Annotated in this window: 50 protein-coding genes and 1 tRNA gene (1 of these 51 running past the window's edge); 25 read left to right on the forward strand and 26 right to left on the reverse strand. The window is 35.4% G+C overall.

The window, feature by feature from the left end; all coding sequences use genetic code 11:
• Positions 1 to 856 carry the 5' portion of a hypothetical protein gene (locus tag FW780_RS05360; RefSeq protein ID WP_149832545.1) on the reverse strand. It extends 32 nt beyond the left edge of the window, so the window shows 856 of its 888 coding nt (coding positions 1-856); it begins with the start codon at positions 854 to 856; the stop codon falls past the left edge of the window.
• An 865-nt stretch (positions 857 to 1,721) separates the two neighbouring features.
• Between FW780_RS05360 and FW780_RS05365 the strand changes: the two genes are divergently transcribed.
• Together FW780_RS05365 and FW780_RS05370 are read left to right on the forward strand one after the other, a co-directional pair.
• Positions 1,722 to 4,715, forward strand: coding sequence for a ligand-binding sensor domain-containing protein (locus FW780_RS05365; protein ID WP_149832546.1), 2,994 nt, complete (start codon positions 1,722 to 1,724; stop codon positions 4,713 to 4,715).
• The gene (locus FW780_RS05370) at positions 4,708 to 5,346 is read left to right on the forward strand and encodes a response regulator transcription factor (RefSeq protein WP_149832547.1); all 639 of its coding nucleotides are present in this window, start codon (positions 4,708 to 4,710) and stop codon (positions 5,344 to 5,346) included. The genes FW780_RS05365 and FW780_RS05370 overlap by 8 nt, the downstream gene beginning before the upstream one ends.
• 101 nt (positions 5,347 to 5,447) lie before the next feature.
• Here the strand turns inward: FW780_RS05370 and FW780_RS05375 are convergent, their stop codons facing one another.
• The 5 genes from FW780_RS05375 to FW780_RS05395 form a co-directional block, all read right to left on the reverse strand.
• Complete coding sequence (locus FW780_RS05375; RefSeq protein ID WP_149832548.1) at positions 5,448 to 5,969, reverse strand: ankyrin repeat domain-containing protein; 522 nt, start codon at positions 5,967 to 5,969, stop codon at positions 5,448 to 5,450.
• A 5-nt stretch (positions 5,970 to 5,974) separates the two neighbouring features.
• On the reverse strand, positions 5,975 to 7,498 hold the full coding sequence (locus FW780_RS05380) for a catalase (protein WP_149832549.1): 1,524 nt from the start codon (positions 7,496 to 7,498) through the stop codon (positions 5,975 to 5,977).
• 582 nt (positions 7,499 to 8,080) lie between these two features.
• Positions 8,081 to 8,896 (reverse strand): ferritin-like domain-containing protein, encoded by an 816-nt coding sequence (locus FW780_RS05385; protein WP_149832550.1) that lies wholly within the window; start codon positions 8,894 to 8,896, stop codon positions 8,081 to 8,083.
• A 24-nt stretch (positions 8,897 to 8,920) separates the two neighbouring features.
• On the reverse strand, positions 8,921 to 9,631 hold the full coding sequence (locus FW780_RS05390; protein WP_149832551.1) for a ferritin-like domain-containing protein: 711 nt from the start codon (positions 9,629 to 9,631) through the stop codon (positions 8,921 to 8,923).
• Positions 9,632 to 9,708: 77 nt separating this feature from the next.
• Positions 9,709 to 10,278, reverse strand: coding sequence for a fasciclin domain-containing protein (locus FW780_RS05395; protein ID WP_149832552.1), 570 nt, complete (start codon positions 10,276 to 10,278; stop codon positions 9,709 to 9,711).
• A 253-nt stretch (positions 10,279 to 10,531) separates the two neighbouring features.
• Between FW780_RS05395 and FW780_RS05400 the strand changes: the two genes are divergently transcribed.
• Both FW780_RS05400 and FW780_RS05405 read left to right on the forward strand, forming a co-directional pair.
• Positions 10,532 to 11,101 (forward strand): RNA polymerase sigma factor, encoded by a 570-nt coding sequence (locus FW780_RS05400; RefSeq protein ID WP_228460082.1) that lies wholly within the window; start codon positions 10,532 to 10,534, stop codon positions 11,099 to 11,101.
• A gap of 1 nt (position 11,102) precedes the next feature.
• Positions 11,103 to 11,924: an anti-sigma factor gene (locus FW780_RS05405; RefSeq protein WP_149832553.1), complete on the forward strand. Its 822-nt coding sequence runs from the start codon at positions 11,103 to 11,105 to the stop codon at positions 11,922 to 11,924.
• 12 nt (positions 11,925 to 11,936) lie between these two features.
• On the opposite strand, the gene FW780_RS05410 is transcribed toward FW780_RS05405, so the two are convergent.
• Positions 11,937 to 13,736, reverse strand: a complete 1,800-nt coding sequence (locus tag FW780_RS05410; protein ID WP_149832554.1) for a BamA/TamA family outer membrane protein — start codon at positions 13,734 to 13,736, stop codon at positions 11,937 to 11,939.
• Between the two features lie 464 nt (positions 13,737 to 14,200).
• Between FW780_RS05410 and FW780_RS05415 the strand changes: the two genes are divergently transcribed.
• Positions 14,201 to 14,686 (forward strand): hypothetical protein, encoded by a 486-nt coding sequence (locus FW780_RS05415; RefSeq protein ID WP_149832555.1) that lies wholly within the window; start codon positions 14,201 to 14,203, stop codon positions 14,684 to 14,686.
• A 217-nt stretch (positions 14,687 to 14,903) separates the two neighbouring features.
• Here the strand turns inward: FW780_RS05415 and FW780_RS05420 are convergent, their stop codons facing one another.
• The 5 genes from FW780_RS05420 to FW780_RS05440 all read right to left on the reverse strand — a co-directional run bounded on the left by FW780_RS05420 (position 14,904) and on the right by FW780_RS05440 (position 20,582).
• Positions 14,904 to 15,887: a terpene synthase family protein gene (locus FW780_RS05420; protein ID WP_149832556.1), complete on the reverse strand. Its 984-nt coding sequence runs from the start codon at positions 15,885 to 15,887 to the stop codon at positions 14,904 to 14,906.
• 30 nt (positions 15,888 to 15,917) lie between these two features.
• A complete protein-coding gene (locus FW780_RS05425; RefSeq protein WP_149832557.1) occupies positions 15,918 to 16,757 on the reverse strand; it encodes a terpene synthase family protein in 840 nt (279 codons plus the stop codon).
• Between the two features lie 224 nt (positions 16,758 to 16,981).
• Positions 16,982 to 18,004 (reverse strand): terpene synthase family protein, encoded by a 1,023-nt coding sequence (locus tag FW780_RS05430; protein ID WP_149832558.1) that lies wholly within the window; start codon positions 18,002 to 18,004, stop codon positions 16,982 to 16,984.
• 384 nt (positions 18,005 to 18,388) lie between these two features.
• Positions 18,389 to 20,098 carry a hypothetical protein gene (locus FW780_RS05435; protein ID WP_149832559.1) on the reverse strand — a complete coding sequence of 570 codons (1,710 nt, stop codon included), beginning with the start codon at positions 20,096 to 20,098 and terminating at the stop codon, positions 18,389 to 18,391.
• 7 nt (positions 20,099 to 20,105) lie between these two features.
• Positions 20,106 to 20,582 (reverse strand): DUF5675 family protein, encoded by a 477-nt coding sequence (locus FW780_RS05440; RefSeq protein ID WP_149832560.1) that lies wholly within the window; start codon positions 20,580 to 20,582, stop codon positions 20,106 to 20,108.
• Between the two features lie 379 nt (positions 20,583 to 20,961).
• Between FW780_RS05440 and FW780_RS05445 the strand changes: the two genes are divergently transcribed.
• From FW780_RS05445 to FW780_RS05470, 6 genes are all read left to right on the forward strand, one after another.
• Complete coding sequence (locus FW780_RS05445; RefSeq protein WP_149832561.1) at positions 20,962 to 21,792, forward strand: helix-turn-helix domain-containing protein; 831 nt, start codon at positions 20,962 to 20,964, stop codon at positions 21,790 to 21,792.
• Between the two features lie 55 nt (positions 21,793 to 21,847).
• A complete protein-coding gene (locus FW780_RS05450; RefSeq protein ID WP_149832562.1) occupies positions 21,848 to 22,213 on the forward strand; it encodes a hypothetical protein in 366 nt (121 codons plus the stop codon).
• 300 nt (positions 22,214 to 22,513) lie between these two features.
• Complete coding sequence (locus FW780_RS05455) at positions 22,514 to 23,038, forward strand: hypothetical protein (protein ID WP_149832563.1); 525 nt, start codon at positions 22,514 to 22,516, stop codon at positions 23,036 to 23,038.
• Positions 23,039 to 23,122: 84 nt separating this feature from the next.
• Entirely contained in the window at positions 23,123 to 23,926 is an 804-nt protein-coding gene (locus FW780_RS05460) for a fimbrial biogenesis chaperone (RefSeq protein ID WP_149832564.1), read from the forward strand.
• Positions 23,919 to 24,944, forward strand: coding sequence for a hypothetical protein (locus FW780_RS05465; protein ID WP_149832565.1), 1,026 nt, complete (start codon positions 23,919 to 23,921; stop codon positions 24,942 to 24,944). Before FW780_RS05460 ends, FW780_RS05465 begins: the two co-directional genes overlap by 8 nt.
• Positions 24,945 to 25,043: 99 nt before the next feature.
• The gene (locus FW780_RS05470) at positions 25,044 to 27,749 is read left to right on the forward strand and encodes a COG1470 family protein (protein ID WP_149832566.1); all 2,706 of its coding nucleotides are present in this window, start codon (positions 25,044 to 25,046) and stop codon (positions 27,747 to 27,749) included.
• 165 nt (positions 27,750 to 27,914) lie between these two features.
• Here FW780_RS05470 and FW780_RS05475 read toward each other — a convergent pair whose 3' ends face one another.
• Both FW780_RS05475 and FW780_RS05480 read right to left on the reverse strand, forming a co-directional pair.
• On the reverse strand, positions 27,915 to 28,829 hold the full coding sequence (locus tag FW780_RS05475) for a helix-turn-helix domain-containing protein (RefSeq protein WP_149832567.1): 915 nt from the start codon (positions 28,827 to 28,829) through the stop codon (positions 27,915 to 27,917).
• A gap of 85 nt (positions 28,830 to 28,914) precedes the next feature.
• On the reverse strand, positions 28,915 to 29,844 hold the full coding sequence (locus tag FW780_RS05480; RefSeq protein ID WP_149832568.1) for an SDR family NAD(P)-dependent oxidoreductase: 930 nt from the start codon (positions 29,842 to 29,844) through the stop codon (positions 28,915 to 28,917).
• Positions 29,845 to 30,275: 431 nt separating this feature from the next.
• On the opposite strand from FW780_RS05480, the gene FW780_RS05485 reads away from it, so the two are divergent.
• A complete protein-coding gene (locus FW780_RS05485; RefSeq protein WP_149832569.1) occupies positions 30,276 to 31,121 on the forward strand; it encodes a class I SAM-dependent methyltransferase in 846 nt (281 codons plus the stop codon).
• Positions 31,122 to 31,444: 323 nt separating this feature from the next.
• Here the strand turns inward: FW780_RS05485 and FW780_RS05490 are convergent, their stop codons facing one another.
• The 5 genes from FW780_RS05490 to FW780_RS05510 form a co-directional block, all read right to left on the reverse strand.
• A complete protein-coding gene (locus tag FW780_RS05490) occupies positions 31,445 to 31,993 on the reverse strand; it encodes an AAA family ATPase (RefSeq protein ID WP_149832570.1) in 549 nt (182 codons plus the stop codon).
• Positions 31,994 to 32,635: 642 nt separating this feature from the next.
• A tRNA-Arg gene (locus FW780_RS05495) sits at positions 32,636 to 32,707 on the reverse strand.
• 68 nt (positions 32,708 to 32,775) lie between these two features.
• On the reverse strand, positions 32,776 to 34,539 hold the full coding sequence (locus FW780_RS05500; RefSeq protein WP_149832571.1) for a TonB-dependent receptor: 1,764 nt from the start codon (positions 34,537 to 34,539) through the stop codon (positions 32,776 to 32,778).
• Between the two features lie 34 nt (positions 34,540 to 34,573).
• A complete protein-coding gene (locus FW780_RS05505; protein WP_149832572.1) occupies positions 34,574 to 35,065 on the reverse strand; it encodes a hypothetical protein in 492 nt (163 codons plus the stop codon).
• A gap of 3 nt (positions 35,066 to 35,068) precedes the next feature.
• Entirely contained in the window at positions 35,069 to 38,032 is a 2,964-nt protein-coding gene (locus tag FW780_RS05510) for a tetratricopeptide repeat protein (protein WP_149832573.1), read from the reverse strand.
• Positions 38,033 to 38,289: 257 nt separating this feature from the next.
• Here FW780_RS05510 and FW780_RS05515 point away from each other — a divergent pair, with 257 nt between their 5' ends.
• The 3 genes from FW780_RS05515 to FW780_RS05525 all read left to right on the forward strand — a co-directional run bounded on the left by FW780_RS05515 (position 38,290) and on the right by FW780_RS05525 (position 42,807).
• Positions 38,290 to 40,530: a CocE/NonD family hydrolase gene (locus tag FW780_RS05515; protein WP_149832574.1), complete on the forward strand. Its 2,241-nt coding sequence runs from the start codon at positions 38,290 to 38,292 to the stop codon at positions 40,528 to 40,530.
• A gap of 105 nt (positions 40,531 to 40,635) precedes the next feature.
• On the forward strand, positions 40,636 to 42,318 hold the full coding sequence (locus tag FW780_RS05520; protein ID WP_149832575.1) for an APC family permease: 1,683 nt from the start codon (positions 40,636 to 40,638) through the stop codon (positions 42,316 to 42,318).
• A 150-nt stretch (positions 42,319 to 42,468) separates the two neighbouring features.
• Positions 42,469 to 42,807: a DUF962 domain-containing protein gene (locus tag FW780_RS05525; RefSeq protein WP_149832576.1), complete on the forward strand. Its 339-nt coding sequence runs from the start codon at positions 42,469 to 42,471 to the stop codon at positions 42,805 to 42,807.
• Between the two features lie 277 nt (positions 42,808 to 43,084).
• On the opposite strand, the gene FW780_RS05530 is transcribed toward FW780_RS05525, so the two are convergent.
• The 3 genes from FW780_RS05530 to FW780_RS05540 all read right to left on the reverse strand — a co-directional run bounded on the left by FW780_RS05530 (position 43,085) and on the right by FW780_RS05540 (position 46,164).
• Positions 43,085 to 43,537: a hypothetical protein gene (locus FW780_RS05530; RefSeq protein ID WP_149832577.1), complete on the reverse strand. Its 453-nt coding sequence runs from the start codon at positions 43,535 to 43,537 to the stop codon at positions 43,085 to 43,087.
• A gap of 24 nt (positions 43,538 to 43,561) precedes the next feature.
• Entirely contained in the window at positions 43,562 to 44,017 is a 456-nt protein-coding gene (locus FW780_RS05535) for a lipocalin-like domain-containing protein (RefSeq protein ID WP_149832578.1), read from the reverse strand.
• 125 nt (positions 44,018 to 44,142) lie between these two features.
• Positions 44,143 to 46,164, reverse strand: coding sequence for a hypothetical protein (locus FW780_RS05540; protein ID WP_149832579.1), 2,022 nt, complete (start codon positions 46,162 to 46,164; stop codon positions 44,143 to 44,145).
• A gap of 151 nt (positions 46,165 to 46,315) precedes the next feature.
• On the opposite strand from FW780_RS05540, the gene FW780_RS22630 reads away from it, so the two are divergent.
• Positions 46,316 to 46,930: a DUF4377 domain-containing protein gene (locus tag FW780_RS22630; RefSeq protein ID WP_149832580.1), complete on the forward strand. Its 615-nt coding sequence runs from the start codon at positions 46,316 to 46,318 to the stop codon at positions 46,928 to 46,930.
• Positions 46,931 to 46,970: 40 nt separating this feature from the next.
• On the opposite strand, the gene FW780_RS05550 is transcribed toward FW780_RS22630, so the two are convergent.
• The gene (locus tag FW780_RS05550) at positions 46,971 to 47,909 is read right to left on the reverse strand and encodes an SPFH domain-containing protein (protein WP_149832581.1); all 939 of its coding nucleotides are present in this window, start codon (positions 47,907 to 47,909) and stop codon (positions 46,971 to 46,973) included.
• 193 nt (positions 47,910 to 48,102) lie between these two features.
• Between FW780_RS05550 and FW780_RS05555 the strand changes: the two genes are divergently transcribed.
• From FW780_RS05555 to FW780_RS05580, 6 genes are all read left to right on the forward strand, one after another.
• On the forward strand, positions 48,103 to 48,675 hold the full coding sequence (locus FW780_RS05555) for a Crp/Fnr family transcriptional regulator (protein ID WP_149832582.1): 573 nt from the start codon (positions 48,103 to 48,105) through the stop codon (positions 48,673 to 48,675).
• A gap of 105 nt (positions 48,676 to 48,780) precedes the next feature.
• The gene (locus FW780_RS05560; protein WP_149832583.1) at positions 48,781 to 49,314 is read left to right on the forward strand and encodes a YceI family protein; all 534 of its coding nucleotides are present in this window, start codon (positions 48,781 to 48,783) and stop codon (positions 49,312 to 49,314) included.
• A 27-nt stretch (positions 49,315 to 49,341) separates the two neighbouring features.
• A complete protein-coding gene (locus FW780_RS05565; RefSeq protein ID WP_047377560.1) occupies positions 49,342 to 49,560 on the forward strand; it encodes a tautomerase family protein in 219 nt (72 codons plus the stop codon).
• Positions 49,561 to 49,567: 7 nt separating this feature from the next.
• Positions 49,568 to 50,302 carry an SDR family NAD(P)-dependent oxidoreductase gene (locus FW780_RS05570; RefSeq protein ID WP_149832584.1) on the forward strand — a complete coding sequence of 245 codons (735 nt, stop codon included), beginning with the start codon at positions 49,568 to 49,570 and terminating at the stop codon, positions 50,300 to 50,302.
• Positions 50,299 to 50,751 (forward strand): nuclear transport factor 2 family protein, encoded by a 453-nt coding sequence (locus tag FW780_RS05575; RefSeq protein WP_149832585.1) that lies wholly within the window; start codon positions 50,299 to 50,301, stop codon positions 50,749 to 50,751. Before FW780_RS05570 ends, FW780_RS05575 begins: the two co-directional genes overlap by 4 nt.
• A 30-nt stretch (positions 50,752 to 50,781) precedes the next feature.
• The gene (locus FW780_RS05580) at positions 50,782 to 51,858 is read left to right on the forward strand and encodes an NAD(P)H-dependent flavin oxidoreductase (protein WP_149832586.1); all 1,077 of its coding nucleotides are present in this window, start codon (positions 50,782 to 50,784) and stop codon (positions 51,856 to 51,858) included.
• Between the two features lie 3 nt (positions 51,859 to 51,861).
• Here FW780_RS05580 and FW780_RS05585 read toward each other — a convergent pair whose 3' ends face one another.
• Positions 51,862 to 53,217, reverse strand: a complete 1,356-nt coding sequence (locus FW780_RS05585; RefSeq protein WP_149833816.1) for a deoxyguanosinetriphosphate triphosphohydrolase — start codon at positions 53,215 to 53,217, stop codon at positions 51,862 to 51,864.
• A 204-nt stretch (positions 53,218 to 53,421) separates the two neighbouring features.
• Between FW780_RS05585 and FW780_RS05590 the strand changes: the two genes are divergently transcribed.
• Positions 53,422 to 54,051: a class I SAM-dependent methyltransferase gene (locus FW780_RS05590; protein WP_149832587.1), complete on the forward strand. Its 630-nt coding sequence runs from the start codon at positions 53,422 to 53,424 to the stop codon at positions 54,049 to 54,051.
• A gap of 149 nt (positions 54,052 to 54,200) precedes the next feature.
• Here FW780_RS05590 and FW780_RS05595 read toward each other — a convergent pair whose 3' ends face one another.
• Together FW780_RS05595 and FW780_RS05600 are read right to left on the reverse strand one after the other, a co-directional pair.
• Positions 54,201 to 54,923, reverse strand: coding sequence for a LytR/AlgR family response regulator transcription factor (locus FW780_RS05595; protein ID WP_149832588.1), 723 nt, complete (start codon positions 54,921 to 54,923; stop codon positions 54,201 to 54,203).
• Complete coding sequence (locus FW780_RS05600) at positions 54,923 to 55,999, reverse strand: sensor histidine kinase (RefSeq protein WP_149832589.1); 1,077 nt, start codon at positions 55,997 to 55,999, stop codon at positions 54,923 to 54,925. Before FW780_RS05600 ends, FW780_RS05595 begins: the two co-directional genes overlap by 1 nt.
• Positions 56,000 to 56,192: 193 nt before the next feature.
• On the opposite strand from FW780_RS05600, the gene FW780_RS05605 reads away from it, so the two are divergent.
• Positions 56,193 to 56,621 carry a hypothetical protein gene (locus FW780_RS05605; protein ID WP_149832590.1) on the forward strand — a complete coding sequence of 143 codons (429 nt, stop codon included), beginning with the start codon at positions 56,193 to 56,195 and terminating at the stop codon, positions 56,619 to 56,621.
• A gap of 7 nt (positions 56,622 to 56,628) precedes the next feature.
• On the forward strand, positions 56,629 to 57,600 hold the full coding sequence (locus tag FW780_RS05610; RefSeq protein ID WP_149832591.1) for a hypothetical protein: 972 nt from the start codon (positions 56,629 to 56,631) through the stop codon (positions 57,598 to 57,600).
• The last annotated feature ends 71 nt before the right edge of the window (positions 57,601 to 57,671 follow it).

The raw sequence follows: 57,671 nt of genomic DNA on the forward strand, positions 1-57,671 counted from the left end.
GTACTCCCCAGTTTTGCAAAAAAGCAAGGTCTGTAATGTTAGCACGGGAAGAGAGATTCTCAATTCCATATAACAGTTCAACTTTGTATTCTGAATCAGGGTCAACATCAATACCTGATCCGTCACCTACGCTATAATTGGCATACAGGAAGTATCTGAAATTGGCATTGGTAGCACCTCCAGTAGCATAAAGATTTCCTGAACTGTCGTAAGCTGCTGCTGCACCAAAATATGGTGAAATCTGGGAAGTTTGCATTACCACTGTTACTGTATTCTGTGGTGTCCAGACATCAGGATTGGTTCCTGTTTTTTTATAAAGTCTGGCATAAGCCCTGCTGTTAAAGAATACAGGAAGTTTAATTTGTCCTGTTCCTCCTTCAATAGCACGTTGAGAAAATGGGCCTAAATCATTATAATTCATTTCAAACCATAATCCCCATGATACTGTTCCTCTACGTATAGAACTTTGGGGGAATTTTAACGTAATTGAAGAGTTGGGCACTACCCAGCAATCACTAGCAGCTATTTGAGGTGAACCACCATTCTGTGTAACATTTTTTATAGATCCTAAATCTACATTTTGAGCTAAATTCTGTCTGATATTACTATCTAAGTTGTAGATAATAAAATCATTAGGACTTACTGGCTTGAATATTCCTATATTTCCGTCTGCATCAGCAACCACAGGAGTTCCTCCGGGAATTAGAGGCAAAGTCCTGGTACGCAACTCTCCATTGATATCTAATGTTTTTGTAGGAGACGTTGTATTGATTCCTACATTTCCGGTTTGTGCAGACACCGTAATGCATAGTCCAAGCATTACCGCTGCTAAGGATGTAATTTTTCTATTTTTCATAACCTTTGGGTTTAATTTTCTGACATTCATTTGTTTGATGTTCATTTTAATTTTAACAGAGGAGAGATGAATCTCCTCTGTATAAATCACCCTGAAATTTCATTTAAAATACGTGGGAACATATTTAACATGTGTTGTTAAATCAGGTAATAAATTGTTGGGACAAAGATCAGATAACCTATAGGGATGGTAAAATAATTATTGTAAAAATAGATGGCTATTATTGTAATTTTAAATTTAAATGTTTGTAGTTTTAAATCGACATTGCTTACTTTTGCCGCCTGTTAATTTTAATAATAATAACTTATTATTTTTATTAAAAACACACACGAAATTTCAACCCACAATCAATGTCCTGCAAAACCTATCTTTTTTTCTATTATTCTGTATACGAATATTTTATAGCCTGCCAACAGCTTCTATTTGGCACAATACAAAACAACGGGCTTCCACAGGATAATGTAGAATTCCAAGGAGGGATATTCATAATTTAACGGCTTACAGTAAAACATCATTTTATTCCAAAAGAAATGCAAGTGCTTTACAAAAAACACCGCTGTTATATCCGGCAGTACCATCTGAATTTTAACAGAGAAAATACGAGCCTCTCCCCTGTCTAAGACACCTTAAAATTTCACTCAAAATACATTGAATAATATAATCAATTGAGAAATAAAGATCAGGCAACTAAACAAATGAGAAAATTATTACTGTAAAAATAAACAACCATGATTGTAATTTTAAATTTAATAGTTTGTAGTTTAAAAATTACACTAGAAGTTCATACAGACTGCTATTTTTTTATAACTTTATAATAATCATCCACTATTTCTGTTAAAAATACAATCCTAATTTTCACTCCACAATGATGTCCTGCAAAATCTATATCTTTCTTCTATTATTCTGTGTACAACTCTTTTATAGCCAGCAGGTAGCTTCTGTATGGTATGATACAGACAATGGGCTTCCACAGAATAGTGTAAAGGATATTACCAAAGATAAGTACGGGTTTATCTGGCTAAGTACAGAAAACGGACTTGTACGCTATGACGGATATAATTTTGTAACCTTTAGTCATCTTAATCTTAAGAATAACAGATTTACTTTCTTTTTTGGGAATGCAGAAAAAGATTCTATTTATAATTTAACAGCTTACTGTGAAAACACCGCTTTAATATCCAAGAGAAATGTAGGAGTTTTACAGAAACAGACCCACTGTATCCGGAAGGTATTGAGTGAAAGCAGGTCACATTTCATCTTTGTAAAAAATAGATTTTTAGAAAAGACCGAACATAGAAAGTATTTTATTTATTTTGATAAAAACAACTACTATCACCTTGCTAATGAAGGCACTATACAATACAGACACAAAAACATTGACCCCATAAAAGGACTGGATCAAAATTATATAGTAGATACCTTCTGTTTTGGACAAAACATTTTCATCATTTCCAGGACGTTAAAAAAGATCATTAAAATATCCGCTGGAAAAGCAACTTATCTGGATGCTCCTGATGCATTTTTTCAAAGTAATACCAAAATATACTGGAGCCAGATCAACAATCAATCTTTTGTCATTCATGATCGTATATTATACAAAGTGACCTATTCCCACAATGTCATCAGCTTAAAAAAGATTGCTGTTTATGATCTCAACAAAAATTCTCTATCCTCTATTTATCTCGATGAGATCAATAATAAGCTATACCTGGGAACCTTATCTGACGGCCTGAATGTGATCAAATTCAATAATTTTCATCTGGTCAACAAATCAGACAGATCTTATGATAATATTTTTTATTCCCAGATGCCTTTTGGACCGGATAAAGTAATTACCTCTTCAGGAGATGTTTATAACGAAAACGGCCTGATAAAACAATATCATTTCAATACCACCAACACCTATTTTTCATTGTATGATAATAAAAAGAATATAATTGTTCAAAAAAATCAATCCCTGCTTCGTTACCTCAACAATACTGATTATTCAAAAAAAGAACAGGTCAGTTTCGGGAAGACTGCATCTTATGTATGGAATATCAAAGGCAATTATGTAATAGCATTTCATCAACCCTCATTAAAAACTCAACTTGTTTTCTATAAGGATGCCAGTTTTAAGAATTCCTTTTTACAACTCTCCGTTTCCAATATTGTGACCTCAATACAGGAATATGATCAGAATAAGTGGATGGTAGGGACCAGAGATGCTTTATATTTCATAGAAGGGCCCTCTTTTATTCCTAAAAAAATATCTGCAAAACCTTTGAATGTAAGGGAAATTGTAAAAACTGATGATGGCAATTTTTGGATTATGACTCAGGGAAACGGCTTTTTTCTTTATAAAAACAAAGAATTAATAAAAATGCCTGAGGATAAGGAAGACTATCTCTTATTTTCACATACGGTCCTTGAAGATAAAAAAGGATTTTTCTGGATCAGTACCAATAACGGGCTATTCAAGGTGCTGAAAAACAATCTTCTGAATTATTCCAGAGATAAAAAATCTCCGGTCTACTATTACCGATACAGTAAAGAAGACGGATTCAATACCAATGAATTCAACGGAGGATGTTCTCCCAGTGCTTCGGTTTTGCAGAACGGCAGCTTTGTGTTTCCTTCGATAAAGGGACTTGTATTTTTTGATCCCAAAAAGATAAGAAGTTATTACCCTCAAAATTTCTTTATGGAACGTGTTGTATTTTATGATTCTAAAAGCAGCATAAAAGAGAATACCATCAATCTGGAGAACAATTTTTATAAAGCTTTGATTTGGATAGATGTACCTTATTATGCCAACCGGGTAAACCTTATGATTGAAGCTAAACTAAAAGGTTCTAAAAATGAGAAATGGGAAAAAGTAAGCAGCGATGGGAAATACTACATCACCAATCTGGAGCCCGGAAAATACCAGCTTATCGTAAGAGTATTAACCTCTCCAAAAGGAAAATATATTTATAAAACACTGAATATTGATGTAAAATACCTATTCTATCAAACATTGCTTTTTAAATTTTCTATCATTTTAATTCTATCGTTCATTTTATTAAAGCTGGTCAAGCTCCGAATAAAAAGACAGGAACTGAAAAAAAGAGAACTGGAAAAAATCATTGAGATAAGAACTCAGAAATTATTAAAAACAGTTTCAAAACTGGAATATACAAAGGAACAGCTCCGAAAAGAAAGTGTTCAGCAGAAAAAATTACTGGAAACAATAAGCCATGATATTATCACCCCTGTAAAATATCTGTCGATTGCCGCGAAGAAGTTATATGAAACAGATGAACATGACCATTACATACAAAAAAAGCACTTTGAAAGCTTTTACAAATCTTCTATAGAGTTCTACAATTTTGTAAAAACCCTGAAGGAGTATGCTGAAATTTATAATATTTCCGAAAAGAAGGAAACTTATAATATTTATGAAGTTATTGAAACCAAAAAGACTCTTTTTCAAGGAGCTGCAAGAGAACAAAACACGCTTATCATTAATAATGTTAAAAACCCTACTTTTTCCCAAATCAATCAGAATGTAGTAGCGGTTATTATTCATAATTTAATAGATAATGCGATAAAAAACACAACAAACGGGATCATAGAACTGTCCACGATTGAAGATGAAAATATCTTTTTTCTGGAAGTAAGAGACACGGGAAAAGGGATGAGCCAGAAACAGATGAAATATTATGAAAAGCTTCAGAATAATATTGAAAATGAAAAACTCATTTTACAAAAATACAGTCTGGGGCTGCATCTTATTCTTCAGCTACTTATGATGATTAATGGTAAAATAGACTTTAAAAACAATACCCCCTATGGAACAATAATATCGATTAAAATAAAAAAACAAAAATATGGATAGGAAAATTATTATCGCTGATGATCATTTTGTAGTGAGATTGGGAACCACTCTCATTTTGGAGTCGCACTACAAAGATGTAAAGATTTCTTACGCTGAATCTTATACAGATCTCACAGATAAACTACTCGTGGAAACATTCAACTTATTAATCCTGGATATCAATATGCCGGAGAGTAAGTATCTGAGTATGATTGGCGAATTAAAAAAAATACAGCCTGACCTTAAAATTCTGGTATTTTCAGTGTATGACAATGATATTGCGGTACAATATATCATTGAAGGGGCCGACGGATATATTAATAAATTATGTGATGAAAATAATATCCTGGAAGCAGTAGAAAACATCTTTGAAACAGGAACTTATTATTCTCCGGATATTGTAAAAAAGCTGGTCTCATCAGTGAAAAAAGAGATCCCTATCAACCCACTTGAAGTTTTATCAGAAAGAGAAAAAGAAATATTTGATCTATTGATAAAAGGATACGGTAATATTGAGATCTCGAATGAGCTGAACCTGCATCTTTCTACAGTAAGCACTTATAAAGCAAGAGTCTACAAAAAACTGAAAATTAAAAACACAGTAGATCTTGTACGGTTAGGAGATAAAAACCAGGCACACAAATACAAATAATCACGAATATTTAATAAACACTAAGATCTAATATTCAAATAAAATCCCCAATATCAGACGATAAAGGGGATTTTTATTTTTAATCAGCAAATAATAATGTATTATTTAACCACTGATTCACCTTGAAGCAATTTCACAGCCTCTTCATTATTTTGCATCAGAGCATGCTGCAGCGCTGTGTTTCCTCTGCTATCTTTTATATTCTTATCAGCTCCATTGTCTATGAGTAGTTTCATGATTTCTGTTCTGCCCAAAACGACTGCATAAATCAAAGCTGTTGCATCATTATAATTTTTGGCATTCATATCTGCTTTAAAGGAAATAAGTAATGAAATCATTTCTTTGTATCCTTTAAAAGTGGCTCCCATTAATGCTGTATTCCCACTTTGATCCTGCAAATCAGGCTTAGCACCATTTTCAAGCAGCCATCTGGCTGCTTTGTAGTGGTTATGGTATACGGCTAAGATTAAGGGAGTATAGCCTTCTGTATTTTTAGAATCAATATCTTTTTTAAATGTAGACATAGCTTCTACATTACCTGTCTTTGCATACGAAAAGATGTCTTGCGCGCTCATTCTGTTCATCGCAAAAAACAGAATGACGGCAGAAATAAAATATCTCATTATTCTTATTTTGAAGATAATAAAGATTCCAGCTGCTGGCGGTCCATTTTAACATATTGCGCCAAACGTTTTCCATATTCTGAATCTGCCTGATAAAAATAAGAGATCATTTTAGCCACTACTTTTTTATTAGTAACACTGTTCAAAGCATCTCCAAGGTTTTTAATCAGATTATCCTGATCTTTTTTAGAGAAAGATCTGTACAGTTCTCCCGCCTGTTTAAAATTATTTTCCTTATCAATTTTACCCTGTACAGACGATGTACCTGCAGGAAAAACAGTCTGGGAATACTTGAATTTTTTGTTATCAGTCACTTCCGGTTTCCCCGTTGAAGGCTGGTAATTGACTTCACCGCTTTGAGGTCTCACAGACATATAGCCGTTTTGATTATAAGTCATAACCTCATTCTTTGATACATTGATTGGTAACTGCTGGAAATTACCTCCGATTCTGTGTCTCTGAGTATCAAAATAAGAAAATAGCCTTCCCTGCAGCAGTTTATCTTCTGACGGTTCAATTCCCGGTACAAGAGTTCCCGGAGAAAAAGCGGCCTGTTCTACCTGCTGGAAATAATTCGTTGGATTCTGATTAAGAGTCATTGTTCCTGCTTTCACTGATTTTGCAATAGATTCCGGCCATATTTTGGTCACATCTACCGGGTTAAAATCAAGCTTTTCAAAATCCTCTTTCTTCAGCATCTGTACATACAGATCCCATTTCGGAAAGTTTTTGTTCTGAATAGCATTGTACAAATCTCTCGTAGCATGTTCTATTTGTGTAGATTGGATTTTATCAGCTTCTTCCTGTGTAAGATTCTTTTCACCTTGTTGAGGAATCCATTTATACTTCACATACGCTACTTCTCCTTTTGCATTAACCCATTTGAAGGCATGTACCCCATTTCCCTGCATTTCTCTATAGTTAGCCGGAATTCCGTAATCTGAAAATAACCAGGTCAGCATATGTGTAGCTTCAGGAATATTAGCCATAAAATCAAAAACTCTGTTATTATCAGAAGCATTATTGGTAACCGGAGATGGTTTAAAAGCGTGAACCATATCAGGAAATTTCATGGCATCTCTGATGAAAAACACCGGCAAGTTGTTACCCACTAAATCATAGTTTCCCTGATCAGTATAAAATTTCACCGCAAATCCTCTTGGGTCTCTGAAGGTTTCTGGAGATCCCTGCTGATGTACTACAGTAGAAAATCTTACCAATACCGGTGTTTTTTTACCTGCTTTTGATAAAAAGTCTGCCATGGTAACATCTGAAAAATCTGCATCTGCAACAAATTCACCAATAGCACCGGCTCCTCTCGCATGCACTACTCTCTCAGGAATCCTTTCTCTGTCAAAAGCGGCTAACTTCTCAATTAAATGAATATCTTCCAGTAAAACCGGTCCGTTATTCCCTACCGTTTTAGAATTTTGATTATCTCCTACAGGACTTCCCGTATTAGTTGTCAGTTGTTGAGAATACAGTGTAGATGTAATAAGAACCCCAGCTAAAAACACATTTTTTTTCATAATTTATTATTTATTGTGGGGCAAATATAGACCGTTGATCTTCTAAATCCTTCTCAATAAATTCAATTCAAAACATTCACAAAATCTATTGTTAAATACAAATTTAATAGATAAAAACTACTTTATTATTTTAAAAAATAAGCCATATAAAATGATAATGAAATCTGATGTGTGACAATTTAATTTGTTATTCCTGTAGTTTTATATCTACAATGAAAAATTGAAGGTTATAAATGTCGACCAGAGATGCTTATGGGTAGCAAATATTGAAGCTTTCTGTATAATTTTTTAAAAAAACAGAAAAAAATAATTCAAAATAATGGGACTTTGAATCTTTTTTCTATACATTTGCGGCTTGATTATCTCATTAATTTGAGTTTCATGGTTATTAGTTTTTATCCCCAGGAATTACTGGGGATTTTTTATTTAAACCAATACCTGCAAAACTCTGCTGTTCCAGCACTTAAAGGCATTATTAAAGTCTCCCTATAAACCTCATATACAACCTGATAGAACATATAAAAAATCCATTCCCGGAAAAATCCGGAAATGGACACCACTTTATCATCATCCAAATCACAACTAAACTATGAACAGGGAAGCAATAGTCTGTGCATCACTTCCACTTAATATTTCATCGTAAGCCGCAGAACCAGCTGCCGCTCCAAATAAAGTTCCTGTATTGTAACCTCCCTGATTTACATTGTCTTCTCCGGCATACACAGGATTGGTTGCGGATGGCATACTCCCTCCGTCAGCAAGCTCAATCCACCCTTTATTGGCTCTCATTCTTCGCACCTGTGAAGCATGTCTGGCTTCAACAGAGTGAATCTGTAATGCAGCCTGAAGCACAACTTTATTAGACATTACGTTTCCGGCCTGCCCTTTATAAGCTCTTACTCCGGTATCTTCAAAAGCCTGGGCGAGAATAAGAAACTGATTATAATCTGTAAAAGGCGAAAAGTTTCCGCTGGCTGTAAAATCAAAGGTTGGCTTATTTCCCGGTGTCGTCCCCAGAGAAGTCAATGTACTTTTCAGAAAGCTGACATGGGCTGATTCATGTTTTGAGATCTGCATAAAAACAGTTCTGTCTCCTGTGGGAATTAATCCCGGTGTGGATAGTCCTATGCTGTAATATTCATTTTCAAGATATTCCAGAACCAATGCCAGTTGTAAGGCATCCGTCAGGGTACTTTTTAAAGCGAAACCTGTTAAATTCGTTTTTGCAGTTTCCGCTTTGGCAGAAGTAACCATTAAAGTTCCCAAACCAAGAGGTACAGCTGCTGCTGCGGTCTTTTTCCCGAATAATGACATATTCGTAATGGTTTCCAGTCTTGAAGCTTCCGTTGTGAAAAATTTATCATAAGAAAGCTTATCCAGTAATTTAAGAATATTCATAATGTAATTTTTAAAGGTGAATGATTAGTTAATGCCTCTTTCTTTCCAGGTAAAAGGAGTTTTGATAAACGCTCCTGCAGCCATTACGATATCTTTTGGCTCTTTTGCAAGATCAAGTCCGTTCGCATCTATCACATCATCTCCCGAAAAATCAGCAGATCCCGGATTAATAAGATTTCTGATGGCAGAAGCATGTCTCGCTTCCACCGAAACTATTTTACCGGCAATCACCAGATAAGCAGGATTAGAAATATATTTCCCTGCCCCATTATAAGCCGCTACTCCAGTATCTTCTAAAGCTTTTGCTGTGGCTAATACGGAATTACGATCATTAAAATTCACATTTGGATACTGGAATTCCAGTTTAGGAAGCACATGGTCTGTTGCTCCGCTGATGGCTGCTTTAAAGAAATCCCGGTGAATTACTTCATGATGATAGAGATCTGTAAAAACTTCTTTCTCAATACTCGAAATTCCCGCATAAAAATTATTCACCACTTTCGTATAAAAATCTGCTTCCAGCTGTTCGAGTGCATAAGCATAATTTAATACACCCACATCCCCTGTTCCCAGATCATATTTGGATTCATCTATGATCTGAAAATCATCGTTGTCATCACATCCTATGAAGGTAAGACCTGCGATGGCTAATCCTACTCCACTTAATTTTAAAAAGTTTCTTCTGCTTGTATCAAGGGTAGCTCCCTGATTAGAAACCTGAATTGTTTTTTTCATACTATTAATTTTTTTAGTGTTAGGATAAAGAAGAAAAACAGCATACTGAAATATGCTGTCTGAAATCTTATAAATTGTTATGGCATTAAAACCGTGTCTATTACATGAATCACTCCGTTAGACTGGTTTACATCTGCAATGGTCACTTTAGCACTGTTTCCTTTTGCATCCTTTATGTAAAGGTCTTTTCCTTTTGTCCAGAATGTAAGATCCTCTCCCTGTATAGTTTTCATCATACTTTTTCCGTTTCCTGCTTTTACGGCTGCCCAGATTTCTTTTGCGCTGTATCTTCCAGGAAGAACATGATAGGTCAATATGCTTGTAAGCATTGCTTTATTTTCTGGCTTTACAAGACTTTCTACTGTGCCTTTCGGAAGTTTTGCAAATGCTGCATCTGTGGGAGCCAGTACGGTAAAAGGTCCTGCTCCCTGTAATGTTTCTACCAGACCGGCAGCTTTTACTGCAGCAACAAGGGTCTTGTGATCTTTGGAGTTGACTGCGTTTTCAATAATATTTTTGGAGGGATACATAGGCGCACCTCCTACCATTACTGTTTTTTCTTTCATCGTTTGTGCTGTTACCGTCCCGCTAAAAGCAAATGATAAAACGACCATTGCTAAAACTGTGATTTTCGATTGTGTGTTCATTGCGTTGATTTTTAATTAATTATATTTAATTGTGCTTTTAATGTCATTTACGAGGTCGGTTTCATTTCAGATTGAAAAAAAATGAAATTTATTATAACACAATGATTTACAGTTACTTATTTTTATTAAAAAAAGAAACAATCCTTAAAATAAAATTTCTCACATTGAATATTTTTCAATAATTTTCAAAAAAACATGTACGAAATAAAAGATAGATTAGATTTTATTGACTATATGTTTTATTTTGTTACATTTGGATAGAAAAATAAAAGCTATTAAAACAACCTATTCGGAAGAGGAACTTATCGTTTTATTAAAAGAGAAAAACGAAACCGGTTTTCATTATCTGTATGACCACTATTCCGGTGCGCTGTACGGAATCATTCTCCGAATCGTTCAGTCTAAAGAATACACTGAAGAAGTGATTCAGGATGTTTTTGTTAAAATTTGGAACTCTATCCATCAGTACGACGCTTCCAAAGGAAGATTTTACACCTGGATGATCAATATTGCAAGGAATACGGCTATTGATTATTTAAAGTCTAAAGGTTTCCAGAATGAGCTTAAAAACCAACCACTTCCGGATTTCGTATATAATACTACAGAACTTTCAACGACAAACAATTCATCTGATTATATTGGATTTAACAATGTGCTTGAAGGGCTGGAAACAGATAAGCAGGAACTTATAAATCTTGCTTATTATCAGGGATACACTCAACATGAAATATCCGAAAAACTGAAGATACCGCTGGGAACAGTGAAAACGAAAATGCGTAATGCACTGATGAAATTAAAAGATTTGCTAAAAGATTATCAATAAATTGAACACAAAAGAATACATATCATCCGGAATTATAGAATCTTATATTCTTGGCCATGCTTCTCCTGAGGAAGCAGGGATTTTGGAGTGTGTGATGAAGAATAATGCTGAAGTAAAAGCTGCTTTTGAAGAAGCACAAAAGACTTTGGAACATCTTGCTACCGCTCAGGCTGTAACACCTCCAAGTGATTTGAAATCTAAGATCTGGAATAAAATTCAGCAGGAACAGACTGTGGAAGAAATAGCACCTGCTGTTTCAACAGACATTCCTGAGAAAAAAGATCATAAAGAAACTCCGGAAAGAGTAAATATTCAGGGAAATACCCAATGGAAAACCTATGCAATAGCAGCTTCTGTATTGTTCCTGATAAGTGTTGCCGGCAATTTATTCTGGATGAATACACAGTCATCCAATAAAAAGGAAATCGCTTTACTAGCTGCAGAAAAGCAATCTCAGGATCTGGCAATGAAAAAAATGAACCGTAAGATTGATATGTTCTCCAATCCTGATATGCAGATGGTAATGCTTAAAGGTGTAGAAAAACATACGGATTCCAAAGCAATGGTTTTTTGGGATAAGAAAACAAAAGAAGTCTATCTGAATGCAGAAAAACTTCCTAAAGCTCCTGAAGGAATGCAATATCAGCTTTGGGCCATCGAAGACGGACAGCCTGTCAATGCAGGAATGTACACTGAAGATAAAGACAGCAACATTGCGCTGGCCAATATTCCCAATGCTCAGGCTTTTGCCATTACACTTGAAAAAGAAGGTGGAAGCAAAGTACCTACCATGGAGAATATGTTTGTAATGGGTGAAATTTAAAACACTCCTTTATCAGTTTCCAAAGTTCACAAAATGAGGAATATCTGTTGCAAAATTATTCATTGGTAAAAGATTATTCCTATTGCTGTTAAAATCAAAAACCGAATTATTATCAAACGGAACCCGCGGATAATACATGAAAGAAATCTGAATTCTGTTGAAAACCAGGTACGGATTATTAATCAATACGCCGATACCAATTTTTGTATTTGCCTTTGTTTTCAATAGTTTATCATCAGGCATTCCCAACCACCCAACTGCAGTTGTTAAATAAGGGCTGAAGTGGAAATTCTTCCACGTTTTATTAATGAATAATTGAAGCTGATACCTTAAAACCAGCTTTTTAGTCCCTATATAATCCGAATTGTAAACAGGAAATTCGTCTGTGGAAGAAAGATTGATTCTGTCTTTATAAGAATAATTATGCTGCGGATTCCCTAATGCTACAGTGGGAGAAAAGAAATGCCTTGCTTTGGCAAATTTCCAGTCCATAAGATTTGTGAAATAAGTTCCGTCTACACGGAAAGATTCCCTATTCTGGCTATCTTCATTAAAAAACCGTCCAAACTGCGCTTTCACTGTGAAATATCCAACCTTTATAAAACTACCGTAAGAGGCAGAAATTCCCACATAAGGGTTCACTTCTTTATTTCTTGACAACCCTCCTGCAATAATGTTCACAGAGTTACCATAAGCAACATCTTCAGGCAAATCATATTGAAAAATATTTTTCTGAACCGAAAAATTTCTGTGGATAAACCCAACAGACATCAGAAAACTGTTATATGAGCTGAAGTATTTATACTGGTCTATTCCCGGACTGTCTTTATACTGATAATTTTGAAATCGTCCTATTATTGCAATATTGCTAGATACTTTTTCGTTGGGATCTGATGAAACGGGAATCTGATAACCACCCCATAAATCCTGGCTGTAGACTTTGATCTGAACTTCCGGAAAAGCTGTATCGGTTTCTGTAGGAAGTAAAACTTTCCTCTTAAAATATTCAAATGTAAAACCACCCGCCCATTTCGTCAAAGGTGAGAAAAAGTCTCTTCTTAAGCTGAAATTAATTCTTTCATTTTTTGAAAAATCTCTTTCCCCGAGAAGCTGTGCATTGATATAAGTCCCTAGAAGGTTATAGGTTGTATAGCTTCCCAAAAGATAATCCTGCTTTTCTTTGGAATCATTTCTGTAAAGGAAATCAAGAGTGTGCCCTAATCCTAATACATTTTCTTCAGTAACTCCGAGACCAATTTTACTTCCGGAATAGCTGATTCTCGGCTTCAGACTCCAGGAATCCAGAACTTTTACCACAACATCAATAGAATCTTTGCCGGAAGTACTATCGGAAACACTGATATTCACTCTGTTGACAAATGGCATGGCTCTAAGCAAACGCTCGGATTCATAAAGTTTCTGGGCATTATACTCTTCCCCTTCTTCAAAAAGTAAATAATTATTAACGGTAGAGTTTCTTGTATTGGCATGAAGATGATCTGCTACCCAATCATACCATCTGGCTTTTTCTTTAGTATCTTTAGAGCCATATCCAAAAGGGTCGATGGTTTCGATCCTTATTTTTCTGATGTATTTTTTATTATAAGCCTCCTGCGACAGTTTTTCTGTCCTTGACTTCACGGAAGTAGAATCCGGCTCTCTACGAAATATAAAGCGGTGAATGAATTTGGTAACTTTTCTCTTATCCGAAAATTCTTCTATTTTGTAATACAGTGAATCTTTCTTCTCCTGTGCATTTAAAAAGAAAAAACCACCAAAAAAGAAAATTAAAATTGCAATCGTTCTAGTCATTAGTCATCAAAAATTCAATACAGTTTCTAGCATCAATTTATAAGCCAATAAAGCCCTACAATATATAAAAAGAAAAAACATTTATAGAAGATATACCACACAGCCTATTCTTTTTTAATACTGCTGGCATGGCCTATTGTACTACGGCTGGCATTTTCTACCGTTCTATCATCTTTGATCTCCCCTTTCCAATACATTCAATATGATTTCACTCATAATTACCTGATCACATTTAATCTTATTTTTAAGTCTTGTTTATAATTGCATCTTACTTGAAATCGGATAAGCTTTTCTGTAGTGGAAAGGCTTATTTTATTAAATAATCTTCAGAACTATACTGCCAAGTTGGATGGTATAGAAGCTGTTTACATTAGAAAATTCAAAAGCTAATTTAAATCACAAAATAAAACTTCCAAGTACAACCTTTTTTAGTTATTTTTACTCATTATAAATAAAAATAAGACATGAGAAAAATCGTACTCTCGGGAATAGCTGTTATGGGAGGATTTCTAGCAGTAAATGCACAATGCAAACCGGTATCTACGCTTACAGAAAATTTTGACACCTGGAAAGATATCAATAAATGCTGGACTGCTCAGCCGGGGAAAGCCATGCTATATGCCAGTGATAAAAGAATTATTTTTTATTCAATGAGCAACCCGGGGGAAAATATGTATCTGGTAACTCCGGAAATCAAAGCAGGAACCTATACACTTTCTCTTGATCTTTCGGACAATGGAGGCGAAACAACACTGGAGCTTTTCTCAGTAAACAATTCTTCCGATCCAAAGACTTATGTTTCAATAGCGAAACCTTCAAAGATAACAGGAGAGAAAAAAACATATACCATTTCTTTGAAAAAAGACTCGCATCTGGGACTGAAAGTTCTATTGAATGGTGTACATCAGGCTGTTTATATGGATAATTTTTCTTTAACTCCAAAGAAATAAGCCTTGAAATTGGCAATTCCATTTTAAATATAATTTTTGTTTCCGCCCTACAAAGTCTTCAGATATTATAAGACGGGATACAAGATTTATATAAATACAAAAAAGAGGCTGCCTCCTATATTTGCATTATCGAATATTGGAGACAGCCTTTAAAGTAGTTGCGGAAGTAAAATTCAGACTCATTATTGAATATGGGTGAGCAGAATTGACACTAAGTTTATGGCGTAATGATCCCGTATTCAGGTTTAGGAAATTCACCAGGAGTTTTGTATCTGGTAGAATTGCCTTTATGATACCATTCTCCCAAACCTGAGATCATGAGTGCCATATTATGTACAAACCGTACAATATTCTTTTGATGAATACCAAAATCAGGTAAATTATTCTGAAGTTCAACAAACTCCTGAACATATAAATCGTGGATATGCATTGCTTCGGTAATGGCTTCTTCCAATGAAACATGATACTGATTCTTTATCACCAATATAATGTTCAGAATTTCTGTATCAATTCTTAGCTCCTTCTCTATGGAAGCAAAATCATTCTGAATCGCCATTATTCTGCACATCAGCATTTTTAAACGTTTTATAATTGGATGTTCAGATATATGCCCCGGAACAATGTAGTTAATGGAAGGCTCTACCGGATCTCCATATGGGTACATAGAAATGGAATATTCACGGATAAGTAAAAGATTGCTAAGGCTTGGAAATTCTTTTTTTAACTTGTAGGGCGTTTCTTCCATAATTCCATAGGTAGTATAATTATAAAAGTTTTTAGCCCAACGTACCAACCATTCGTCATTTACGTAAGGAATAAATTCCTGCCTGCTTAAAGCCACTTGTTTTATCAATCCGATCTCATCTGCTTTAGGCTGTTCTCCCAACATTACATCCATTATATGATCCCTGATATCTGCAAGTTTATCAACAGGGCACAACTCATAATAATCATCAAACAGAGTCAGCCAGACCATAAATCTTGCTATAGGTCTGATCTGTTCTTTGGTATTAGCCGCCGGAAACATATATGATGCAGCCTCTACGAGACCGTGTTTCTTATACTTAATTCTTGTAGCTTCGGACATAAACTGATAATCCGTATCAATCCAGTTATTCTGTTCTTCATAAAAGGATTGTGAAAAAGGGCCTATTTCATAGGGCCAGGGATATTGTAAAACAGGAACATCTTGTTGTTTCATCTTTAAAAGTTGTTTTTAAATTAAGCTTATTTATAGTTTATTATTGGACGCCAGATGATCCTCAGGCCAGGCAAAACCAACTCCTCCATGCTTGTACCTATTGGTTTGCAAATAAAAGGTATTCACTCCCTGAAGCCCAACTCCGGCATAATAAACAAATTTGTCAATGTATTCCTGGTATTCCCCAAACTCCCGATACTCTGCATGTAAAGCCATTAAACTTGCCAATTCCTCATTATGAATACGTAAGGCTTCTGCACAAGCGTCCTCCAACGAAAGATTATACTCCTGCTGCAGTACAAAAACCAGATTAAAAACCTCTGTTCCTTTCGCCATTTCTTTTGGAAGAGAATGAAGATCATTTTGCCAGGCAACAACCAAAGTCATATGGGAAATCATCTTTTGCACTACTATATGTTCAAAGATATGTTCCGGAAGGATAAGACCTGATTCAATCTCACCAAAAATCAGATAAGGACGCATGAGAACTGAATATTCACGAATGGTTTTATAAAGATTCAGTGATGGCGGACGATTGACTATTTTATAAGGATACTCTAATTCTATTCCGTATCTGAAGGATTGATAAAAATAATAAACAAACCGATCAAACCATAGATCTGGCATCAAAGCACGAAATTCATCCCGAATCATTGCCATATGATGAGAAAGAGCATTTTCTTCCGGGCTGGGTTGAGCGCCTTTGAGAATATCTGTACAACGAATCCGTAACTGCTGAATCTCCTCGAGGGACGAATGCTCTACCTGATCATCAAGAGCAACATACTGAAGCATAAACCTGTTGCAGGGAATCGCCTGCTCATAGGTTAAGTGAGGCCACATACGTGCAGTACACATATGCAGTTCCATTTTTTTATAAATTTTCCGTTGTTTCTCGGTCAAAAAGGTATAATCATTATCAATCCAACCATCCATATCCCTTCCCATTTGTTCTGCATGTGGATTAATGAGATCAGGCCATGGGTAACACCCCCTTGGCAAATAATCTGCACTATTAAATTGTTCTGGTGTCATTTTTATTTAGTTTTTTAATTATTTGTTCTTAAATAAATAGTAATCTGATCTTTCAGATTTTATTGAATTTGATTCTGTTCCAGTGTTTTTTTTAATTCTGAAACACTTGGAAACTCAGCCTTGTTATAGCGGTCAAGCTTAGTGGATATATTTTTCCAGCCACTTAGTACCATGCTCATATAGTGAACCCAGTTTACCACAGCTTCATGCCAGATCCCAAAATCAGGAAGTGATGCCTGCAGTGTTACAAACTCTTTCAGATCTTCATTATGAAGCCGCAAATCTTCAAGACAAGCTTCTTCCAGAGAGAAATGATGTTCATTCTGAATCACTTTCACGATATTATAGTAAATACTTCCAGTAGCTTCATCTTTCATAACAGACTGTACTTCATTGAAAAAGGTCACCAGATGGCAGGCCAGTGCTTGCAGCCGACGGACTACCGGATGCTCATGAATTTCAGAAGGAAGAGTAACTCCTGTTTCTACTTCTGTAAGCTGTAAAAAAGGATACAGACAGATTGAATCTTCTCTTAAAGCAATACATTCTGTTACCGTAGGAAAAAATTTATTTTTCTTGTACTCCAGCTCTTTTTTAAGCCCAATAAAATATCTGCTGATCATTTGGCTAAAACGGACCATAGATTCCTGGGAAATAAACTGAAGCAATTCCTGTCTTAATGAAGCAAGCATAGAGGCTAAAGGAATTGTAGACTGAGAAGCAGAAATTTCACCATTCAATATCGCAATGGATTGAGCATGTACATCATCAATGTCTTCAGGCTTACTTTCTTCATACAGGTCATCATTATAGAGTGTCCATAGCATCAGCCTGCAAATAGGCCGGAAACGTTCAGCAGAAGCCGTAGGAAACCATTGGGCAGCGATGTGGGCAGTTTTGGTTTTCTTGTACTTTTTACGCAGATCAGGATTATTTTGATACAGCCACAAATATTCACCATCGATCCATTGATTTTCGGTGATATCCTGTAATTGATCTGCATGCGGGTTTTTTAAGGTTGGGAAAGGATACCTGAACTTCGTACGAAGAAGTTCAAGAGGGTTAAAATTTTCATTACTCATGACTTTATGTTTTAATGGTTACTATCTTTTATTGTAATCGTTTTATTTAAACACATGGCTCATTATAAGAATAACAACCATACTAAAAAACATACAACGCTAAATATCAAACAGATACAGTCATGAACAATGAAATAAATGTACAAATTAATTTTATTAACTCATATGGAATTTTACCACATTATCAAAATATATTTAAAATATTGATTTACAGTAAATTACAAACATGCTTCAATAATAATTCAAATTTATCAATCAGATTATCAATAAGTTAACATCTCAAAAACAGTTGATTATTTACCTGTAAGCAATGAACCAAAAAAACTCCTGTTGAAAAATCTACAGGAGTCTTTAATTATTTTTGGTGTATACTCATAATGAATTTTACTCTATTACCGGAACAGATCCTAAAGTAAACTGTACGGTCTTTTCCTGATAGATATTGGGGTTCATAGCATTAGGTACTACCAGAGTCAAATTGGTTCTTTCACCAGGCTCATAATTTTTTAAAGCATCTGTAAAAGTCTGAGCATCATACACGGAATAAGAACCCACTTTTTTAACCAGAGTACCAGGCAGAATATTATTAAGATGTAAAGCTCCGCCTAAAGTTGTTGGGCCTATTAATACCCCTTTTACATTCTGAAAAGTAGTATTATATCCGTTAAAAATATACAGCTGCACATCCCATGGAATAACATCTATAACTCCTACAGAAGCTCTAAACTTCACATCTTCTTTGGCAATGACCGGCTGGGTAACCGCATGCTGAACCGATATTGTTTTCGTATGGCTGTAGTCTTCCACCATCTTTGTCATTTCAGTACTGTTCAGCACCCTTTTAAAGGAGGTGTTACCGCGGGCTGTATTATTACCCCACCTTACTCCATTGGCTATGAATCCGATATAGTCTTTTTTACCCAAAGCGGCTACAGCGGCTTCGATATTAGGAGTTAGGTTAGGATCATTTTTTTGTAATGATTCTGCAAACTGTAAATGTAAATTCTGCAATTTATCGTTTCCTTCCGCTTTTGCTTTTTCGGCTGCCTGAAGGTGATTTTTAAGGGCTTCTTCCTGAGAGATATCAGGAAAGAATTTTTCTTCAAACTGATTAATCATATCATCATCAGCATCATACATTTCAATTCTTGTATTATTAATTTTATCAACAGTAAATTGGCTGTCAACCTGCTGATTGAATGAAGACTTCATCGATTTCCTGCTGCTCCCTAATCCAAGAAATGCCCATCCGCTTGATCTCTGGCTGACACTGCTCTGTTGAGCATCACTTAAAAATTGGTTAACAATAGTACTGCCGTCTATATGTGCATTAATATAGCTGGTTCTAGAATTTTTAAATTTATAGCTGACTGATATCTCACCATTTCCGTTGGCCAGCAGATTCTTAACATATTCCGTAGGATTTTCAATACTTATATTTTTAAAGCTTTTACTTCCAACCAGTGTTCCTGAGATACGTTTGCTGTAAACAATCTCTCCTCCTGCTTCCACAATGAATTCTACTTCGGTAGGTGAAATGATCTGACTTTGAAAGTTTTTATTATAGTCATTGATCAATTGTTCCTGAGGAGCCAGCATGGTTGTTTCATACTGTTTGGCCAAGGAAAAGAAATGATTGGTTAATGCAGGATTGGTAATCATGTATGGTGTTAATACGGGCTGTCCGTTTGTATTTTTTAGAATTGGAGGATAAAAGGCTGCTATTGTCGTACTTTTTATTGCGGCACAAATAGATGCTTTCTGGCTTTCATTGGGTAATGCCAGTTCCTGAGTTACCGGAATAATCAATGTCCGGATCTGATCAGAACTTTTGTATGTTTCATTTCCTTTATTGTCTATATATTTAATATTATTGATATCAAACTTAAGAATAGGCAATATAAACACCTTAGCAACAGTACCCTTAGCAACATTTTCATAAAAACCGTGGGTATTGTACAGCGCATATTTTCCTTTACTATCTATGGCTACATAATTCTCGACTGAGAACTTGTTTGAATTGGGTGTCACTTGCGACCAAATAAATTCAGTATTGGCAAGCAGCAATACAATGATTACATAAAGATTTTTCATGATTAGACTATTTAAAGGTTACTATAATGTTTTTATCAGGAGTACTGTTAGGATTTGAGGTCCCATAAAATGCGTCTTTCAATTTACTGTACGCCAGCTTGCTATTTCCCACTGTACAGTTTTTAATATCAGTTTCCATTCCCACCAAAACACATCCTTTGATCTGCTTTGCATAGTTTCCCATATGAATTTGTACTCCATCTCTGTCCGGTACATTTTCAAGCTGTATTCTCCATCCGTCACTTTTATCATATCTCAAAATACCATTATAAGATCCGGGAGGAATGCAGCTGATATTTTTTATATTATTTTCCCATGGCAGTTCCAATGTGTGGCAGATTACTTTTTTATCTGCAATGAGGTATCCTAAGGTACAAGCTGATGATGACAGTTTTCTTTCAATCACTATTTCAAAATTTCTTTGCCCAAAAAGACTGCCTGAAAAAACAGCGATTAATACAATTACGAGTAAAGTTGTTTTCATGATTCTATATTTTAAGATTGAGGGTAAACCTGTATTGGCGATATTGATTGATAGTAAAATTACAGGTAAATCAACTGCCGGTCTATAGCACTTTTGTGTAATATTTCAGCTTCCGGATTTCTTTAAACTATGTCAGATAAACAACAAACAAATAATATTTTACACGAAATACTCAATACGAAAGAAAATAATCCACATAAAACTCGAACTTAGTGATAAAACATAATTATTTTTATATACATTTATATAAGTCAAATCAAGCTTCAAAATAAGTAACTAAATATCCTAATTATGTCATATAGTTTGATCTTTACGCTCATTTTAGCTGTATAATCTGCCATTATAGAACAACTTTATCATTTTATTGAAGCTTATTACTATGTACGTTATCACAGACCAATTGAAAAATTTAGGATTTAGCATTAACACATTAAATAATATAATACAGAGAAATAATAATAAAAGAAGTTTTAATACACTTGAGTATTTCTGTATCTACATCATTATAGAAGATATAACCCTGGAAGTTGAAAACATTCCCCACTCCATAAAAGGCGGGCATATAGCATTTGTTGGCCCGCAAAAGCAAATTGTATTTGGGGAAACTAAACGGGGTGAGATTTATGTGGTTGCGTTTTCATCAAGTTTTTATGAAAGATCGGCAAAAGACAGCATGTTTATCAATTCAAGGCTTTTTTTCAATTATGATTCTGATGTTTTCATAGCACCTTTTGAAAATATTAAGGAAATGAACATTGTTTTTATGGGAAGAATGCACAACTTTCAGCACAAAGATGAAAGTCTGTATGTTTCGGCAGCTCATAATGCTATTGAAAGGTTAATTCTGGATGCGTTTTTGCACATCCCGGCGGAAACACTGAAAAAAGACATCAAATTTGATTATCTTCATTACGTCAATAGGTTTAAAGTCCTTTTGCAGAGAGACTATAAAAAAGCTAAAAAGGTCTCCCACTACGCTAATGAACTGAATATCACTCCCAGAAAACTAACTGAAATGACTGAGTATGTTTTGGGAAAAACCGCGAAACATATTATTATTGAAAAACTAATTAATGAGTGCAAAAAATCGCTTAGTTTCTCAGGCAGCAATATTTCTGAAATTGCTTATGATCTGGGATTCAGTGATGAAGGAAATTTCAGTAATTTTATTAAGAAACATACAGGAAAAAATCCCTCAGAAATGAAATAATGTAAAAATAATATTGTATTTTTGGATAAATAACAGATCAGTGAAAAATTAATATATGTTAAAAAGATATATTTTTTCAGTAATTTTTCTTTTCGTTTCCATGAGTATCTATGCGCAGACAGATGATGTTCAGGTGAATGTAAGACTTTATCCTACACAGATGCTGGCGCTTGGGGGTGACAGTGAAGTGACTGATGATACAGATGAAAATATACAGCCGGAAATAAACTCCGTTATCATTTCCAGTCCGTCAGGTTTCCAGTTAGGAATTCAAAATGATGATGATGATGAGTATAACCTCATCAAAAGTCAGAATGGGGTTATAGAAAAAAAATTCATCATAAATCAGAAAATAGATAAAATTATAAAACAATTTAAAGATAAGTCCACTTCTATGATGTTAACTTTAATCTCTCAATAAGCCGATCTATAGCTTATTTACTATGTATTAAATGTTATTTTTTTAAATTTTCAACCATTTATTTTTAGTAATTTGACAATAATATAATATTGATTTAACAACATTAACAATATTTTTAATTTTTAATTAACTTAAAACATCATATTTCTTTATAAAATACTTTTTATCAGCAAGTTTATTTCCAAAACCAAATTTACAAATCTTTAGTACTTTTTCACAAAATAAGTACCTATACCTCTTTCTAAATTTGCACCTGAAAAAAAACAAGAATTAATATACTATTAAAACTCCCGTTATTTTATGAAGAAATATATCGTAGCCTCAATGTCACTATTTGGTTTTGTTGCTTTAAAGGCTCAGCAAAATGTAACTCTAAATGTTAGATTAAAACCTATCCAGACTCTTATCGTTAATCCTGCTCAAAAAGTTGTCAACTTAGACTATAAAACAAAAGATGACTATGCCAACGGAGTATCCTCTGTAAATGCTGATCATTTAAGTATTTATAGTACAGGAGGTTTCCAGGTAAAAGTAAAAAGTGCCACTGCAGCATTGCAAAGCGGAGCAAAGAGTATCCAGGCCAATACAATTCAGATTAAGGCAAGTGCAGGAACTGAGGTTCTTAACGGAGCCCAATATGCTCAGAATGTACAGCTTTCTAATAACGACGCAACATTAGTAACATCTGCTAATGGTGGTGTAGACAAGAAAATTAACATTGAATATAAGGGAGCAGGTGCTAATGCTTATCTTGACAATTATATTGCAGGTCAGGATCCTACCGTTTATACAACAGAGTTAACATATACTATTATTTCTCAATAAATATTTAGATATTATATAAACTACTACAGATAAAGTGTTACAGATTGTAGCACTTTATCTGTACTTTAACAGCAAAGTATAATAATGAACAGATTCTATATCTTCATTGTATTCTCCTTACTCTTTTTCTGTTCTCCAATCAAAGCTCAGACAGGTGTTTCTGTATCTCCTCCCCGACTTTATTTTGAATCTGATGCAGGAAAAAGCACCACCCAGAAAGTAACAGTAACCAATGTAAGTGCAAAAAATTCTCTGGACATGGCTGTCAGTTTAGGTGACTGGGAATATAATGAAACAGGAGAAAACAAAATGTCTCCGGCCAATACGCTGTCGACATCTTGCGCCAGCTGGATATCCATAAAAAATGAAGACACCTATTTTACCTTAGGACCAGGAGAAAGAAAAGATATTGATGTTACCATCACCCCTCCTGCTACATTGTCTGATCAGATGTTAGCTCATACTGCTGTTCTGTATGTCAGCCAGATGAATCCTGTGAATGATGTGGATAATAAAGGAGCCAATATAAAAGTAAGTATCCGTTCAGGAATTAAACTGTTTCATAAGCTAACTGCCAAAGCCAGTAAAAAAATTGAAATCCATAACCTTACATTAGCTCAATCAAAAAAAGATCTTAGCATCTTGTTTGAAAATCAGGGTAATATCTGGACAGATGGAAAGATACAAACAGAGCTTGTCAATACAGAAAACGGCAATAAAGTTTCACTTGATCAGATTATTTTCTATACCATGCCAGGAAATAAAAGAGAAGTAAACATTCCTCTTCCTGCGTCACTTTTAAAAGGAAAATATACGGCATCAGTAATGATTGATTATGGTGATAACAATAATTTAGAGTTGGCAGAGCTGAATTTTACGCATGAATAAAACACTGTGTCTTATCCTGTTATTGATCTCCATGAACTGCTTTTCACAAATTTCATACAGCTCATGGGTAAACAGCTATCTGCAGATTAATTCATATAATGGCAATACAAATCCGGATGCATACACGCTTACTTTAGCGGGTAACGGGAATATCAATATGCCTTATTGGAGAGTTTCAGTACGATTGAAGCAGCCTATAATGTCAAATCAGGGGAATTATATTTTACCTGCGAATAAGATTTCTTTTCAGCCGGTTTCATCATCAGGAAAGGCTTATCCTAATCCTGTTCCGTCTATCCCGCAAATTGGCATGCCACTTAATGTGATTTTGAAGGAAAGTCAGGAAGTTTTCTTAATTCCTCAGTCAAATGCTGCATTATATAATCAGCCAGCTCAACCGAATGGTTATTACAGCCTACAGATTAAATACAGCATGAATCTGGCAGGAGGAACATATCTGGGAGCATACCCTGCCTGGATTACTTTTACAGCACCATTACAGTTTACCGCTTATGATCAGTACAACAATATTATCGGTACGATGGATCATAATTTTCAGTTTCAGATCGGTACACTTTCAGGGACTCCTACGGATATTCCGGAGATGTCTATGAAGTTTGGAGCTGCTGCAATGAATGGCACCCTGGAATTTAAAAATATGCAGGATTATGTAAATGGAGCCAGTGTAACATATTCCAATGCGCTTATTGTAAAAAGCAATACGAAGTATCAGATCAAATTAAAATCCCTTCAGACTCAGTTCAGTTCATCAGCCGGTAATTTCCTGCCTCTTGATGCGGTACAGCTTAATCTGATTCCTATTTCAGGTAACATAGGAACTGTATATACTGTTTTGCTAAGTACGGTGCCACAGCTTGTCGCTGCCGGTGGTTCTACACAGAATGCTGATGTTTATTATGACATGAAGTATTCTACAAAACCTAATGATGAAAGATTTATCAATGCCAAAGCAGAAGATTATACAACAACGCTACAATTCGAGATTACGCCTCAATAATTTATAATGCTCCATAACAGGCTGTTCAGGAAACTAATACTTTTTATTCTGATCCCGTTTTCCATTTGGATTTCGGCTCAAACCGGTACAGGGATAAACATGGAGATCCGTCATGAGCCTAATCGTGCAAACCCTAACATTATAGAGATTCTTCTCGTTTTAAAAAACACTGAAAATAAACATTTTAAAGGCAGAGTTGAAATTAAAACTCCCAAAGGTTTCAGAACAATTTCTGACAATAATTCTGAGATAGAACTCAATCCCGGCCAGAATCTGTTTATTCCCATAAAAATACTGACCAGCAACACTATCGTTTCCGGTAAAACAGACCTCACATTCATTATTACCGATGAAAACAATCAACAGGTTGCAAAAAAGAGCCTTTCCTACACCGTGATGGAGAATAATAATATGAAGATAACAGCAGAAAACCCTGTTGTCTACATGGGCACGTATAAAGATTCTCTGGAAGTCCGCACACGGGTTTCCAATTTAGGAAACAAAAAACAGGATGTTACTATTGTATTTAAAGTTCCTGAAGCCACTCAGAAGAGCCTTTTTATCGAAAAAAAAGGGACTATTGATGTACAGAAAGATTCTGTATTTGTTTTTCGGTTTCTGCCTTCCGGAAATCTGCTTAAGAGTTCTCAGTTTACCATTAATATTGCCGGTTTCAGAGAGCCGGATAAGGAAATCTTTGGTAATACTTCTATATCGGTGCAAAACGTTTCTTCTACCCAGCGTTATCAGGATATGGAATTTGATTTATTTTCAAATTACAGCAAAAATACCATTACTGCCAGTTACAGACGTGTAGGCAACACTACAGATATGTATCAGCTGATGGGGTCAGGCGGTTTTAATCTTCCTTCGGGCTATATGTTTATCCGCGGTAATATTTATACGCTAAACAATCAAAGTGATCCTGTTGTGAGCAATACCTATGTATCTTATCATAGAGAACAAAGTGAGTTCACTTTAGGCAATATCAGTAAAATGATGGAGGTCTCATTATTTGGAAGAGGTGCAGAATATGCATACACTTCTCCGGATAAAGACAAGAAAATAGAAGTAGGTTTTGTAGATCAGAGCTTCAGCCTTATTGAAAGAAATTCTTTTTTGAAATACGGATACGGATTTTATGCCAAGGGAATAATGGGGGCTCAAAATGCCTCGAAAAATTTCTCAGCAACCTATATTTTTAAAAATGACCCTTATGAAAAAGCGAATCATCATGTATTAGGTACAGATATTCAATATTCTTTCAATAAAGACTGGAAAATGAATTCAAAGGTCTACAGCGGTCTGAGTTATTATGAAAATACACATCTTACCAAGCCTTCTTTAGCTTTGGAAACGCAGTATTCAGGGAATATCAAAAAAGTCAATCTGAATGGAAATTACTTCTTCAGCAGTGACTATTATCCGGGAAACAGAAGAGGAATGCTCCAAATACAACAGAATTTTTCAACCCCTATTTTTGAAAACCATTTTTTGTATGCGAATATGATGGTTTCTAATTTTTCACCAAAATTTTACTCTTACAACAATAATTTTAAATCAAATACCATAAGAGGAGATGTGGGAATCAACTTCGCGAAAAGGAAAAATTTAGGGTTTGCTGTGGGCACGCAATATCAGGAGGAAAGTTCTAACAGCTACAATAACTTTTTTGATACTTCAGGAAATCAGGAGCTACAAACGCTGAAAGCACTTAGAATCATTCAGAATACAACATGGATAAGCAGTAACAGAAAACACTCTTCGTTACTTGCACTGGAAGCAGGTACAGTCAAATACCCCGATGGCCACAATCCGGAATACCAGATGAAGATCACTGGAAATTACAGTTACAAATGGTTCAATATAAACGGAATATATCAGCATGGCAGCTATTACCTCTCCGAATTTGCTTCATCAAGGAATTTCAATGAGGACGTCACATATAAGAAATTTTCCGTGTCTGCTTTTGTTAACAAAAGCATCTTAGCCGAAAAGCTCAATATTACTTCAGGATTATCTTATACCGATGATGTTCTATATGGTAAGTCTCCTTCGGGATTTGTTAACCTGAAATATACAAAAGAAAAATATGGGGTATTCCTGAATTCTTCATGGTTTAATTATTCTTCAAACAATTTCAGCAACAACTTTTTTACTATTGAAGCCGGTGTAACCCTGAACTTGCAGCCTAACAGACTCATCGCCAGCAAAAAAGGAGAAATAACAGCATTTGTATTTTATGATAACAATAATAACAGTATCTATGATGATGGTGATCAAAGTGCTGAAAATTATATTATTATGATCAATAATGTTTCTTTCAAAACCAATCAAAATGGTAAAATTGTGTACAAAGCAATTCCGTATGGTCAGTATATGCTCAAACAGGTGATTCAACAAGGATGGTATTATAATGAACTGGAATTTGAAGTGAAAAAAAGCAGCTATTCTCTTCAGGTTCCGCTCCATCAAAATGGAACCATGCTGGGAAAAATTACTTATGAATTTGATTCTAAAAAAGCATTGGAATTTGAACCTAAAACGGCAGGAATTATTTTCAACATCTATGATAACGATAAGTTCATACAGCATGTAGTTACCGATGACAATGGCGAAATCGGATCTTTCCTTAGGTCTGGAAACTATAGAATAGAGCTTGTGGAAAGCTCATTGTCTGCCAACACCTATTGTGAGAATATAAGCAGGGAATTTACAGTTCAGGCAGGGAAGATCATAAACCTTGAACCATTTGTTATCAAGGTTTCAGAGAAAAAGGTACATGTTAAGAAATTTGGAAATTAGATCAAGAGAGGTTCTTTTTTCATTGTAAAAAGAGTTGCTAGATTGGAGTTGCTAAGTTTTAGCAATAACAAATAATTAAAAGATAATTCCAAACTAATAGAGATAAAAAAAACCTGGATAATGGGACAATATTTTGGATATTAAATGGTTTTTGTTGAATTATTTTTAATTGTAAAAGTTTCTAAATTCAAGCGGTGATGCCTTCGTTAAATTTTTGAAAAGCCGCTGAAATGACTGTGGATAGTCAAACCCTAATGAATAAGCTATTTCACTTACGGAAAGGTTGGTTGTGGATAGGAGTATTTTTGCCTTTTCAATAATCTTATTATGTATAAGCTGTTGGGTGGTCTGTCCTGTAAGTGATCGAAGCATATCAGTCAGGTAGTTAGGCGACATGTTCATTTTTGAAGCCAGAAAGTTTACGTTTGGAACCCCGTTTAATTTCAGATCCTGTTCTGAAAAGCATTTGTCGAGAAGATCTTCTAGCCTTGTTAAAATATCGCTGGTCGCCATTTTTCTAGTTAAAAATTGACGGTGATAAAATCTATCACAATATTTTAAAAGAAGTTCAATATGTGATACAATCAGGTCCTGAGTAAATAAATCGATAGATGAAGTGATCTCCTTACTAATATTGTTCATCATATCCACTACCAGCTCCTTTTCAGTTTCTGACAAATACAATCCTTCATGTACTTCGTAAAAAAAATAGCCATATGATCTGATTGTTTTTGCTAAAGAATAGTTTTGAAAAAAGTCAGGATGAACAATCAATAACAATCCTTCAGGCTCCAGCTTCACATTTTTTTGCGGTGTTACTATTTGCTGGGGAGCAATAAATGACATTACTCCTTCATCAAAATCATAATGTTGCTGACCATAACCAAATCCATCGCAATTTTTTTTCAGTGCGATACTGAAAAAATTGTAAGATATTGTTTTTTCGATTTCATTGGTGTCAATGTTTATGGTAGAAAGATCAATCACACTGACCAGAGGGTTAGTTGGTTTTTTCAATTTCAAAAGCTGATGAACTTTTGAAATTGAAAGTACCTGAGGCGGATTTATTTTATTTTTCATTCTTTAGATCATGATGTTATGTTTAGAATTTGTGTCATAAACAAAAATATGAAAAGAAAAGTTTACCTTTCATTTTATGTAGATGTTATTTCAGAAAGCTGTGCATTGCAATATCCGCATTATCCTGAAAAGCTATATTTTTAAATTCCGGAAAAACAGTTCGTTGGTCTATCATTTCTCCAATTACTTTTCCCTCTTTACTAGCATAAAAAGAACCTGTTTCGATTTTTGGGTTGTCAAGTACTTCTACATACCGAGCTGCACCTTTACGAATACTATGTATCATACCTATTAATGGCATAACGATCGGAGCTAGGAGATATTTGAAGAAGAATTTGGTCAATGTCGGCAAATTATCATAACCTGCTGTACCCCGTGTATTTCCCGGGCTTACACTGATGAATTTTATATGTGGATATTTGCGGGCGTTTGCTGAAGTCCATAATGCGCCGATATATTTTATATAGCCATAACCATACGCTTCACTTCCATCAAATTTTGGATCTGAGAAAGAACCATTAAGTATGGATATAAATTCATCCACTGAGTTTGTCTTGATGTTCGGTTTTTTCATGACACCCTTTATCCCTCTGGCGCCCTCCGAACTAACATATACTACTTCATTTTTGATCTTATTCATTTTGATAAGCTGATCAACAAGTACCATATGGCCTAATAGATTGGTCGCTGCTATATTTGTCATGCCACTCGGTGAAAGAGATAGAGGGTCTTTTCCGCCTTGACCTCCTGCATTCAATATCAAAGCATCAACTGCCTGCGGTAGTGAGCTAACTGCTTTTTTGACTGAGTCCGGATCACTGATATCCATGAGGATTATCTCGAAGATATTTCTTCCAGTCATATCTTCGAGGTCTTTTTTTGCTTGAATTGCTTTCTCCAGGTTTCTGCATGCCAAATAGATCTTTTCTGTATTCCCTTTCAAAGATAGTTGTCTGGCAGACTCTTTACCAAGTCCAATGTTTGCTCCTGTAATAAGGATTATTTTATTTTTCATACTATTTATCATTGTTATTAAAACACATGACAAAGTTCTACATAACAAAAAAAGATCGTGTAACATTATCCCTCCTTTTTATAACGAAATCCACGATGCCGAATTTTATATTAAAATCTAATTTTAATCATTACAAACTTTGAATTATTAACCTCACTGTTTAACAAAAGACTAAAACAGAAAAATCAATTTATTTATTTAGTTTTCAACATCTTACATGTTGTTTTTTTTCAGTAACTTAGTGTAGTAAAAAATATTGGCTTCATACTGCCTGAATGAATGTTCAATTAAATCCTACCCACATTCCGCCAAGACTTTTTTATAATCCATCATGCTCGTGATAGCGAAATGACCTCAAGAAATTAATGACTTAAAATAAAGGGAGAAGCTGAAAACCCAAAAGAGTAAGTAATAATTAAAAGCAATGAAAAATGGAAACCCAACTAGAACAAATCCGCGATTTGCAAAAAAAAACCTGGAACCAATCTTCTCCCGGCTGGAGAAAATGGGATGAGCTTACAATGGATTTTCTTAAGCCAGTGGGTGATGAAATCATTCAAAAGCTTAAACCGCAGGGCGATAATTATGTTCTTGATATTGCAGCCGGTACAGGTGAACCGGGTTTGACAATTGCAACCATGCTAAACAACGGAAAAGTTGTTATCACCGACCTTGCTGAAGGTATGCTTGAAGTAGCCCGGGAAAATGCAGTTAAAAGAGGAATAAAGAATGTTGAAACTATAGTTTGTGATGTGAGTGAACTTCCTTTTCAGGACAACATGTTCGACGTCATTAGTTGCCGCATGGGATTTATGTTTTTTCCGGATATGCTAATGGCAGCCAAAGAAATGATCCGTGTACTGAAACCCGGAGGACGAATAGCGGCATCGGTATGGAATGGATCCGATAAAAACCTCTGGTTCACCACTGCCATGTCAAGCGTGAATAGAAATATGACATTACCTCCGCCAGCACCTGGTACTCCGGGAATGTTTCGCTGTGCTGAGGAAAATTTAATAGCTGATTTATTTTCCAAAGCAGGTTTTAAAGATATTTCTCAGAAAAACATTGAAGGTAAACTGAATTGTGGGACTGCAGATGTTTACTGGGGCTTCGCATCGGAAGTAGTAGGTCCTGTTGTCAATTCATTAAGTATGGCAGATGATGCATTGAAGCAAAAAATAAAAAGTGAAGTTTTTAAAACGATAAATGACACCTATCCTGACGGTAAAGTAGCTATAGACTTTAGTGCAAATGTGATTTATGGTGAAAAATAATTTACCGGAAAAATAGATACAAAAACAAAATAGCTATGCGTGTGGATACAGGATATATAAGTAAAATTGCCCCTAAATAAGGGGCGATTAGTGACCTCACTGATACAAAACTCGAACTTTTTATTAAAAGATTTGAGAAGATTATGTGCTCTTGATGACATAGTATCAGATCGATAAATCTGTCTTGACTAATTGTAAAAAAATATTTTCTATGAGGTATGTCTTTTTTCAACCTGATGTACTTATTTGCCTTATAACTCAAACCCCATGACTACCCCATCTCGTAAATAAAGTCGTACTACATTGCTTTTACTGCATCACACTTAGTAATGCTGTTTTAAAAAAAATTGTATTTGCTCTATATCCGGCTTGTAATTTTTAGTTGTGTCAACTTCCAGCATTGGAATATCTAAGTCCAATACCTCATATCCACCCTCAGTTAATAATCCATTACTTTCTGTTAACAAACTCAGATCGTCACCATGATTTCTTTCTCTTTCAGGTTCTCTTGACAACCTTTCGACAAATCTACTTTTAGTAATATCCAGAGATGTTTGGCATAAAATAGCCCTCACATCTGCCTTATCCATTAAGTCTATAAGTTTTTGTTTCCATAATTTGTTTTGAAAGGCAGCTTCAATGATTATTGATATCTTCTTAGAGATCAATAACTCAATCAATTCAAAAAATGTATTATAAATATGCCAATTAATTGAGTCATCAATTTGGCAACCTACAGTATTTATGTACCCCTCTTTAAGCTCATCTCTTGAAATAAGCGGACATTTCATCTTTTGGGAAAGTATACGAGATAACGTAGTTTTTCCCGAAGCAGGCCTCCCAGTAACTACCACCAATAAGGGTTTGTTCATTTTTATGTCAATTTGTTAATGTATTAATAAAATAAGACATGCTATCAAATAAGCAGTCCCTGTTCAATTCTTAAAGGCTTACTTCAACCTCTTCGAGCTGCTTTATTCTTTCCTTTATGGCTTTCGTATCACTTTTCATGATAAAAACCTAAGGCCTTTCCGAAAAAAGGAAATATAGTTCTCAATAATGATTTCTTCTGATAGATAATGAAGACTTTAATTAGACAAAATAGTTAAGAATCTAAATATAATACTTATTAATATTTCAAGTACTATATACAACCTCACTTAAAAACAAAATAGAAAGTCAAACATTAAATAACTCCAAAATGATAAATCTACAAACACGCACGAAAAATTAATTCAGGTACATTTAAATATGTGGTCATCATTTTTTTCATTCAGATAATCTTGTATCGAAGAATTATAGAAAACCTAAAGATAAGAAAACTTCATAGCCTTAAAGAGAAATCGAACTTTCATAAAAATGCATTAAATAGACATAAAAACATTTTTTTTGATTCAGTCAATTAAGGGTCTAGCATAAAAATCCAATTATAAATATTCAAATAGTAATAATTTGGAAATCTGTTATTTGTGAGCATAAAAAAGGAGACAAACTTTAATCGTTGTCTCCTTTCGTGACCGCAGAAGGATTCGAACCCTCACTGTCGGAGCCGAAATCCGAAGTTCTATCCATTAAACTATGCAGCCTATTCCAGGTAGCAGATTGTAGGATTTAGATAACAGGCGCTGAGCCTTTTACATTTATCCTTCTACCTTTAGAAAGTAATTTTCACTCCTCCCAAAATCTGTGCGCCCAGAACTTTATAGCCTTTGTACGTCTGGTATTTTGAGCTTAGAAGATTATTTCCGAGTGCGAAAATACTGAAATTTTTGTGAATTTTATACTCTGCAGAAAGATTTAAATCAGCGTAACCACCCACTTTATCGTTTGTATTCTCCGTAGATTGGAAAATTACATTCGGAGCGCCTACACCTTCGATAGCATAAGAGTTTGTTGTTCTGTCACTTGCAAAGATCCCTTTAAATCCTAACAATAGTTTTTTGTCAAGCATCGTATATTTTGCCCCGATGCTCGCATTGAACAATGGAACGTTATAAATATTGTCGTAGTTCTTAAGATCATACTTTGTAAATCTTAATTCTGCATCTAAAATAAGGTTAGCCAACGGGAAATACTGTACACTACCTTTGATATCACTTACATTTCCATCGTCATATACTGCAGAGAATGTATTGGCAAAATTGTAGGCAGAACGGTTAACAGAGGTATTATCAAAAAGACCATTGGCCTTAAAGAACATAATATCTCTCATCTTTCCATAACCTGCAGAGAAGTCGTATTTCAGCGTTTCGTCAATATCTCCTCTCAATCCTACATAAAAATGATATTTCGTCTCTGTAGGCTTTAAAAACTGGTCAGAAAGGATGAATGGATTCGTCTGTAACATATCTCCATAAGTATTCAGTTTCAGACCTCCGTCTACCCCACCATAGAATTTAAATTCTTTGGCTGCAGCAAACTGAAACTCTGCCTGCGGGAACCAATAGGTTTTATTATTTTTTTGCTGTTCCAACTGATCATTAGAATTCTTAGCATTCAGGAAAGAGAATGAAGAACCTAATGTTAAGTAAGAATCTCCTTTTCTGAACGTCACTTTCGGAGTCAGGCTGGTATTGAAGAAATTGGAAGAGTTTTTATCTCTGATGGCAAAATCTGTCTTCACCGCATCTAATCCTACTCCAAGATCAGCATTCAGATTGATTCCTGATTTTCCTAATTCTACCGCGTGCTTAGAGAAGTTCGCAAGAATGGAAACCTGATTTTCCTGAGCATCAAAATGATCTTTCAGGAATGATGATTTTACCCTTACATCATTTAAGATTTCATTGGAATAAAAGTCATAGTATCCGTTTACTTTAAACTGATTTACCTTTTGTTTCAGATCAAGCTCACCAGTAGGCTGCATCGCATAGATCCCATAATAATTATAGTTATCCAAGCCATATTCAGCATTGATATTGAATTTCCCTTTTTCTCCGTAAGAGTTCAGGAAAGCACCAATATTAGCTGAAGTCTGCCCAGATTTCCAATCGTAATCTTTTTTAAGACCGTTGGTAGAAAGCACGTGAACATCTGCTCCTACTTCAAATTTGTTTTCAAGGGTCTTGGATATGTTTCCGTCTACTAAGACTTTACCGTAATTACCCATTCCGAGCTGGAAGTAATTATTCTGAGCAGTTCCGTCAAATTTCGGAGCAACATCCTCACCCTGAATGGTTGAAGTTTTGAAATCAGAAACAGCAGGAACATCCGTGATGGTATATTTCACAGGAGTCTGCGATTTCTCTTCCGGCGGATAATTTTTAATGGTTTCCACAGAAGTCTTCTTCTTCTCTATCTTCTTCACTTCCGGCTCTCTTTTTTTGTTAAGAACCAGTTTTTCCTCCTTGATCTGGGAAAACGCCACTGACGAAATTCCTAAAAATAATATGGATAATATTTGAATCTTCTTGTTCATATTTTCTTTATTTGAAAAAAATATATAACGGGTTTTACTTATTGGAAGCAATATAATTGCCTAATAAAGCTTTCCCTGACTGTTTTGAAAAAGTTCTCCCTAGTCTGAATATATTAAACAGCCAAAGGCTTTGATAAACTTGTAATTTGTATTGATAATTTTTTGTTGTACTGTTCTCAGCTACATCATAACTGTAAGAAATATCGTAAGGAAATCCTGAAGGCAGTAACCCGACCGTAATCATACTTCCAATCATTGGGTTTCCACAAGGAGGAGTATAGGTTTTCATCGGATGCAGTGTTATTTTCGCTGCATGAGTACTGTCTTCTACAATTTCATAAATATCTGAATGTTTTAAAATGTCAAATTCTTCCTTAAGATCCTTATTCACTACAAAAGCCTTTTGCTTAGGAAAATCAGCCTTTGCATGATTATACTCTTTAGGATAGGCACTGTACGAAGGAATGCAGCTCCAAAGAGAAGCAGAAACTAAGAAAGAACAAATAGCAATTTTAAAAACTTTCATCTCCTATTTCTTAATCTGTTTTTTAACTTCTTTTGCTTCCGCAACAATTTCAGGGAAATCCTTATAGTTCGCAATGATCTGATCACATGTATAACTTGCCTGGTAGTTATCTTTCAGGCCGATATAGTTTTTCGCCATCAATACCAAGGCTTTTGCTCCCCAGAACTCTTCTGATGCATAGTTATTGGCAAGCTTAAAGATCGTTTCATTAGAAGACTTGAACGCCTTCCCTTTATTCTGATAATACGCTTTAGCATACAACGCTTCCGCAGCTACCGATGTATTGGATGATTTTTCAAGAGAAACATAAGCTGCCTGTGCATCTTTATCTTTTCCTGAGTTCATCAGACTTCTTGCTTTGATCACTTTCGCTGTTTCAATAACGGCTGCCGAGTTTTTAGAATTAGCGATTACTGCATTAGCTAATTTTTCAGCTTCAGAGAAGTTATTTTCCTCAGCATACAGTTTCATCAGTTCTACATTTGCATAGTTTTTAATGCTGATATTGGAAGAGTTTTTAATGCCTTCAAGATACTTTTTCGCTTCTGCAGTATTCCCTTGTGCAATAAATATTTGAGCTAAACGAGTTTGTGCATCATCCTGGTAATCGTTCTGAATTCCAGCAACTTCCTGAAGCACAAGTAAAGCTTTAGTTGAATTATTAGTCTGGTAATAACTTTCTCCCAATTCATACTTCGCCTGATACAAACCTTCCCCTGTTGGGTTCTGAGTCAGATACTTTTCGTAGTAAGAAATTGCATTCTTATAATCCTTCTTCGCAAACAACTGCTTACCTGTTGACAGATTGATCTCATCAATTTCTGCAGCATCTACATTCACCCCAATATTTCTTGCAAAGGCTTCATATCCTGAAACATCTCCGTTTTTCGTGAAAATAGGTTTTGCTGCCTGAACAACTTTCTGGGCATATGCCGTATTTTTATACTGCTCACCCAAAGATTTCAGTTCCGAAAGGGCCTTATCATTTTGATTCTGATCAATATAATTCTGCGCTCTGTAAATAGAAGCATTTGCAATCAGGTCTTTGTCAGAAGATCCTTTAATTACTTTTCCAAAATAATCATTGGAATTCGCAAAATCATCCTGAGCGGCATAGGCTGTTCCTATTTCATATTGAGCGTCATCGAAATATTCAGAATCCGGATATTTCGATAAAAGGTTTTTAAGGTTGGTAATCTTCGCCTGCGTATCTCCTTTGAATCCTAAAGCCATTGCTTTTTGGTACAAAGTATAATCCGTTGCATCTTCATTTTTATCATAGATGGCAATCGCTTCATTCAGGTCATTATTCGCATAATGAATATCTGCAAGGCGAAGTTCTGCATCATTTTTAAATTCCGGTTTCGGATTGGTAAGATATTGTTTGAAATAAGTAGCAGCCTGATCAAATTTCTTGGATTTAAAATAAGCATATCCTAAATCATAAGGCAACTGCTGCTTTTCAGGGAAGTTTTCGTTCAGAAGCTTTTCATAACGAGCTATGGCAGACGGATAGTTTCCTTTCTGGTAATACACCTGAGCCAGCCAGTATAAAGCTCTGCTGTTAAATTCTTTATTGATATTAAAACCAAGGCTTCTTAAGAAATACTTTTCAGCCTCGTCATAGTTTCCTTTGTTGAATTCTTCAGTTCCTAACAAATAAGAAACCTCCTGATCTACCTTGTTGATCTCAGGAGTTGAACTCTGCAATCTGTCAATAGCGTTCAGAGTTTCTTTATAGTTTCCGGAATAAAGATATGATTTTACCAATAATGATCTCATTTCTGAATCATTGGCTCCATTCTGATTTTCATTGATATAACTTTGGATAACCGCAGAAGGGCTTTCAAACGGGTTTCCGATATCGTAACTTAGTTTAGCATACTGCTCGTGGGCCAGTTTTTTCACTTTTGCATCATAATCCATCTGATAAGAAGAACGGAATGCAGAAAGAGCTTCCTGTTTTTTGTCTACTGCCAGATAAGCATTTCCTAACTGGTAGTAAGCATTCTGTGCCAGAGCCGAATTGCTGTTAAGAAGTTGGTTGTAATAAGAAACCGCCTCATCATATTTTTTCAACTGTGCGGCTACAAATCCCATCTCATACAAATCATTTTCAGACGGATTCTGCTGTACACTCAGATAATCTTTCAAATGCGGATAGGCAGAATTATAATCATTCTTCATGAAATAACTCTCCCCGATGATCTTATGAACTTCCGCTTTATAAGAATCTGAAATATTTTCGTTGAGTAAAGCTGTTCCTTCCGTAATGGCCTGATCATAGTTCTTATCATTATAATACATCTGTACATAATAAGGACGTACCAGCTTTGAGAATTTATCCTGATCCTTTATAGAATCAAAATACTGGAAAGCTTTATCATTTTGTCTGTTGCTGTAGTATAAATGCCCCAGCATATAAGCGATATCTCCTTTCTGAGACTGATCTGCTGTTTTATAGGCTTCTTCCAGCGCATCGGTAGCTCCTTTAGAATCACCCGTCATGAACTTTGCATACCCAAGCTTCAGAATATACTGTGTATTCTCTTCTTTTGAAAGCTGGTACTGGTTGACTTTTTTCAAAGTCTCCAAAGCTTTATCAAAATCTTTTTTTGCTAAATAGTAATCTGCCAAAGGAAGATTAGCCTGCGCAAAATAAGCAGAATTTGGGTATTCTTTCATGAAAGCTGTTAACCCTTCCTCAGCATGATTTTTCTGAAGAATCACGCCAATTACATTATCAAAAAACTGCGCAGCTTCCTTTTTTGAACGGGACAAATTCTGATTGTAGAAATATTGTCTTGCATATTCGTATTGAGAAGCGTTGTATATTTTAGTCTGATAAAGATTTTCGGCTAGATTAAACCTGTAATTTTCTTTCTGGGTAAAATATTGGGACTGCTGAGCATCGGAGATTCCGAAATAAATGACCGCAGCCGCTAAAAGTATTTTTTTTGATTTCATTCTTCTTGATATAAGAAAATTAGTCTAAATAAGTTAACGAAAATATTAAAAACTTATTGTTTAAGCAAGTTTTAACAGATTTATTAGGCTTAAATAGCAATTTAACAACGATGAAAATTTTCTCACCATTCAATGATAAAATTTACTACTTTCGTCTGATAAAATGTAAACAATTTTAATAATAAGTTATCAAAAACATATTTTAAGTTGATACTTTTTCAACAGCAGCTAAAAACATACCATAAATACACTATTCCATGAAATTTAAGATACTTTTAGCATTAATTTTTGTAAACCTTCTGCAGGCACAAAAATTTCAGTTTCCAAAGACAGCTGTAACAGACTCTCTTACACTGGAAAAACAGATGCCGGGACTTGCTCTTCAAGTGATTCCCCAGCTTCAGTCCGCAAAAAATAAACCGGAAAACAAGGTTGACCTTCTTGACAATCTTTTCCGTTTACAGATGGTAGCTCAGGATTATAAAAATTCGTTGGCTTCTCTGTCAGAAAACCGCAGTCTCTTTGCCGATCATAATATGGGAGACTATAGATATATGGGCTTTGAATTGTACAGTATGGCTAAACTGGCCCAAAAGGAAAGCAATATCACTTTTCCCGATGCACTTCGGAAAGCATTTAATCAAAAGTACGAAAGCCTTCCGGAAAAACTGCTTCCAAGACTGCCTCTTGCGGTTGACGGCAATGTAAAAGAATCCCGAAAGCAAATGAAGGAAATACTGGACAAGCAAAAGAACAAAGACAGTATTGATTACAAAACCGCTCTTGCATTATGCAAAAGCTATCTCAGCTACAAAACGTATTCAAGTATCAAACCTCAGGTGATGCAATTGCTGGCATCAAAAGACAAAGAAAAATTCATTATTGAGACCAAAGATCTTAAGATAAAAAACGGAAATACCTTAACAATTACCATTGTCAGAAAAAAAGGAGAGACTTCCCCACTTCCTGTTATTCTTACCAATAATATTTATGCAGGTCCATTTGATGAATTTTTTGGAAAGAGAGCTGCTACTTACAATTATGTAGGAGTTGTTGTTAATACCCGCGGCAAGCGAAACAGCAATAATGTAAATGATCCTTTTGAGCATGAATCAGAAGATATCTATGAGGTAATAGACTGGATAAGCAAACAACCATGGTGCAATGGAAAAGTAGGAATGATTGGCGGAAGCTATTTAGGTTTCAGCCAGTGGGCAGCTGTTAAAAAACTGCATCCGGCATTAAAGACGATTGTACCGCAGGTGGCTGTAGGAATCGGGATAGATTATCCTGCCCAGAATAATATATTTATGAGCTATATGCTGCAATGGATACAGTATGTCACCAACAATAAACTTACCGATGAAGTAGACTTTGGCAATTTCGCAAAATGGAATTTAATCAATACAGAATGGTATAAAAGTGGAAAATCATTCAGGGCTTTGGATACGATAAGCGGTAAAACCAGCAAAATTTTCCAACGATGGCTAGATCATCCGGGATATGATCAGTACTGGCAAAAAATGGTTCCTTACAAAGAGGATTTTTCTAAAATCAATATTCCAATTCTGACAACAACCGGATATTATGATGATGATCAGATTGGGGCACTGTATTATTTTAAGCAACATCATCAATACAATAAAAATGCAGATCACTATCTGGTAATAGGCCCTTATAATCATGGAGGGGCACAAAGTTTCGGATTTACTTATGTGAATGGAGATCCTATTGATCCTGTGGCCAGAATAAGTATAGATGACCTTGCTTTCTCATGGTTTGATTATATTCTTAAAGGAGGCAAAAAACCGGAAATCTTAAAAGACAAAATCAATTTTCAGGTGATGAATACCAATACGTGGAAACATGTTCCTGATCTTGACAGAATGCATACTGCCACTGTTAAATTCTATCTTCAGGACAAGAAAAATACCTCATCAGTGTTTAGCAAACCGGATACTCAAAATTTCACAAAACAGATTGTTGATTTTAAAAACAGAGATTTGAAGGACACTTATTACAAAATCAGTAAAAAAGACAGTATAAAAATGACCAATTCAATTGCTTTTGAAAGTGAAGTATTGGACAAGGATATGATCATCAGCGGAAATCTTTCAGGATTTTTCAATGTTTCTATCAACAAAAAAGACTTTGATGCGGATACATATCTGTACATGATTCAGCCGGATGGAAAATCTTCTTTATTATCAACCCACATTGTGAGAGCCAGCTATGCAAAGAACAATGAAGTAAGACAGCTTCTTGAACCCAATAAAATAGAGCAGATTCCCATTAACAATTCGTATTTCATGAGTAGAAAAATAGAAAAAGGAAGCAAACTGCTTTTATTAGTGGGGGTGAATAAAAGTCCTAACTGGCAGATCAATTATGGAACAGGCAAGGATGTAAGTGATGAAACGATAAAGGATTCGGGGGGTCCTCTGGAGGTAAAATGGTACAATGACAGCTATGTAGAACTCCCTGTTTATAAAGACTAAACCCTTTTGTTTGAGCATTTTTGCCTAAATGTTCTTAACAACTGTTAACATCAAAATAAAAAATCATTACATTTGCTTTTTTTCAAATCAAATATAAGTTATTGAATGAGTCAACTTTTTAGAAGAAAAATCTATTCAGATACAGATACTTCAACGGGGCTTTTAAGAGTCTTAGGTGTATGGGACATTGTATTTTTTGGTATTGCGGCTATTATAGGAGCTGGAAGTTTCAGCAGTTTGGGAGAGGCCGTTTTCAGAGGTGGCCCCGGTGTGATTCTTCTATATTTGATTTGTGGTTTTGCCTGTGGGTTTACCGCTTTATGTTATGCTGAATTTGCCAGCAGAATTCCTACCGCAGGTTCCGCCTATACGTATGCTTACGCCAGTTTCGGGGAATTAATTGCATGGGTTATCGGCTGGGCCCTGATCATGGAATATTCTTTCGGAAATATCTATGTAGCCTTTTCCTGGTCAGATTATTTTACCAGTTTCCTGGGACGTCTGGGAATGCATATCCCAGACTATTTGACCTGCAGCTATACAGAAGCTAGAAAAGCGGTTCAATATGGTTCCGAAAACAAAGAACTGTTAAACGCCTGGAAAACAGCACCATTAATCGGAAGTTTAAAATTCATTGTAGATATTCCGGCATTGGTTATCAATGGTTTGATTACATGGCTTTGTTATGTAGGAGTGAAAGAAAGTAAAAACTTCAATAACTCTCTGGTTATCTTAAAGCTAGGTGTAATTATACTGGTTATCCTTGTTGGTTTTTCTTATATCAATACTGAAAACTGGACCCCAGTAAGCCCTACAACCGGAACACCATCCTTTATGCCAAACGGCTTTGCCGGAGTAATGAGTGCAGTATCCGGAGTATTCTTCGCTTATATTGGATTTGATGCCTTAAGTGTACTTTCTGAAGAGACTAAAGATCCACAGAAAACCTTACCAAAAGGAATGATTATCTCTCTTGTATTGTGTACAGTGATCTATATTGCATTGACACTTGTATTGACAGGAATGGTGGATTATAAAAAGTTTGACGGCGTAGGAGATCCGCTTTCATTCATATTTGAAAAAACAAATGCCAATGTAGCCTGGATGGAACTTATCGTTTCCTTCGTTGCTATTGTTGCAATTACCACTGTATTATTGGTTTTCCAGATGGGACAGCCGAGAATCTGGTATGCGATGAGCCGTGACGGACTGATGCCTCAGAGATTCCAGAAGGTGCATCCCAAATATAAAACTCCTTCTTACGCGACTATTGTTACCGGAATTGTAGTGGGTATTCCTATCCTATTCACAGATAAAACATTTATCCTGGATTTTACAAGTATCGGAACTATTTTCGCATTTGTTCTGGTATGTGCAGGAGTGCTTATGCTTCCGGCGAAAGAAAAGATTAAAGGAAGATTTCACCTTCCATATGTAAATGGTAAAATCATTTTCCCTGTTGTTTTCATTGGTGGTTTGTTAGCTTTCTACAAGTGGCAGCCGGAATTTTTTGATAACCTGATGAACTGGTCAGATCCTAATGAAGGAGAATTCAGAGCTTCTATTTTCTTCTTTATTATCATCAACCTTATCTTATGTGTAGTAGCTTTTATCAAGAACTTATCATTGATTCCATTGGTTGGATTAAGCTCATGTCTGTATCTGCTTACGGGAATGAGCCATGAAAACTGGTTCTGGTTTGGGATGTGGTTCCTGATCGGTATGGTTATTTATTTCTGCTACGGATACAAAAACAGCAAACTTGGAAAAGAATTAAAGAATAGCTAAAAAATATTAGCAAAACTGTGAAAGGCAAAATGGCAAAAAAGTCGAATATTTGAACAGACTGATTTGCTATTTTGCCTTTTTTGTTTTTCATTCTAAAAAATCGGCCGAATTATTGCTTTAACTTCAACATAATCAATAAACTAACCCGCCATGGCCGAAAGAATCAAAACATACAGAGAATTTTATCAGTTTTACCTTACTGAACACAGTAAAACAGGAACCCGGATTTTCCATTTTATCGGAACATTGCTCGTATTTTTCGTGATAGGATATGTGATCAGTTCCGGAAAAGAAAGGTTTTTATGGTATATTCCCATTTTCGGATATGGGTTTGCCTGGTTCAGTCATGCTGTGATTGAGAGAAACAAACCGGCTACGTTTAAATATCCTTTATGGTCTTTAATCTCGGATTTCAGATTGTTTTTTGAACTTTTGATTGGTAAACAGAAATTCTTTACATCCAATAATCAGCCTCAGAATCAGGAATAATCTTACATTTTTTCTTGTCTTTTTTGCTTAAAATATTGGGTGTTGGGAAACGCGAAGGCGCAAGGGTTTATACGTTGCGTATATTTTTAGGCGCAAGAAAATCGAAGATTTTCAGCAAAATTATACGTTCTCAATTTTATCGAAGATAAAATCCTTGCGTCTTACATAGGCATGGTTTGTAAAAATCCTAGCGCCTTTACGTGTTACAAAAAACTTGTACTTAGTATTCCAAATTCTATTTCTCTATTGAGATTGCTTCGCCTTCGGCTCGCAAAGACTATAAGTGGATATTTGGATAAAGCTTCTTCCCTATCAGATATCCCAATGAAGGCAGAATAAATGACAATACAACAGGAATGATCAATGCCAGTCCTGAACCCTCAAGAATAATTGTTAAAGAGAAAAGATATCCATTATAAACAAGCAGTGCCAGCGTAAAGAAAAAACTGTCATTATTACTATTGGAAAGGATATTAAAATGGCTTCCAAACTGATCAAATAAACCGGAACAAACGAATAAGAAAACATTCACAAAAAACATCCACAGAACAGCTCTGTAGATCATCCCCTTTTTTGCATTCAGATATCCGGCAAAGATCAGAAAAAGGGATAAAATTCCTGAAACAAAAAAATCTACACCAGATAAATCTGTTTCACCGCCAGTTCTCCCAAAGAAATACATGGCATACAGAATAATATTAAGCAGATAGATTACCGTTACATAATTCATACATCAAAAGTTTACTATTGGCCGTTAGTATTTTTTTTCAAGGATATTATAATGAATGGTGTTTACCATTTTTTCAGCGAGAGCATCTCCTTTAACTGTAATGGGGTTGGGAATGTAACTTGAAAAAGTTATTGTGTTATCTTTATTCAGGGTTACTTCCACTTCTTCAAGGATATTCTGGTCATCTACATAAAACTGGATTCTGTTTTCTACGATTCTCCAAAAAGAAAGTCTTGGTTCAGATGGACTGCAGTCCCCTGTTTTCCCTTCTACATAATTATAAATAGCGTATCCGTCTTCCCTGATGGCATAATTTCTCATCAGACGACAGTTATCAAATTCTTTTACCACTTTCTTTTTATTCTCATAAAATCCGGCTTCCTTTAGTTTCCAGAACCCTGTAACGTCTTCTTTCTTTAATTTCTGGGCATTAATACCAGAAACTGCAATAAGAAAAGCAAGAGAAAATATCTTCTGCATAGATGAATCTGTGTTTTTTATGTGATTTAAATGAATATATAATAATTTGGATAAAGATTTTCAGCGGGTGGCTCCGCCGCCCGCTGAAAATCTAAAATTTGAACCTTGAACTTTAAACTCAGTAATTATTTAAATTTCTTCTTAAAACTGAATTTAAGTCTATTCATCAGTCCCGGTTCTATGATGTCAATTCCAATTCCGAAATTGCTGTCTGCAATGGTGTGATGATCTGTTCTGAACTTTTCAAACTCACTTTGCGGAATTTCAAGATTGATCAGAGGGTTGTATTCAATGTATACACTTGCTCCATTTTTACTCACTTTTTTACGGCTTTTATAGTCGAAATACGGATTGGCAATGGTACATTCCTGAATGGTATATTTTTCTTCTGTATCAATTTTATGATCTGTATGCAGATTGATTTCATATTTCTCACTGTCGAAATTATGCCAGAATGGTAAATCTTTATGCATAAAATCTCTTGCACCTGCCTTTATAACATTTCTGTCAAAATACATAAGAAAACGGTTGTTCTGCGGATCTACAAAATATGGATTTTCAATGACAGCGGTGTATTGAATCTTTACTTCATTCAGTCTTTTATTATCACTTACCACATCAATAGAGGCATCTTTGAATACATTTCTGACATCTGTACCATTCCTGTCACCTGCATAATTAAGCGCATAGAAAAGAAAACCGTTCCAGCTGTCTATAATTTCCCTTTTGTTGGTGCTTTTAAAATATCTTCTCATGGCATTGGCCCTGCTTCCTTTGTAAGTGGTTGACAAAGTAAATTTTCCAACATTCCCCTGTGCATTAAAATCTACTTTTTCATCAATACAGAAATAAGGAAACTGATAAGGTTTTCTTACCTGCAGCTCCTGATCTTTTTTCACTTCCAGATAATGCATAAAATACATGAATCCTCTGTTTTCAATCAGTCCGAATTCATCGCGGATTGTAGCATCAATAAAGTATTCCTGACCTTTATAATTCACCTTCACAACAACATGATTGAAACTTAACAGTGACGGAAGGTAATATTTGATATAATAATCTGTATTGAAATTCACCAGTACAACAGAAGCATCCACACCAATATAATCAAGGATCACTTTTAATAAAACTGATTTCGCTTTACAGTCTCCCTGCTTATTTTCATAGGTTACAGATGGTGCCTGCGGTTTATGCCCATTCATTTCATCTGCATTGAAGATATAATAAATGTGATTCTGAACATACTCTATGGCAAACTGAAGTTTTTCCCCCTGATCAGTAATAGCATCCAGCTTTTCAATCAGGTTCGGAGCAAAATCCTGCAAAGAAGAGCTATTGAAAATCTCATCATAAAGAGGCACAATATAATTGGAAAGATCTTTCCAACTGCTTTCTGTAGCAAAATCCACATAAGGGAAAATTTCCCGTCCGGAATCTACAGGATTAATATAATTCTGCTCTTCTATGACAAACCTTTCTCCTTTTTTCAAATGATTCACTTCCGGTTCCAGAACATTGCCCTGCTCGTCTCTGAAAAATGTTTTTTTATAGGCAATCGTCTGTTCACGTTCATTGATAAAAGTGAATGCAAAATTGCCATATGCCCAGTAATTATCCGGACTTACCCATACATATTTTGAGAATTCTTTTCTTAAGAAATCCCGGTCTGTAAATTCTTTAATCCTTGAATCTTCTAAAATCAGTACATCATACAGCCTGAGATCTTTGATGGTAATATTGATTTTTTTATTACTGCTCAAAACGCCTCCACTACTTTGATTCTCACTGTCAAGAACCTTAATTTTCGTATCCGGAATCTTATCAATCAAAACGCCATCTCTCAAAACGCTGATTCTGTGAATCTGATAGACTTCATTCTCTTCCACAATGACATCAGAAACCGACGCTCTTTCCAGGTTTCCAGGTTCGTTCAGGGTATATGCCATGCAGACATATTCACTGTTTTCTTTATTGCTTGTATAGTATTTTTTGTCTAAAAAGTAGCAGTAATCACGACCTTCATCAATTTGTCTCTTGGCAAATTCGGAGTCTTTGATTCGGTTTTTTATTTCCTCATCCCCGATATTTCCTGCCCACATTTCAGGTTTTTGAATCCTGTAATTTTCAACTTGCATTTGATTTTCCATATTTATTGTAAGAATTATGTTTTGTGGTTAGTGTTTAAGAACTTCAAATTAAACGATTAAAAAAGTAAAAAGCAATAGCAGAAGTACTACAAATTCAAGAAAACCAGGTTCGGCATGGTAATTGCGAGGTATGGGGAAAAAAATCAAGTTTATGAAAAGTATCGCAACAATTCTAAAAGGGGCAGCACCCGCATTAGCATTATTCGCAATGACGCAATGTACAACAACAGCCAATGCATCAGCAGGTGATGAAAAAACATTCATCGTAGGACCACAAACAGCAGACTGTACAGGCGTAGCTCCTATGAAATGTCTGCAGGTAAAAGAAAACGCTTCCGGAGACTGGACCAATTTCTATAGCAACATTGAAGGATTTACTTATGAACCGGGATATGAATATGTTTTAAAAGTAAAAACAGAAAACATTGCCAATCCACCAGCTGACGGATCATCTATAAAATATACATTGGTAAAGCAGGTTTCTAAAACAAAAAAGAAAGAAATGGCATCCAATGAAAAAACACTTATCGTAGGACCACAAACTGTAGACTGTTCTGCAGGAGCCGGCCGTATGAAATGCATGCAGGTAAAAGAAAATGCTTCGGAAAACTGGACCAATTTCTACAGCAGCATTGAAGGATTTACTTATGAGCCGGGTTACGAATATGTTTTAAAAGTAAAAACAGAAAAAATCGAAAACCCTCCGGCAGACGCCTCTTCCATCAAATATACACTGATAGAACAGGTTTCTAAAACGAAAAAATAATAAAAAAGCTTCTGAAAATTTCAGAAGCTTTTTTATTATTTTAAAATCCGGATTCTTTTTGAGGAGGATCCGGATATTTACCTTTACTGGCCTCACCAACTGTATTTGCAGTAGTCATAGCTACTACAAGATCGTTCAGCATGCTGCTGGCTGCTGTAGGTGAATTGGGAAGAAGAACCAGGTTACTTCTGTTACTTGCACCTATGGAATGTAATGTATCATAATGCTGTGTCACAACAATAAGTGCTGATGCTTCATGTGAATTGATCTCTACATTGTTCAGCATTCTTACAGATTCTTCAAGTCCTTTTGCAATTTCTCTTCTTTGATCAGCAATCCCCTGCCCCTGCAGTTTTTTAGATTCTGCCTCAGCTTTGGCAACGGCAACAATTCTGATTCTTTGGGCTTCTGATTCGTATTCTGCAGCTGTTTTTTCTCTTTCCGCCGCGTTAATTCTGTTCATTGCATGTTTTACCTGTTCATCCGGATCAATATCGGTAACCAAAGCTTTGATAATATCATACCCATAGCTATTCATAGCCTCCTGAAGTTCACTTTTCACAGCAATTGCCACATCATCTTTTCTTACAAAAACATCATCCAGTTTCAATTTCGGAACCTCAGCTCTTACCACATCAAAAACAAATGAAGTAATTTGATTTTCAGGATTTTCCAAACGATAATAAGCATCTCCTACCTGACTTCTGATCACCTGATACTGAACAGAAATTTTCATTTTGATGAAAACGTTGTCTAATGTTTTGGTATCAATCATAACATCCAGCTGCTGAATTCTCAGATTCAGTCTTTTAGCGATCTGATCTATGATAGGCAGCTTAAGGTGAAGGCCGGAATGTTTTACAGCACGGAATTTTCCAAAACGCTCGATAATCGCTGCGGTTTCCTGCTTAACCACAAAGAACGAAGCGAATAAAATGATTAACCCGAAGAAAATAACGGGTGCTAAATATATTCCCATAGTTTTTAATTTTTTAATAAGTCGTAATAAATCATGTTTTGTTAAACATTTTATTGGTATTTGCTTAAATATATGAAAAATAAATGTAAAATTTGACACACGATCATCTAATAATGGAGCTTATAAATGATTGATCATTTTTAAATTAAAATTATTCCGAAAAAAACTTACTTTTGAATATTCATTACACACAATGGCCGATTCCAAAGAAGTATTAAAGGATCATATCTCAAAATTCACTACTCTTACAGGAGAGCAGTTCGATTATGTTTTTGAACATTTTAACCTGATTACTTTAAAGAAAGGACAAAGCCTGATCTCAGAAGGTGATTTCGTAAATCATGAATATTTTGTTCTGGAAGGATGTCTGAAAGCATTTTATCTTAATGACAGCATGAAAATGTTTATCCTTCAGTTTGCCATGCCTACCTGGTGGGTGACAGATTTTGATGCGCTTTACAATAAAACAAGGGCCACCATCAATGTAGATTGTATTACCAACGCAACGATCCTGTCTATTTCCAACGAAGACAGGGAAAAAATCTGCAGTGAAATTCATGAAGTTGAGCATTTTTTCAGATGGAGAACCAATAAAGGCTATGTAGCGGCACAGAAACGTCTGCTTTCTTTCATGAATAATGATGCTAAATTCCGGTATGAAGAACTTTTAGCCATGTATCCTCAATTGTACAATCTGGTTCCTAAACATCTGATTGCCTCTTATCTTGGAGTAACCAGAGAAACCCTGAGCAGGCTTCATCAATAATCAACATCTTTACAGCTGTTCCTTCTCTCCTATTTTGTGAGGTACATCACGTAACTTTTTCTTTTGTTCGGCTGAACTTTGTGTCATTAATTAAACCCAATAAAAATGGACACAAAAAATTTCAAAGTCAATAAAGAAAACAGCACGATCGACTGGATCGGAAGAAAAGTAACCGGAGCCCACAACGGAACAATTGGTGTAAAAGAAGGAAACTTCAGATTTGAAGATGGAAAACCCGCATCTGGAAAATTTGTCATTGATACCCGCTCCATCAAAATCCTTGATATTGAAGATGCTGAAACCAACATACAGTTTGCCAATCACCTGGCTTCTGATGATTTCTTCAATTCTGAACAATTTCCTGAAGCTTATTTCGAAATCACTCATACAGAACCTGGTGATCAGAATCAGTATTACGTAACCGGAGATCTTACCATAAAAGGGATTACTCATTCTATCGACACAAGTCTGCAGATTGTAACTACGGATAATACGGCTATTTTAGATACTAAAATCGTAGTCGACAGAACTAAATTCAATATCAAATTCAGATCCTCCAATTTCTTCACTAATCTTGGTGATACGCTGATCTACAACAATTTTGATTTAAATATTCATCTTGTTGCAGAAGCTTATTAATTCTATTCATCTTAAAAATTTACCATCATGCCATTCATTAAAGTAGATGTGCTTCGCGAAGATCTTAACCGCGAAACAAAACAACAATTAATCAGAAAAATAAGTGAAGCTGTAACTTCAGTTTTGAATAAGGATCCTCATTTAACCCATATTGTGATCAATGAAATTGAAGATGATAACTGGGGATATGCCGGAGAACAGGTTTCAGTCTTAAAAGAACAGGGATTTTCAACAGAAAAAAAATAAACAGAACATGAAAAAGCAAACGATAATCGTAACAGGGGCCTCTTCAGGAATAGGATTGGAAACAGCGCGTTATTTCTTAGACAGAGGCGATAATGTCATCATTAATTCACAAACAGCATCCAAACTAGAGGCAGTTTATCATGAACTTGGAGGTGGAGAAAATCTGGCAATGGTTGCCGGAAATGTATCTGAAAAAGCAACAGGAGAAGCCTTGGTAAAAACAGCACTTGAAAGATTCGGATCCATTGATGTACTTGTCAACAATGCAGGAATTTACGAGAACAAACCTTTTCTGGACGTAACCGAAGACTATCTTGATCGTTTTTTAACCACGAATTTAAAAGGAACATTCTTTACAACACAGGCTGTAATTCCTCAGATGATCAAACAAAAAGACGGTGTGGTGATCAATGTAGGAACACCATTGGTATATCATGCCATTGCGGAGTCTCCTTCTACAGCACCTATTTCAAGCAAAGGAGCTATTCATGCTCTGACTTTACAATTGGCGGCAGAGTTTGGAAAAGAGAATATCAGAGTCAATACAATTGCTCCGGGACTGATCAGAACTCCAATGCATGATGCAAATCTTGACAACAATGCCGGAATACACCTCATCAACCGTATTGGGGAACCGGAAGAAGTTGCTCAGATGATTCATGCTGTTGCTAAAAATAAATTAATTTCCGGAGCCATCATCAATGTTGACGGGGGAATGGGAGCCGGACATCATTTATCATGAAACTATCATTAATTATAGCGTGGCTGTTCAGCTTTCCGTTGAGCGGCCATGCACAAAATGTAAAGGATATGAAAACCAATCAGGCACCAGAAACTGAAATAAGAAATGTCATAGAGAATTATTATTTCAAAGGAATTTATGAAGGAAATACAGACCTTCTTAAAAAGGCTTTCTATGAAGGAGCTTTGCTTTTCGGAGATGTAGATGGAGTTCCCTATTTTAAAACTGCAGAACAATATATTGAGGGAGTTGGAAACCGTGTAAGTCCGGAAAAATCCGGAAAGGGATTTAAAGCAGAAATCCTTTCCATTGACGTCATTAATTCGATTGCTACGGTGAAATTAAATGTAAGAATGTATGATTTTAATTATTATAATTTCATAACTTTCAATAACATAGATGGAAGATGGCTCATCGTTAACAAGACATTGACCAATGTATACCCTTAATTCAAATTTTAATTAAAAATCAACAAAATCATGTGGAATAAAAATAGAATTACAGAATTATTGGGTATTGAATATCCTATTCTGCAAGGTCCTTTTGGCGGAGGTCTTTCTACGGTTGAACTGACAACAACAGTGAGTAATCTTGGCGGATTAGGCGGATTCGGAGCGTATACTCTATCACTGCAGGAAATTTATGATATTCACAAAGAAATACAAACGAAAACAGATAAACCTTACAATCTTAATCTTTGGGTAAACGATCACGATATTATTGATGAAAAGCATACAAAGGAGCAATATCAAAAGGCAATTGAAATTTTCAAACCTTATTTTGAACTTTTAGAGACAGAAATTCCTGCACCTCCACCCTCTTTTGAATCAAGATTTCAGAATCAGCTGAATGTAATTTTTGATATTAAGCCTAAAGTTTTCAGTTTTATGTTTGGTTTACTGGATGAAAATATCATCGAAGATCTTCATCGGCAGGGAACTGTTGTTTTGGGAAATGCAACCACCTTAAATGAAGCTGTTGCTCTGGAAAAAATCGGAGTAGACGTTATTGTGGCTTCCGGTTTTGAGAGTGGCGGCCACCGCCCTTCTTTTCTGGATCAGGCTGAGCTTTCTACAACAGGAACTTTTGCTTTGATTCAACTGATAAAGGACAAGGTAAGAATTCCAATAGTTGCAGCAGGAGGTATTGCCAACGGCCGTGGAATTGCCGGAGCTTTCCAGCTGGGTGCAGAAGCGGTACAGATCGGAACAGCATTTCTGGCCACTGAAGAGTCCGGAGCTTTACCCATTCACAAAGAGTTTTTATTTTCTGAGGCTGCAAGATCTACCACTCTCACCAGAGCGTATACCGGAAGATTAGGACGCGGAATTACTACAAAAATCTCACGAGATGTATTGACCGCCACTGACAAAACATTACCGTTTCCTTTGCAGACTCATTTTATGGGTGTACTCAGAAAGGCAGCTCTGGAACAACAGAAGAATGATTTGGTATTTTTCTGGGCTGGTCAGATTGCTCCGCTTTTAAAGCATAAAAAAGCCTCCACTTTAATGAAATCATTAATAGAAGAGGCTTCTGAATTATTGAATAAATAGAATCTACACGGTCATCCCGATGTCTATTCCTTTAATTTTTCTATATAAATCGGTAGCATAATTATCCGTCATTCCTGAAACAAAATCAATGACTCCAAGAACTTTCTGATAATCGGTGCCATCATTGTAAATGAATTGCTTTGGAATTAATTTCAAAGCTTTTTCATCATAGGACTTTCTACTATCTTCCGGTTTCAGAATGGAAGGAATAAAATGATCAAGCAATTCATACATTACATTATAGCCTGCATTTTCAATTTCCACAACCGCTTTATGGTTATAAATTTTTTCTACAGAGAAACTTGCAATATCCTGTAATGCTTTATTTTCCTTTTTATAAATATCCAGTAAACCGTTGCTCAGGTTTCCTTCAAGGATGGTCTCAAAGTTGTATTTGTACATCTCAATCGACTTATTGATCAAAGCATTGATTACTTTTGCTCTTAAATAAGAAATCTGTTCATTTTCATTGGAAATAGAACTTAACTTTGTTTCAATTCTCTGAACATCATCCGTCTCCGATTTTACCAGTTCAAAAAATAAATTTTTGCAGTCTGCTGTTGAAACAATTCCCAATCTGTGGGCATCTTCCATATCAATGATATTATAACAGATATCATCTGCCGCTTCTACCAGCCATACAAATGGATGTCTCTTGAAAATATGAGGTTCTTCACTTTCAGAAATAAGCTGAGTTCCTTTCGCTATTTCAAGAAATATATCTTTTTCATTCTGAAAAAAACCGAATTTCTTCCTGTGAATAATTCCTTTTTTCTTGGCTACCGCCTCACATGGATATTTTGCAATACTTGCCAGTGTAGAGAACGTAAGCTGAATACCTCCCGCATCTTTCCCTTGTTGTTGCTGTGCCAATACTCTGATTGCATTGGCATTTCCTTCAAAATTCACCAGATCCGCCCACTCTTTTTCATTGAATTTTGATTTCAGGTCTTTTTCATTCCTTTCAAAATAGCTCGCAATGGCATCTTCTCCGGAATGTCCGAATGCCGGATTTCCCACATCATGACATAAACATGCGGCGGCAATTACGTTTCCTAAATTATAGAGATAAAAATTCTTTGAATCTTCAGTAAGTTCACTTTTAAAATCTTCAGCAATGAATTCACCGATAATACTTCCTAGACTTCTTCCTACAGACGATACTTCTAAAGAATGTGTAAGTCTGTTATGTACAAAAACACTTCCGGGAAGAGGAAAAACCTGCGTTTTATTCTGCAGTCTTCTGAAAGCAGAAGAGAAGATAATTCTGTCGAAATCCCTTTGAAAATCAGTTCGTGAAGCCTTAGTCTGCGGATTGTTTCCTGTACGTTGATTGGTGAAAATCTGGTTTAAATTCATCATTTTTCAAAATTACTCCAAATTTTAATTGTATGGAATAGTATTTAGATTTTTATTAAACAGATCTGTCATTCAAAAAATCTATAATAGTAAACGTTTTTTAGGGATCGGAAAGATTAAAGAAATATTCTACATTTGATGCAATTAATACAACCGAAGAATACTTATCATTCTTCTTTATCCAAATTTTAAAATTCTTTTACAATGACGGACAACACATGGCTCAACAGATGGGACGAAAGGTATAGCAGCGAAGAGTTTGCTTATGGAACAGAACCCAACAATTATCTTAGAGAAAAGCTTACTCAATTAACTCCAGGCAAAATACTCTTCCCCGCAGAAGGTGAAGGCCGAAATGCTGTTTTTGCTGCAACACAGGGATGGGAGGTTTCAGCTTTCGATATCAGTGCCAATGGCAGAAATAAAGCGTTACAGCTTGCAGAACAACTGGGAACTACGATTGATTATCAGGTTGGAGAACTTTCAACACTCAATTATCAGGAACAACAGTTTGATGCCATTGCTCTTATTTACGCTCATTTTCCGGGTGATATTAAATCTTCTATCCATCAAATGCTGAATCAATATCTGCGTAAAGGCGGGTTTCTTATTTTTGAAGCTTTCAGTAAAAGTCATCTCGAATATATTGCAAAAAATGAAAAGGTAGGCGGTCCAAAAGATATTGAATCCCTCTTTTCTATTGAAGAAATTAAAGCTGATTTTCCGGATTATGATAGTATTGAATTAACTGAAACAGAAATAGAACTTAATGAAGGATTGTTTCATAATGGAACAGGTTCTGTGATTCGTTTTGTGGGACAGAAGCTCACCTGATTTTAGGTTTTGGCTAAAGCCCGTTAAATTGAATAGTTTTCCACCACAGATTACGCGGATTTTCACAGATGATGATGTATATTTTATGGGGAACAGAAATTTTGAAAGATTTTATTACTCATCACTTATTATCCATTACTCATTTTACCTCAGTCTGAGTTCAGAAGTCCTCCGGCAAATTTTGTGAAAAAATCGGATCTGTATACTTCTCCAAGGGGAATCTCGGAGTCTTCGATGTATATATTATGATTGTCGAATGAATCAATATAATTCATATTCACAACGTAGGATTTACTGACTCTGATGAAGGTTTCACCGGAGATTTTCTGATGAATGGTTTTTAAATTCATTGCAGTAATAAGCTTTTGCTGCTTTGTATGAATGACCACATAATCTTTAAGCCCTTCTATAAATTTAATATCTGAAAAACTGATTTTATAGAACCTCCGCTCTGCTTTGATAAATAAAAAGTCTGCAGTATTAGATTCTACTGTATTTTTAACAGTGTCTTTGGACAGAAGTTCAGTATAAAGCACTGCCTTATCAATTGCTTTTTCCAGTCTTTGGGGATCAATAGGTTTCAGCAGGTAATCTACCGCTTCCAGCTCATAGCTCTTCAATGCGTACTGGGAATAGGCTGTTGTAAAGATGATCAGTGATTTTTTGGGAAGCATTTCTGCAAACTCAAGACCTGTCACCATTGGCATTTCTATATCAAGAAAAATAAGATCTACCTCATTATCTTTAAGAAAATCAAGAGCAGATGGCGCATTAGAAAATTCACCAAGGATATCAATACTGGAAATTTCAGTGATTAGCGATCTCATTTCGGACCTTGCCAAAGGTTCATCATCAACTATAATACAATTCATCACACGGGAATTTTTAAATTTACAATATATTCTTTTTCATCTGATTCTATTTGAAGATCAAAAGTGTCATTATATAGAAGCTCCAGCCTTCTGGTGATATTAGCAAGCCCAAGTCCGCTGTTTTTTTTGTCTGAAACACTGTAACCCGCACTCCTTGAATTGACACACATAAAATGAAGCTGTTTGTTCCAAATATTGATTTCTATTTTCACATACGACTCTCCTCCACTGAGATCTACACTATGTTTGACCGCATTTTCAACGAAAGTAGTAAACAAATTGGGTGGAATAAATGTACTGCTGATCATTCTTTTGTCAGCATCGGTCTGAATATCAAAAGAGAAGTTGTCACGCCTTATTTTTTCAAGGTTTAAAAAATTAGACAGGAAATCAATTTCTGAAGCCAGCAGTGTCTTTTCTTCACTGTTTTCGTACAGCTGATATCTTAGGAATTCGGAAAGTTTTACAATTACTACTGAAGCTTTTGCGGGGTCAGTTCTGATCAATGCTTTTACATTATTCAGCATATTAAACAGAAAATGTGGATTGATCTGGTTTCTCAGTTCATTCAGTTCCATGTTCAGTGTAAGGTTACTCAGCTCACTGATCCTTTTATTATCACTGATCCATTTCTGCAGAAGTTTTATTGTTGTGGTGGTGAGAATAATCGGAATGCACATCAGGACCCCTTCATAGATTCCTCCTCTTTCATTATCTTTCGGAATGTACTGTGTTCTAAAGTCTTCAAAAAGATGTCTGAAACTATACCCAATAAAATTAAGGCCTACAACTCCCATCAGAACAAGCAATACGAGATAGGTAAGGTATTTTGTTTTAAAGAAAAACCAGGGAACCAATACATATATATTAATGTAAACCATTGCAATCAGAATAATATACACAAAGAATAAAACATAGTATTGATATATTCCCGAATACCAATGCCAGAATCTCGCGCTGTACAGCAGAAAGAAAAAGAAGATCAGAAACAGCAGATGCCTTCGGAGCCCATATTTCGCTTCCACCAAAAAATCCATTACAAAGGTTTCTTCAAATTTCTGCGGACTGTATTTCATACGATAGGCTCATTTTATCATTAACAAAAATAGACAATAACGGAATTTACAACTATTTTATTATACGAAACCTGTATTTTATTATACCAATTATAACACCCTCGGTTTTTGTATAAAATCCCGGCCATTTTGTATAAAAACAAATTCACGCTATATTTTTCTCTATTCCTTTGTGCTTGTAAAATGAACACATATGGAATTAACAGCTTTTCATGAATTAACTCAGGAAATATCATTAGAATGTTTCTTTATGACGGAATCTCAACAGGAAGAAAAAGTAATACAGCTTATTGATTTGCACCATTTTGTAGAATGTTTTGATCCGAAAATTAAAATTATCAGCTATCTCCACCATCCTATTAATATTATAGAACGTCAGGGAAATACAATAGGAATCCTGTTTTGTGACCTAAAACATTCTGCTGTGCCAGACAGCAATGCTTCCGAAGAATTCAGAAGGAGATACGGGCTTTCAGAACTCTGGTTTGTTTTTGTAGAGGAAACTTATATTCCGGATGCAGCGGGCTATACAGATGCAATTATTGAAAACAGCCTGGATATTTTCTATGAGAAGATTTTCAGCTTTAATTTCTTCCAGTCTATTATTCAACCTTTAAAATAAACTACCCATGAAAACATTGAGAAGAGTACTTGTCCCACTGGCAATACTCCCTTTAAAAAACATAACGTATGCCCAGAAAAAGGACAGTATTCCTTTGAAGGTGCGTGCTTTTTTTGCTGATAAAATTCCACAGGCACGGAACTTCAATGTCGAATACACCATTGTTACTCCATCCTCTTTTTCTTCGCAGCTTCAGGGGCAGGATCTTCCGGACAATAAGGTAAAAAGCTTTCAGCAGATGAAGGCAGATGCCAATATTTACTTTATTAAAAAGAGAAACTGGCTTCTGAGTACAGCATTGAACTATCGTTATACTTCGATCAGGAACGAAAACCCTGTCATCCCCGGAACTGAAACGGAGGAAAACTTTCACTATCATTCGGAAGCGGTTAATCTGAGCTATTTTTCAAGGTTATTCAAAAAGACAGCGATATATTCAGCCAGCATTTCTGTGGATGGGAGTGATCAGCATTTTGAACGCATCAGAGGATTGGTAACTGCTTCGTTGATTTTAAAAGCAACTCCAAAAACAAAAATGTCTCTCGGACTGGCCGGTATTATCGATCCTAGTTCCCAAATCCCCATACTGCCTATCTTCACCTATGAAAACAGATTCAACAACGGATGGGTATTGGACGTTCTGCTTCCGAAGAAAGTATTGATCCGGAAAGATATTTTCTCCAACGGCAGAATTTCTCTGGGAACAGAAATGGATAATACATCCTTTTATACCTATCGTAATAATAATACCTATGAATTCCGGCAGACTGCCCTCAATTCAGGGGCAATTTATGAACATAATCTTGGAGGAAACTTTATAGGAACTTTTAAAACCGGGCTCAGAGCAAATATCAACTCCAGGGCATTTAATAAACAGGATTCCTTTAATGATTATATCTGGAAAGGAACTTATAAGCCTTCATTCTATTTCAGTGCCGGAATTTCTTATAATCCTTTTGAAAGAAAAAAATCAAAATAAACTCAACAAGCCCATTCTCAGTTTTAATTTTTACAATATCTGAACTTATTATCAATATTTGCATATCAGAA

It is taken from the genome of Chryseobacterium sediminis, assembly GCF_008386505.1.
Taxonomy (GTDB): Bacteria; Bacteroidota; Bacteroidia; order Flavobacteriales; family Weeksellaceae; genus Chryseobacterium; species Chryseobacterium sediminis.

Bases quoted from the DNA above. Each gene is read 5' to 3' on its own strand.
- FW780_RS05460 (WP_149832564.1), top strand. From the start codon at position 23,123: ATGAACAGATTCTATATCTTCATTGTATTCTCCTTACTCTTTTTCTGT.
- FW780_RS05530 (WP_149832577.1), bottom strand. From the start codon at position 43,537: ATGAATTATGTAACGGTAATCTATCTGCTTAATATTATTCTGTATGCC.
- FW780_RS05435 (WP_149832559.1), bottom strand. From the start codon at position 20,098: ATGAAAAATCTTTATGTAATCATTGTATTGCTGCTTGCCAATACTGAA.
- FW780_RS05515 (WP_149832574.1), top strand. From the start codon at position 38,290: ATGAAATTTAAGATACTTTTAGCATTAATTTTTGTAAACCTTCTGCAG.
- FW780_RS05415 (WP_149832555.1), top strand. From the start codon at position 14,201: ATGAGAAAAATCGTACTCTCGGGAATAGCTGTTATGGGAGGATTTCTA.
- FW780_RS05475 (WP_149832567.1), bottom strand. From the start codon at position 28,829: ATGAAAAATAAAATAAATCCGCCTCAGGTACTTTCAATTTCAAAAGTT.
- FW780_RS05420 (WP_149832556.1), bottom strand. From the start codon at position 15,887: ATGAAACAACAAGATGTTCCTGTTTTACAATATCCCTGGCCCTATGAA.
- FW780_RS05535 (WP_149832578.1), bottom strand. From the start codon at position 44,017: ATGCAGAAGATATTTTCTCTTGCTTTTCTTATTGCAGTTTCTGGTATT.
- FW780_RS05480 (WP_149832568.1), bottom strand. From the start codon at position 29,844: ATGAAAAATAAAATAATCCTTATTACAGGAGCAAACATTGGACTTGGT.
- FW780_RS05440 (WP_149832560.1), bottom strand. From the start codon at position 20,582: ATGAAAACAACTTTACTCGTAATTGTATTAATCGCTGTTTTTTCAGGC.
- FW780_RS05565 (WP_047377560.1), top strand. From the start codon at position 49,342: ATGCCATTCATTAAAGTAGATGTGCTTCGCGAAGATCTTAACCGCGAA.
- FW780_RS05510 (WP_149832573.1), bottom strand. From the start codon at position 38,032: ATGAAATCAAAAAAAATACTTTTAGCGGCTGCGGTCATTTATTTCGGA.
- FW780_RS05575 (WP_149832585.1), top strand. From the start codon at position 50,299: ATGAAACTATCATTAATTATAGCGTGGCTGTTCAGCTTTCCGTTGAGC.
- FW780_RS05370 (WP_149832547.1), top strand. From the start codon at position 4,708: ATGGATAGGAAAATTATTATCGCTGATGATCATTTTGTAGTGAGATTG.
- FW780_RS05605 (WP_149832590.1), top strand. From the start codon at position 56,193: ATGGAATTAACAGCTTTTCATGAATTAACTCAGGAAATATCATTAGAA.
- FW780_RS05505 (WP_149832572.1), bottom strand. From the start codon at position 35,065: ATGAAAGTTTTTAAAATTGCTATTTGTTCTTTCTTAGTTTCTGCTTCT.
- FW780_RS05525 (WP_149832576.1), top strand. From the start codon at position 42,469: ATGGCCGAAAGAATCAAAACATACAGAGAATTTTATCAGTTTTACCTT.
- FW780_RS05445 (WP_149832561.1), top strand. From the start codon at position 20,962: ATGTACGTTATCACAGACCAATTGAAAAATTTAGGATTTAGCATTAAC.
- FW780_RS05595 (WP_149832588.1), bottom strand. From the start codon at position 54,923: ATGAATTGTATTATAGTTGATGATGAACCTTTGGCAAGGTCCGAAATG.
- FW780_RS05470 (WP_149832566.1), top strand. From the start codon at position 25,044: ATGGAGATCCGTCATGAGCCTAATCGTGCAAACCCTAACATTATAGAG.
- FW780_RS05520 (WP_149832575.1), top strand. From the start codon at position 40,636: ATGAGTCAACTTTTTAGAAGAAAAATCTATTCAGATACAGATACTTCA.
- FW780_RS05410 (WP_149832554.1), bottom strand. From the start codon at position 13,736: ATGACTAGAACGATTGCAATTTTAATTTTCTTTTTTGGTGGTTTTTTC.
- FW780_RS05465 (WP_149832565.1), top strand. From the start codon at position 23,919: ATGAATAAAACACTGTGTCTTATCCTGTTATTGATCTCCATGAACTGC.
- FW780_RS05610 (WP_149832591.1), top strand. From the start codon at position 56,629: ATGAAAACATTGAGAAGAGTACTTGTCCCACTGGCAATACTCCCTTTA.
- FW780_RS05365 (WP_149832546.1), top strand. From the start codon at position 1,722: ATGATGTCCTGCAAAATCTATATCTTTCTTCTATTATTCTGTGTACAA.
- FW780_RS05455 (WP_149832563.1), top strand. From the start codon at position 22,514: ATGAAGAAATATATCGTAGCCTCAATGTCACTATTTGGTTTTGTTGCT.
- FW780_RS05560 (WP_149832583.1), top strand. From the start codon at position 48,781: ATGGACACAAAAAATTTCAAAGTCAATAAAGAAAACAGCACGATCGAC.
- FW780_RS05555 (WP_149832582.1), top strand. From the start codon at position 48,103: ATGGCCGATTCCAAAGAAGTATTAAAGGATCATATCTCAAAATTCACT.
- FW780_RS05590 (WP_149832587.1), top strand. From the start codon at position 53,422: ATGACGGACAACACATGGCTCAACAGATGGGACGAAAGGTATAGCAGC.
- FW780_RS05430 (WP_149832558.1), bottom strand. From the start codon at position 18,004: ATGAGTAATGAAAATTTTAACCCTCTTGAACTTCTTCGTACGAAGTTC.
- FW780_RS05450 (WP_149832562.1), top strand. From the start codon at position 21,848: ATGTTAAAAAGATATATTTTTTCAGTAATTTTTCTTTTCGTTTCCATG.
- FW780_RS05490 (WP_149832570.1), bottom strand. From the start codon at position 31,993: ATGAACAAACCCTTATTGGTGGTAGTTACTGGGAGGCCTGCTTCGGGA.
- FW780_RS22630 (WP_149832580.1), top strand. From the start codon at position 46,316: ATGAAAAGTATCGCAACAATTCTAAAAGGGGCAGCACCCGCATTAGCA.
- FW780_RS05425 (WP_149832557.1), bottom strand. From the start codon at position 16,757: ATGGAACTGCATATGTGTACTGCACGTATGTGGCCTCACTTAACCTAT.
- FW780_RS05485 (WP_149832569.1), top strand. From the start codon at position 30,276: ATGGAAACCCAACTAGAACAAATCCGCGATTTGCAAAAAAAAACCTGG.
- FW780_RS05395 (WP_149832552.1), bottom strand. From the start codon at position 10,278: ATGAACACACAATCGAAAATCACAGTTTTAGCAATGGTCGTTTTATCA.
- FW780_RS05600 (WP_149832589.1), bottom strand. From the start codon at position 55,999: ATGAAATACAGTCCGCAGAAATTTGAAGAAACCTTTGTAATGGATTTT.
- FW780_RS05380 (WP_149832549.1), bottom strand. From the start codon at position 7,498: ATGAAAAAAAATGTGTTTTTAGCTGGGGTTCTTATTACATCTACACTG.
- FW780_RS05385 (WP_149832550.1), bottom strand. From the start codon at position 8,896: ATGAATATTCTTAAATTACTGGATAAGCTTTCTTATGATAAATTTTTC.
- FW780_RS05550 (WP_149832581.1), bottom strand. From the start codon at position 47,909: ATGGGAATATATTTAGCACCCGTTATTTTCTTCGGGTTAATCATTTTA.
- FW780_RS05375 (WP_149832548.1), bottom strand. From the start codon at position 5,969: ATGAGATATTTTATTTCTGCCGTCATTCTGTTTTTTGCGATGAACAGA.
- FW780_RS05540 (WP_149832579.1), bottom strand. From the start codon at position 46,164: ATGGAAAATCAAATGCAAGTTGAAAATTACAGGATTCAAAAACCTGAA.
- FW780_RS05585 (WP_149833816.1), bottom strand. From the start codon at position 53,217: ATGAATTTAAACCAGATTTTCACCAATCAACGTACAGGAAACAATCCG.
- FW780_RS05570 (WP_149832584.1), top strand. From the start codon at position 49,568: ATGAAAAAGCAAACGATAATCGTAACAGGGGCCTCTTCAGGAATAGGA.
- FW780_RS05500 (WP_149832571.1), bottom strand. From the start codon at position 34,539: ATGAACAAGAAGATTCAAATATTATCCATATTATTTTTAGGAATTTCG.
- FW780_RS05390 (WP_149832551.1), bottom strand. From the start codon at position 9,631: ATGAAAAAAACAATTCAGGTTTCTAATCAGGGAGCTACCCTTGATACA.
- FW780_RS05580 (WP_149832586.1), top strand. From the start codon at position 50,782: ATGTGGAATAAAAATAGAATTACAGAATTATTGGGTATTGAATATCCT.